Below are 57285 nucleotides of genomic sequence, written 5' to 3'. Positions count from 1 at the left end.
AACACGTACTGGGAGAGCGCCAACAACGCCTTCCCGCAGTGGCTCCAGGTCGACCTGGGCGGCGCCGCCACCGTCAAGCGGATCGTCGTGGACCTGCCGCCGTCCACCGCGTGGGCCACCCGCAGCCAGACCATCGCCGTCCAGGGCAGCACCGACGGCGGCACCTTCAGCACGCTGCTGTCCGCCGCCGCCCACACCTTCGACCCGGCGGCCGGCAACACCTCGACGCTCACCCTGCCGAGTGCGGTGACCACCCGCTACGTCCGGCTGGTGTTCACCGCCAACACCGGGTGGCCCGCGGGGCAGGCGTCCGGGCTGCACGTCTTCAACGCCTGACCCGCGGCCCGGCGGCCTGCCTTCGCGGCATGTCGTGCGGCTCGCCGTGCGGCTTCTCGCCTGGCGGCGGTTCGGCGGGGACGCCATCCCCCGGCCGTACCGCCGCCCCGGGCGGTCTCAGCGCAGGATGCCCGCCTCCCGTGCGGCTTTCAGCCACGACGGGAACTCGGTCAGGATCCGGTCGTACAGCTCGGCGTCCGAGAGCGTGGCGATGTCGTCCACCGCGAAGAAGCCGACGTTGTCCACCCGCCGGCCGCCCATCGTGTCGAAGCGTTCGAGGATGCCGTAGTTGGAGTGGCCAAGGCCCACGAACTGCCAGAAGATCGGCTCCTCCACCGCCGCCCGCAGCTGCTGCTCGATCTCGGCGTTGCGGTGCACACCGCCGTCGGAGAAGAACAGCACGAACGTCGGCTCATGCGACGGCTCAGAGCGGACGAAGTCCCGCACCTGCGCGATGACCTTCTGCTCCTCGTTCTGGATGCCGACCGCCCGCATGTCCACCTGGCCCGGCTGCAGTCCGCGCGGCGCCTTCTTACGGCGCCCGAACAGCACCAGCTCGCCGATCCGCACATGCAGCGCGATCCACTGCGGCAGCTCGCCCAGGGTCAGCGGGGGCAGCCGGGCCGGGTTGCTGGCGAACGTCCAGGCCTGCATCGAGCCGTCGCTGCTCAGCTGGGCCGCGACCGCCGCCATCCGCTCCACCACGCCGGCGACCACACCGCCCGCGTACAGCTTCGCCATCGAGCCGGACGCGTCGAGGACCAGCACGATACGGGCGGTCGCGCCCTCGGCGCCGTGCTTGCGCAGGCTCACCGCGACCTGCTCCTTGCGCAGGGAGAGGCGCTTGCGCATGTCGACGGGCAGGTTCTCCTCGCCCTTGACCATGCGCGGGGCGCCCCCGGGCGCGGGTGCGGGAGCCGGGGGTGGCGGCGGGGGAGCCGGGGTGCCGTACGGGTTGCCGTACGAGGGCGGGGGCGGCAGCGGTGCCGCGGGGCCCGTCGGTGCGGGCGGCGGCGGGGGGTACGCGCCCGGCGCGGGCCGGCCTTGCGCGGGGTAACCGCCCTGCGCCGGGTACGCCGACGGGGGCGGCGGGGCGGCCGGGGGCGCGGGCGGTGCCGCCGGGGGCCGCTGGTAGACGGGCGGCGGGGGCGGGGTCTGGGTCTGGGGTGCCGCGGGGCGCGGTGCCGCCGGGGTGTGCGCGGCGGCCTGGTCCTCGTCCACCGTGATCCCGAAGTCCGTCGCGAGCCCCGCGAGCCCGGCCGCGTACCCCTGCCCGATCGCCCGGAAGCGCCAGCCGCCGTCCCGCCGGTACAGCTCGCCGCCGACCAGGGCCGTCTCGGTCGCCGCCGTGAAGTCGAAGTGCGCCAGCTCCTCGGACGTCGCGACGTCCACCAGCCGCAGCCCCAGCCCGGACAGCGCACCGAAGGTCCCGGTGTCCACCGAGGCGGCCAGCACCACCCGGTCCACCACCGCCTCAAGCCCTGCCAGGTCCACCTCGACGGCGTCCGTCACCGTACCGCCGGCCGCCCCCTGCTTGCCCATGTGCCGCACGGCGCCCGACGCGTGGCGCGGCTGGTTGTAGAAGACGAAGTCGTCGTCGCCGCGCACCTTCCCCTCCCGGGTCAGCAGCAGCGCGGACGCGTCCGGGTCCGTCCTCCCGGGCGGCCCCGCGGCCCAGGTCAGCACCACCCGGACGGCGGCGGCGGTGACCGGCGTGTTGGCACCCTTGCTCAGCGGCTTCGACGTCATGCGGCAAGTCTGCCCCGCCCGGCCCCCGTACGCCGAGGGTTCCGCGGCACCGACCCGCACTCCCCGCGGGCTGCGGGGACCTCACTAGGCTGGGGCCATGCAGTCGTACACCATCGGGCAGGCCGCCCGCCTGCTCGGCGTCAGCCCGGACACCGCCCGCCGCTGGGCCGACGCCGGCCGGGTCGCCACCCACCGCGACGACACCGGCCGCCGGCTGATCTACGGCCGCGACCTGGCCGCCTTCTCCGTCGAGATCGCCCACAACGACGACGCCGAGACCTCCCGCACCTCGGTGCGCAACGCCTTCCCCGGCATCGTGACCGCGGTCAAACTCGGCGACGTCGCCGCGCAGGTCGAGATCCAGGCGGGACCGCACCGGCTGGTCTCGCTGGTCACCCGTGAGGCCGTCGAGGAACTCGGCCTCGAAGTCGGCGCGGAGGCCGTCGCCCGCGTGAAGTCGACCAGCGTGCACATCGACCGTGCCTGACGCCCCCTTCTCCGTCTGACGCCCTCTTCACCCCCCTTCACCCCTCTTCGCCCCTCCTTCACCCTCCTTCACCCTCGGAGTACGCACATGACCACCGTCGCCGTCACCGGTGCGACCGGAAAGACCGGCCGGGTCGTCGTCACCGGCCTGCTGGAGCACGGCATCGACGTCCTGGCCGTCGACGTCGCCGTCAGCGCCGCCGCACGCGCGGAGTTCGACGCCCTCGGCGTCCCGCTGACGCGGGCCGACCTCACCGACTACGGGCAGGCCGTCGACGCGCTCGCCGGCGCCGACTCGGTGATCCACCTGGCCAACATCCCGGCCCCCGGCCTCGCCCCGGCCGCGCACACCCTCACCACCAACACCGCGATGAACGACAACGTCTTCCTCGCCGCCGCCCGGCTCAAGCTCTCCCGGGTCGTGTGGGCCTCCAGCGAGACCACCCTCGGCCTGCCCTTCGACGTACCGCCGCGCTACGCCCCCGTCGACGAGGACCACTACCCGTACCCCACCACCACCTACGCCCTGTCCAAGGTCGCGGGCGAGACCACCGCTGCCCACATCGCCGAGTGGTCCGGCATCCCCTTCGTCGCGCTGCGGCTGTCCAACGTCCACACCCCGGAGGACTACGCCCGGGTCCCCGGCTACTGGGCCGACGCCCGCTCCCGCCGCTGGAACCTGTGGGGCTACGTCGACGCCCGCGACGTCGCCGCCGCCTGCCGCCAGGCACTCACCGCGCCGGTCACCGGCGCGCAGAGCTTCGTCATCGCCGCCGCCGACACGATCATGAACCGCCCCTCGGCGGAACTCCTCGCCGAGGTCTTCCCCGGCGTGCGGCTGACCCGCGAGATCGGCACGTACGAGACGCTGCTGGGCATCGACCGCGCCCGCGAGGTCCTCGGCTACCAGCCGCAGCACTCCTGGCGGGACGCCGTCGACGCCACGTGAGCCGCCGGCGCTACTTGAGCAGCCGGGACATCCGGCGGTCGGCCAGCGGCTTGCCGCCGGTCTGGCAGGTCGGGCAGTACTGCAGGGACGAGTCGCGGTAGGACACCTCCCGGATGGTGTCCCCGCACACCGGGCACGGCTCGCCCTTGCGCCCGTGCACCCGAAGCCCGCTCTTCTTCTCCGCCTTCAGGTCCCGCAGCGGCAGCCCCCGCGACCGCTCGACCGCGTCGGCCAGCGTCGCCCCCGTCACCTCGTACAGCCGCGCCACCTCCTCCGGCGTGAGCGCCGAGGCCAGCTTGAACGGTGACATCTTCGCCGCGTGCAGGATCTCGTCGGAGTACGCGTTGCCGATCCCGGCGATCACGCTCTGGTCCCGCAGCACCCCCTTGATCTGCCGCCGCTCCCCCCGCAGCAGCCCCGCGAACAGCTCCGGCGTGAAGTCCGCCCCCAGCGGGTCGGGCCCGAGCCGCGCGATCCCCGGCACCTCCTGCGGGTCCCGCACGACATAGACCGCCAGGTGCTTCTGCGTCCCGGCCTCCGTGACGTCGAACCCCGCCCCGCCCACCAGCCGCACCCGCAGCGCCAGCGGCCCCTTCCCCGGCCGCGGCGGCACCTCCGGCACCTCCTCCTTCCACCGCACCCACCCGCCCCTGGCCAGATGCATCACCAGCCACACATCCCCACCCCGAAACCCCAGGAACTTCCCGAACCTCCCCACCTCCCCAACAGCCCGCCCCTCCAACACCCCCACGGGCGGCTCATACGTCTTGAGCGCATGCACCCCCACGGCATACACCCGCTCCACCACCCCCCCACCCACCCGCTCCCGCAAAAACCCCACCAACGACTCAACCTCAGGCAATTCCGGCATCCCCCCAGTCTGCCTCTTCCCCCCGCCGACCGGGACCCTGGGACCCTCAGGCCCACACCATTGCCTGCGGCTCCCAGACCAGTCCCCTGGCGGCCCCGGTGAGGAGCGGGTCCGCGAAGCCCGTGACGACCGCCATCACCTCGGTGAACCGTTCGGGGTGCTGGGCGGCTGCGGAGCCCTGGCGGCGCAGCCAGGCGCTGTAGGGAGCCTGGCGACGGGTCGGCAGGTCGGTGATCGCGCTGCTGAGCGGGCGCAGCCGGATGGCGCGATGGTCAGCGGTCGCGGTGAGCGCGTCGCTCAGTTCGTCTCCGTCCAGCCGGTGCCGGGTGACGAGCTGGTAGATGTCCGCGTAGTCCCGGTCCCGGGTGTTGAGATCCCCGAGAGCCACCGCTGTCGACAGCTTCTCCGCGATGACGGTGGCGATCGGGTAGCCGTGAACCGCGAAGGACGACCCGCCCAGCACCTGCGGGTAGTCGATCACCCTCGGCCCGGGGGTCACCGGGTCGCCGAAACTGACGTCGAGCTGGAGCTTGAGCTTCGCCCGGCTGAGGCTTGCCGCCATGGCCAGCCGGAGTCCGTGGTACTCGTCGTCCTGGCGGATGGGCACGGTGGACAGGCTCGCGGGGTCGAACACGACCCCGTCGTCGGCTTCGACGGCGGCGATCGCCGCGATACGGCGGGTGGTCTCGGCTTCGTCGCCCGAGAAGGAGCGGCCGAGGATGTCGATGTCCCGGGTCATGCGCCGGGCGCCGAACTGGGAGAGCAGAAGGCCGCCCTTGAGCACGAAGTGCCGCCCGCCCTCGGGGTGGTTGCTCAGCCGGAACAAGAAGCGTTCCAGGACGTATTCGAGCATGAGCTGGTCGCTCGGCCGTCCGGTGCGGCGGGCGAGGTTGCGCAGGTCGTTGTAGATGCGGCCGGCGGTGGTGTCGCGGCTGGGACCGGGCATCAGGCGAGCACCGCCTCGATGGCCGGACGGATGGCCGACAGTGCGCCCAGTGTCCGGGCGGCGTCCTGGAGGTCGGCGACGCCGCCCTGGCCGTATCGGCGCAGGTAGCGGTTGAGGGCGCCGAGGGCCAGCGGTCGGCCGGCGGTGCCGCCGAGGCGCATGGCGTCGACGACCGAGCGTGCGGGGCTGTAGACGGGGATGTCCTCGCCCGGAGCGGCCTCGAACCGGCTGATCGCGTAACCGAAGGTGTCCGACGCGTACTGCGATGTCCTGGTCGGCGGGTGGGCGATCGCCGGGCGGTGCGTGCCGCGCGGCACCGCGATGTGGACCTCGTGCGGGATGTCGTCGATCAGCTCGTGCAGTGCCAGCGCGGACTCCCCGCACACGACCGCGTGCGGGGCACGGGCGCAGACCGCGAGGAGGTCGATGTGAGCCGTCGGCGCAGCATCGGCCCGACGGTGGACACCGCGGGAGATCTCCTCGATCTCCTCGGCGGAAGCCAGCACCCCCAGGTCCCGCGAGAGCAGCCCGACAGCACGTGCCTGACGCGAGGTGAACGTCGCAGGCAACCTCGCCAGGCGCTGCATGAGGCGGTCAGTGACTTCTGCCATGTATCAAATCCTACCCAGTCAGACCGTAAGTGGGAAGGATTTGATACACCCGCCAGTCGGGAGGACCAAAGCGGAGATGCCGTCGCCCATGGTAGAAGCCATGGCCTGACCTGGCTCATGCGCTGCCACTCCTCGCCAGGAGCCGCCGTCCAGCTCGCCTCAGCCCTCGTCGCGCCGTGCCACTGCTCCGGTCCCCCCGCAGTCATCTGCAGATTCCTCCGGGACCGACCTGTCAGCAGCTGAACGGTCGTGACTGCCGCGGCACAGCTCGTCCTGGACCCTCCGCCACGCACGGATGATCGGTGGCACTTTCGACAGCACCTCGCCAACCTGTGTCAGCACCAAGGTGAGGCTTTATTGCGGCGTCGACGATCGTGGGCCAGCCAGGCATGCCGAAGTGGTCCGTGGCCTTGAAGACGCCAGTGGCCGCCCGATGCAGAAGGGCGACGCGCCAGCCCTGCCGACGCATCAACTCCTGCGTAGTCCAGACGTAGCAGAACAGGCCCGCCTCTGAGAGCACGGCCCGCACGCGAACTCAGACCGCTCGCCGACGAGCGAAGATCCTGTTACGAGCTCTTAGCCTCTTGCTGGTCCGCTGCCCGCGATGCGGTTTCCGGCGTGGGCTCAGAACGGCGGCTCGGTAGACCAGGGAGCTTGCGAAGCGGGGAGTTCGCGCTCCCTCGGGCGGTCCTGAAGCACCTCCACAGCCTGCTCGATCCGGCCGAGGTCGATGAGAAGGCCGGCCAGGGCGAACGCGTTGCTCAGCCGGCCCGGTTGGAGGACGGCGACGGCTTCTTCCAACCGGCCGTCCTCGGCGAGCAGTTCGGCCAGGGCCGACGTGACGTACCAGGCATCGCGCTGCGGGTGTGCGCGGACCAGCTCGATCGCCTCGTCCCGGCGGCCGCACAGGGCCAGCAGAGGAAGCCGCAGTTGGAAGAACTCCCACTCCTCCCTTCCGTCCCACTGCTCCTTGAGCGCGTCGAGGAACGCCAGTCCCTCCGCCGCGCGCCCGTGGTCGGCGTACAGGGTGCAGAGGGTGTGCACGATCCAGTCGTCCGGGTGCTCGTCCGCAAGGGCGCGCATGACCTTGATCGCCTCGTCGCTGCGGCCGTGCCGGACCAAAAGCCGCGCCAGGTCCACAGCTCCGTGGAACCGGCGGGCGGTTGAGCCGTCCGGTTGCCGGCACACAGCGACCGCGGCCTCGATGTCGCCGTGTTCCTCCAGGACCTCCGCAAGCCGCCGGGCAGCCAGGCCATGGCCGTCGACGACCGCGTAGGCCCGCAGTTCCTCCAGCATGTTGTGCGCCGCGAGGAGGTCCGCGAGCTGATCACGGTTGTTGAGTGATGTGGAGGAGCGTGTGTTCAGTAGGAGGATCGCGTCGTCGAGGCGCCCCTGGCTTTCCCGGATCGCGGCGAGGGCGCGAACTGCGCTGTCGCGATCGGTGCTGTGGCGGCACCACGAGTCCTCACACCCATGGTCCTTGGTGAGGAGAGCGGCGAGAAGGTCGGCGGCGTCTTCCTCACGGCCTGCGCTCGTGGCGACTTCGGGCAGGGCCTCGACGAGGAACCAGTCGTCGAGTCCCGTGCTGAGTATCTCGAATGCCTCGTCTGCATGACCGTGGCGGGCGAAGAGGCGTGCGGCGAACTCGAGGGGCAGCCGCCCAGTCCGGGCGTGCGGCCGAACCAGGGTGACGGCTTCCGCCGCCCGACCCCACTGTTCCAGGAGCTTGGCCTTCGCCTGGATGGCGGGCCACCAGCCCGTTGCTGCGTATGGGGCGAGTACTTCCAAGGCCTCCGCCTGCCGCCCCTCGCCGCCGCACTGGCGGGCCCACTCCCGTGCGCAGAACCACTCCCCTTCGTCGGCCAGAGCCCGGACTTCTTCCTCGTGACCGAGCGCCAGAAGGCGGGAGACCGTGGAAGGGGGGATGCATCCAGACAGGGTCCGGGCCTGGCGTTCGAGTTCTGCGGCCTCCATAGACGCGCACCCTAGCCGCCACATCGCCTCTGCCACCCGCCCGCGGGTGCGGCTTCGGCTGCGGCGCCGCGTCTTGCTCTCAACACTCCGCCGTGACCGGTTCTCCTGGGCGGACGGAAGCGGGATCGGGGTCCGGCACTCCTGGGAGTGACGGACCCCGATGGGTTGTCAGCAAAAGGCCCCGGGCAGAGGGGTCGTGGACCCCGGCTTAGATGTCGAAGTACAGCTCGAACTCGTGCGGGTGGGGGCGGAGCTGGATCGGGGCGATTTCGTTCGTGCGCTTGAAGTCGATCCAGGTCTCGATCAGGTCGGCGGTGAAGACGCCGCCGGCCTGGAGGTACTCGTTGTCGTTCTCCAGGGCGGTCAGGACGGCCGGGAGGGAGGTGGGGACCTGGGGGACGCCGGCGTGCTCCTCGGGGGCCAGCTCGTAGAGGTCCTTGTCGATCGGCTCGGCCGGCTCGATCTTGTTCTTGACGCCGTCGAGGCCCGCCAGGAGGAGGGCGGAGAAGGCGAGGTAGGGGTTCGAGGACGGGTCGGGGGCGCGGAACTCGACGCGCTTGGCCTTCGGGTTGGAGCCCGTGATCGGGATGCGCATCGCGGCGGAACGGTTGCGCTGCGAGTAGACCAGGTTGACCGGGGCCTCGAAGCCGGGGACCAGGCGGTGGTAGGAGTTCACCGTCGGGTTGGTGAAGGCCAGCAGGGAGGGGGCGTGCTTGAGGATGCCGCCGATGTAGTAGCGGGCGGTGTCGGACAGGCCCGCGTAGCCCTGCTCGTCGTAGAAGAGCGGGGTGCCGCCCTGCCAGAGCGACTGGTGGACGTGCATGCCGGAGCCGTTGTCACCGAAGATCGGCTTGGGCATGAAGGTCGCGGTCTTGCCGTTGCGCCAGGCGACGTTCTTCACGATGTACTTGAAGAGCATCAGGTCGTCGGCGGCGGCCAGCAGGGTGTTGAACTTGTAGTTGATCTCGGCCTGGCCCGCGGTGCCGACCTCGTGGTGCTGGCGCTCGACCTGGAGGCCGGCCGCTTCGAGTTCGAGGCTGATCTCGGCGCGCAGGTCGGCGAAGTGGTCGACCGGCGGGGCGGGGAAGTAGCCGCCCTTGTAGCGGACCTTGTAGCCGCGGTTGTTCTCCAGGGCGCCGGTGTTCCAGGCGCCGGCCTCGGAGTCGATGTGGTAGAAGGACTCGTTCGAGGAGGTCTGGAAGCGCACGTTGTCGAAGACGTAGAACTCCGCCTCCGGGCCGAAGTACGCGGTGTCCGCGACGCCGGTGGACGCCAGGTAGGCCTCGGCCTTCTTCGCCACGTTCCGCGGGTCGCGGCTGTACTGCTCGCCGGTGATCGGGTCGTGGATGAAGAAGTTGATGTTGAGCGTCTTGTCCTTGCGGAAGGGGTCGACCCGGGCCGTGGACAGGTCGGCGCGCAGCGCCATGTCCGACTCGTGGATGGCCTGGAAGCCGCGGATGGACGAGCCGTCGAAGGCGAGTTCCTCGCTCGGGTCGAACGTCGAGACCGGGACCGTGAAGTGCTGCATCACACCGGGCAGGTCGCAGAACCGGACGTCGACGAACTTGACGCCCTCGTCCGAGATGAACTTGTTGACGTCGTCGGCGTTCTGGAACATCCAACTCCTCCTAGGCCCGGCCCGCGGGTCGGGTTGGCGATCGAGGTGCGGCCAGTGCGGTGGCGCACACTGCCCTGACCTTAGGGATCAGGGGTTTCTCCAGCATGACCCATTTGTTTCGTACACGTTAACCGCGACGCCGCAAGGGTGGTCCCCACCCGCGGGCACTGGGCCGTACGGGGGTTACCGTGGACGGGTGGACAACAGGGAAGTAATCGGATCGTGGCTGTCGGGGCCGCGTGCGGCCGCCGAGAAGATGGGCGCGGACTTCGGGTACCGGGGCGAGCGGCTCGGTCTGCCCAAGGACGGCCCCGGATCCATCGCACCGGTCGGCAGGCGGGTCGCCGCACTGTTCATCGACTGGATTCTGAGCGCGTTGATCGCATACGGCCTGATCGCGCACCGTGACCTTGCACAGGCGAACAACTGGGCGCTGGTCGTGTTCGCGGCGGTGAGCGTGATCGGCCTGGGGCTCGTCGGCAGCACACCGGGCAAGATGATCATGCGGCTGCGGGTCGTCCAGGCGGACGGCAGCCGGCTCAGCCCGCTCGGCGCGGCCCTGCGGACGCTGCTGCTGGTCCTGGTCGTCCCGGCCGTCGTGTTCGACCGCGACACCCGCGGCCTGCACGACAGGGCCGTGAAGGCCGTCCAGGTCCGGATCTGAGCGGATCTGAACGGATCCGACCGGAACTGACCGGATCGGGAAGCGGACCGAGCAGCCGGCCCGAGGAAGGGTGCGCAGACACGAAGAGGGCGCCCCCCCGCAGCGGGGGGGGCGCCCTCTTCACGTACCGACAGGCGTCAGCGGCCCTTCGGCATGCGCATGCCCTTGGGCATCGGACCCTTCGGGATCGGCATGTTCGACATCAGGTCGCCCAGCGCCTTGAGGCGGTCGTTGACCTCGGTGGTCTTGGGGCCGCTCAGGGTGCGGGGGAGCCGCAGCAGGGTGGTGCGCAGCTTCTTCAGCGGCAGCTCGCCCTCCCCGTTGCCGACGATGAAGTCGTGGACCGGCACGTCGTAGACGACCCGGGAGACCTTCTTCTTCTCGTTGGCCAGCAGGCCCTTGACCCGGTTGGGGTTGCCCTCGCCGACCAGCACCACACCCGCCTTGCCGACCGCCCGGTGAACGACGTCCTGGCTCTTGTTCATGCCCACCGCCGGCGTCACCGTCCAGCCGCGGCCGACGTTCTGCAGCACGGCGGCAGCCGCGCCAGGCTTGCCCTCCAGCTGTCCGAAGGCGGCCCGCTCGGCACGGCGGCCGAAGACCACGGCCATCGCGAGCAGCGCCAGCAGGAATCCCAGGATTCCGGCCCAGATGGGATGATCGATCAAGAAGCCGAGGGCGAGGATGACACCGAAGGTGACGATTCCCACAGCCGCAATGACAAGCCCGATCGTGGAGTCGGCCTGCCTGGTCATCTTGTAGGTCTGAGCGATCTGTGCCAGTCGCCCAGGGTTCTCGGATGTTTCCTTCCTCGCCATGTGGCAAAGGATACGTGGCCGCCCGCTCACCCGTCACCGCGCCCGCCCGCAGGCGGCCCGCACGGTGACCCACCGGGGTCAGTCGCGTACGGCGTCCCCGGGCGCTCCGGTCAGCAGGGCCGCCATCTCGTGCTCGGCCTCCCTGCGGTCCTTGGCGCGCTGGCGGTCAGCGACGACCGACGCCCAGGCGTTGCGGCGGGCGGTCTGCTGGCCGCCGCGCAGCAGAAAGGATTCGACGGCGCGCAGCGCCCCGGCGACCGGGGTGTGCGTGGGCAGCTGGAAGTGCGGACGGGCGTGGACCGACTCGGACGGCATGGCGTCCCCCTCAATGGCAACGAGCGCAAAGGCAACGAGACGAACCGGACGTGCTGTGCGGTGAAACCAGGCTCGCCACAATGTGTTACCAGCCGGTGACCACCCGGTCAATCTCACATGAAAGCCTCAGCGGCGCCCGCACCCCGCCCCGCCAGGTCACTCGTCCGGCAGCCGCGTACGGCCGGGTGAGGGGATTCACACCCCACCCGGGGCCGCACCGGGGGCCGCCTGCCACGGACCGCCACGCCACGGCGCGGGGAGCGTTACGCCCGAGCCGCCGCGCCCAGCTCCTGGCGGCGGTCCACCGCCTGCTGGAAGAGCCGGCCGGCCCGGTAGGACGAACGGACCAGCGGCCCGGACATCACGCCCGCGTAGCCGATCTCCTCGGCCTCCTCCTTCAGCTCCACGAACTCGGCCGGCTTCACCCACCGCTCCACCGGGTGGTGCCGCACGGACGGCCGCAGGTACTGGGTGATGGTGATCAGCTCGCAGCCCGCGTCGTGCAGGTCGTGCAGCGCCTGGCTGATCTCCTCGCGCTCCTCGCCCATGCCCAGGATCAGGTTGGACTTGGTGACCAGGCCCGCCTCCCGCGCCCGGGTGATGACCTCCAGGGAGCGCTCGTAGCGGAAGCCGGGGCGGATGCGCTTGAAGATCCGCGGCACCGTCTCGACGTTGTGCGCCAGCACCTCGGGGCGGGCGCCGAAGACCTCGGCGAGCTGCGCGGGCTCGGCGTTGAAGTCGGGGATCAGCAGCTCGACCTTGGTACGCCCGGCGGCCCGGTCCGCGGTCATCGCGTGGATCTGCCGGACGGTCTCGGCGTACAGCCACGCGCCGCCGTCGTCGAGGTCGTCACGGGCGACGCCGGTGATCGTGGCGTAGTTCAGGTCCATCGTGACGACGGACTCGCCGACCCTGCGCGGCTCGTCGCGGTCCAGCGCCTGCGGCTTGCCGGTGTCGATCTGGCAGAAGTCGCAGCGCCGGGTGCACTGGTCGCCGCCGATGAGGAAGGTCGCCTCGCGGTCCTCCCAGCACTCGTAGATGTTGGGACAGCCCGCCTCCTGGCACACCGTGTGCAGGCCCTCGCTTTTGACGAGCTTCTGCATCTGGGTGTACTCGGGACCCATCTTCGCCCGGGTCTTGATCCACTCGGGCTTGCGCTCGATGGGGGTCTGGCTGTTGCGGACCTCCAGGCGCAGCATCTTGCGTCCGTCGGGTGCGACTGCGGACACGACCGGCTCCCTAAAGCTGAGATTGTGCCTACGGCTTAGATTCTTCGGTAAACGCCAGGGTACGCCCCGGAATTCCTAGACGGCGCGCGGAAGCAGGACGGCGGAGCCCAGCACCGCCGCCAGGTGCTTCTCGACCACCGGCAGCGCCTCGGCGACGCCGACGTCCCGGCCCAGCTCCTCCGACAGCGACGTGACGCCCGCGTCCCTGATGCCGCACGGCACGATCCGGTCGAACCAGGTGGTGTCGGGGTTGCAGTTCAGGGCGAAGCCATGCATGGTCACGCCCTTGGCGACGCGGATGCCGATGGCCGCGAGCTTGCGGTCCTCGCGGCGCTGGCCCGCGTTGGAGGGGGCGTACTCCGGGCCGTTCAGCCGCGGGTCGAACTCCTCGTCGGCCAGCCGCGGGTCGAAGTCCAGCGTGAGCCCGCCCGACGCCATGCCTGAGGCCGGCACCGGGTCGCCCAGCACCCACACACCCGAGCGGCCCTCGACCCGGCTGGTCTCCAGGCCGAACTCCGCCGCCGTGCGGATCAGCGCGTCCTCCAGCCGCCGCACATGGGCGACCACGTCGACCGGGCGGGGCAGCTTCATGATCGGGTAGCCCACCAGCTGGCCGGGGCCGTGCCAGGTGATCTTGCCGCCGCGGTCCACGTCCACCACGGGAGTGCCGTCCAGCGGGCGCTCGTTGTCCGCGGTACGCCGGCCCGCCGTGTAGACCGGCGGGTGCTCGAGCAGCAGGCAGGTGTCGGGGACCTCGTCGGCGAAACGGGCCGCGTGCACAGTGCGCTGCCTTTGCCACGCCTCCGTGTACTCCACCGCGTCGGCCCCGAAACCCAGGTGAACGAACTGCAGCTCACTCACGACACGACTCCTCTGCTGTGCGATACGCGCCCCTGCAACTGTACGGCGGCGCGCCGCGGCCACCCCCGGCGGGCGGCGCCGGCCCGCGCCATACCACGGCGGCTTGCGCCGGTGCGGGCCGCTTACCCGGCAATGATGACTGTTGTCGCTCAATCGGACGAATATGCGGCTCTTGCAGTGAGCTGGGCGGCGCTGACCGTTACATTCACGCCGATCTGAAGACCCTGCAGAGGAAGTGGGCCGCACCGCCGATGACGGACCGTGCCACGCAGCGAACCCCGAACGGACCCTCCGCCGGCCCGGCCGACCGGCCACCGCACGACCCGCCCGGCGGCCCCGACGAAGCGGCCGGCGACGCCCCCGACGGTACGCCCGGAGCCCCGGGCACGGCCCCGGTCCCGGGTACGGACAGGGTTTCCGGTGCGGAGGCGGGCGCGGATACGGAAGGCGCGCGGGCCGGCCGGCAGAACCGGCGCAACACCCTGCTCGCCGCCCTCATCGCCGAGGCCGGCTTCTCGCACGCGGGCCTCGCCCGCCGCGTCGACCGGCTCGGCCAGGAACACGGGCTCGACCTGCGCTACGACAAGACGTCCGTGACCCGCTGGCTGCGCGGCCAGCAGCCGCGCGGCACCTCGCCCGCCCTCATCGCCGAGGTCTTCACCCAGCGGCTCGGCCGCCGGCTGTCCGCGCAGGACCTCGGCCTCGACGCGTGCGCACCGGTCTACGCCGGGCTCGAATACGCCGCGTCCGCCGCGGAAGCCGTCGACATCGTCAGCGGGCTGTGGCGCAAGGACACCGGCAACCAGGCCGAGCTGCGCAAGATCGCCTTCAGCCCGGCAGGGCTCGTCGTGCCCAGCAGGGACTGGCTGATCGGCTCCGCCGACGACACGGTCACCCGCAAGGGGCACCTGCGGGTCCCCGCACAGACCCGCGGCACCCCGCGGACCGGGCAGGACTTACGTCCCGCGCCGCCGGTCGCCGCGCCCGGCGGCCGGGTCGGGAGCGGCGACATCGCCGCGCTGCGCGCCGTCGGCGACCTCTTCCGCACCCTCGACCACGCCTACGGAGGCGGGCACGCCCGCCAGGCCCTCGTCCGCTACCTCGAACACGAAGCCGAGCCGATGCTGCGCGGCAGCTACGGGGAGGCCCAGGGCCGCCGGCTCTTCGCCTCCGTCGCCGACCTGACCCGGCTGGCCGGCTGGACCTCCTACGACATCGGCGCGCACGGGCTCGCACAGCGCTACTTCGTCCAGTCGCTGCGGCTCACCCAGGCCGCGGGCGACCGGGTCCACGGGGGGTACGTCCTGGTCACCATGAGCCGCCAGGCGGTCTACCTCGGGCACGGGCGCGAAGCCGTCCAACTGGCCAGGGTCGCCCAGCAGGGCATCGGCACGGGGGCGCCCGCGGCGGTGCAGGCGCTCATGCACGCGGCCGAGGCCCGCGGGCACGGGGTGCTCGGCGAGACCCGGGCGTGCACGGCCGCGCTCGCCCGGGCCGAGCGGGCCTTCTCCGCCGCCCGGCCCGGCGACGAACTCCCCTCCTGGGCGCGCTTCTTCGACGAGGCGCAGCTCGCGGACGAGTTCGCGCACTGCCACCGGGATCTGCAGCAGCACCGGGCGGCCGTTCAGCAGGCTGAACGGTCGCTGCAGTTGCGCGGGGCCGGGTACGCGCGGAGCCGGCTCTTCTGCCGGGCCGTTCTCGCCACGTCCCGGCTTGCCCTCGGGGAGGTCGAGGCGGCCTGTGCGCTTGGGGCGGACGTCGTCCGCCAGGCCGCGGACATGCGGTCTTTCCGTGCCGCGGAATATGCGCGCGATTTCGCGCGCCGGCTCGAGCCGTACCGCGACACGGCTGCCGCCCGGGCCTTCTTCGCCCAGGCTGCAAGCCTGGGCTCCCCCCTCTGACCCCCACCGGGGCAACCCGCCCCCGATCCCCGGGACCTCCCCCCGGTGGCGGGCCGGCCGCGCAGTTCCGCCCCCAGAGCTTCGCCTGGGGGTGCCCCCAGCGCCTCCTGGGTGGTTGCCACGCGCGGTGGCGTTGCTTTCTTTCCGCCCGTTCGGGCGGGACGCGCAGTTCCCCGCGCCCCTGAAAAACGCTCACCCTCCTGCGCAGAGGGCGCCGCCTGAAAGCGCCGCCTCTGCCCGTGAGGGCAACCATCAGGGGCGCGGGGAACGGCGCGCGCAAACACAACGGACCGTCGTGTGGAGACGGCAGCCACCACTGCGGACCGGTGTGTGGAGACGGCGGTCACTACTCCAGGGCGCGCGCCGGAGGCGTTAGGCGGCGGCCCGGTGAGGGGGGGAAGTGGAGCGGGTGAGGTCGGTGAGGATCGTGGTGGTGGCCCGGCGGGCCGAGAAGAGGGCGCCCTGGAGGGTGCTGGTGGTGCGGTGGGAGCCGCAGACGTAGAGGCCCTGGAGGACGCGCACGGGGCGCCGAAGGTCGTGCGGGGCCGGCATGGCGGCGACGGCCTCGGGGTCCGAGTGGATCCCGAGCAGCTCCCACCCGTCCGTACTCACCTCGTACAGCTCCGCGAGATGCGCCCGCACCGACTTGTCGGAGTCGCCGTCGGGGGGCGGCCCCAGCACCACGGAGGTGATGAGGGGGCGCCCGCCGGGCGCGCGGGTGGGGTCGACCGCCGCGGCCGGCAGGGTGTGCGAGACCGGCCCGAGGCGGTCCGCGTCGAGGACCAGGACGGGTTCGCGCAACGGCGCGACCGGCGCCGTGTGGTGGAAGACGGTGACCTGGTGGAAGGCCGGCACCCGCAGCCCTGGCAGCAGGCGGGCGGCGGCCCGCGCACCGGTGGCCACCAGCACGGCCCGGCAGGGCAGTTCGCCGCCGCCCGCGACCCGTACGCTGCGGACGGCGACCCGCACCGCGGGTGTGCCCAGCCGTACGGTGCCCGGCGGCAGGGCCGCCGCGAGGCGTTCCGGCAGGCCGGCCGAGCCGCCTGCCGGCAGGCATGTGCGGCCGCGTGCGAAACCGCGCAGCACCAGGTCGGCGGCCCGGCTGGACGTCTGCAGTTCCGGGTCGCACAGCAGCGCGGCCAGCAGCGGCCGCAGGAAGCCCTCGACGGTGCGCGGTGCGAAGCCGCGCCCGCTGAGCGCCCGCGCGGCGGTGGTCTCGGGGCGGGCGGCCAGCCGCAGGTCGGGTGTGCCGGCGAGCCGGTTGAGCGTGGCGGCGAGCCGTGCCCGGTCCAGTGCGGAGCCGAACGCCGCCCGGGCGCCCCGCTGGTCGCCGACCCGGTAGCCGCGGCCGCCGGCCCGTACGAGTGCGCCGGGTGCCAGCGGGGCGAGCGGCAGGCCGCGCAGGCCCCTGGTGCGGTGCAGTTCGGGGTAGGACGTGTTGAGCAGGTGCGGCCTGCGGTCCAGCCGGAAGCCGGCGACCTCGTCGGTGGCCATCCGGCCGCCGACGCGTTCCGCGGCCTCCAGCACGGTGACCGTCAGGCCCGCGTCGAGCAGGTGGTGCGCGGCGGCGAGCCCGGCCGCCCCGGCTCCGATCACGATGACGTCCACAGGTGCTGGCGTGGTCTTGCGACGTGCTGGCAGAAGCACGATTCCCTCCCCGAGGTCGGGCCTACTCCCCGCTCGTGGTATGGGTCATGCCCCCATCAAAGGCATCTGATGCGGTCGTAACCGGTCCGATCCGGCCTTATCCCGTACGCAATGCAGCCGAGATGGCCTGCTCGATCCGGGGGTACGCGAACGTGAAGCCGGACTCCAGCAGCCGCTTGGGGCGCACCCGCTGACTGCCCAGCACATCCCCGGCGAACTCGCCCAGCGCCGCCCGCAGGACCGGCGCGGGGACGGTGGCGAGCGTCGGCCGGTGCAGGACGCGGCCCATGGCGGCGGTGACCTCACGGTTCGTCAGCGGCTCCGGGGCCGTCAGATTCACCGGGCCGGACAGCGCGGGGGTGTCGAGGATGTGCCGCAGTGCCGCGATCTCGTCCTGCAGCGCGATGAAGCTCCAGAACTGCCGGCCATTGCCGAGCCGGCCGCCCAGGCCCGCCTTGAACAGCGGGAAGAGCCGCCCCCACGCGCCGCCGCCGCGGGCCACGACCAGGCCCGTACGGGCGAAGGCGGTACGGACGCCGGCCGCCGCGGCAGGTTCTGCCGCGGCCTCCCAGTCCCGGACCAGCTCGGCGAGGAAGCCGGTGCCGGCCGGGCTGTCCTCGTCCACCCAGCGGTCGGCGGTGTCGCCGTAGTAGCCGATCGCGGTGCCGCACAGCAGCACGGACGGGGGCGTGTCCATGGCTGCGACCGCCGCGGCGACCGTCGCCGTGCCCAGGACGCGGCTCTCGTACAGCTCCGTCTTCCGCGCGGCGGTCCAGCGGCGGTCGCCGACGCCGGCGCCCGCCAGATGCACGACGGCGCCGCACCCCTTCAGTTTGCCGGGGTCCAGCGCCCTTGCCTTCGGGTCCCACTGCACCTCGTCCGGTGCGGCTGTCTCGCGCCGCACCAGGCGGACGACTTCGTGGCCGTCGCCGGCCAGTGCGGTGGTGAGGGCACCACCGATCAGCCCGGACGCGCCTGTGACGGCAATACGCATGCCACCATCCTGCCCCAAGGGGCACGTTTCCGCGGGCCGCGGTGGCTTGTGCGGTGCCCTTGCGCAGGGCGGCGAGCGTTTTTCAGGGGCGCGGGGAACTGCGCGCCCCGCCCCCACCGGGGCGCGGGTCGTCTCCGTCCGAAGGGGGCTGTTCGGTTCGTGCCGGACCACCGGCCGGTGGGCGGCTGGGCGCGCAGTTCCCCGCGCCCCTGGGGGTGCGGCCCCGCCGAAAGGCGCACCCCCCCGCAGGGGAGCCCACCGCTAGGCCGTGTTTTGGAAGTAGGGCCGTCCGCCCACAGGGCGGGCCCCGCGGCGTCTGGTGCGTGCGATCGCAAGGCGGAGGGTCGTCCTCGTAGTGGGCCTACTCGGACGACTCCGACAACGCAGCGAGCGTGCGTGCCAGGCGTCGCGGGGCAGGCGGGACTTCCAAAACACGGCCTAGGTGAAGCGGGACCAGAGTTGGGGGAAGCGCGCCGCCATGGCGGACTCGTCGTCGAAGTCGAGGGGCTCGCCCTCGGGCCGGTCCTGGACGGGAAGCCCGAGCTCGGGCAGGCGGACACCGGTCAGCTGCTCGTACGCCTCGTCGGCCGCATAGCCGACATCCTCCGCGTCGCCGTCGGTGTCGGCGTCGAAGTCGGTGAGGAGGAAGGCGAGGTCGTCGGGGGAGTGCAGGGCGCCCTCGAAGACGTGCCGGCCCTGGCCGATGAGCCAGCAGCGGAAGTAGTCGAAGGACTCCTCGTCCGCGCCGCCGAGCATGATGTCGGCGGCGCCCCACAGGTCCCAGCGGAAGGCCCGGATGAAGCGGGTCTCGAAGTGCCGGGCGAAGTCGATGACCGCCTCGGGGTCGAGCTGGGCAAGACGCTCGACGAGCAGGTCGGCATGGTCCTCCGGATCGCCGCCCGCGGCCTCGCGCGTACTGTCGACGATCTCCCAGAACTGCGTCTCGTCCATCACCCGTACAGCTTCCCGGTTGCCGGGGGCGGGCGCACGCCCTGTCAGCCGGATGCGTCCGTGTCGTTACGCACTCCGCCCTAGCGGCGCACGCGCAGGCGGAGGCGGAAGCGGACGGTCCGGTGGAGGGGGCGGAAGCCCAGCGCGGTGTTGACCGCGAGCAGGTGGCGGTTGTCGTCGGGGACGCGGGTGTGGATCTCGGCCAGGTCGGGCTGGGCCGCGGGCAGCCTGCGCAGCATCTCGGCCTTCATCCACAGGCCGAGCCCGTTTCCGCGGTGGGCGGGCACGACCGCGGTGTCGTACTGCTGGGCGCGCCTGGTGCCGTCACCGGGGAGCAGGACGGTGGTGTAGCCGGCGATGCCGTCGTCGTCGTGGAGTGCGGCGACGGTCAGCAGCCGGTCGCCGCGGCGGGCGGCCAGCTCGGCGGTCTCGTGGACGGCGGCCGGGTCCCAGCGGGTGTCGGCCGCGTCCGGGCCGGCGGCGGGTGCGGGCAGGGCGCGCAGGGCGTCGAGGAAGCCGTCGGCGAGGGTCTCGGGGGCGGCGCCCTCCCACCCGGTGAGGCGGTAGCCGGGGTGGGGGACGTCGGGGAGTTTGCCGACGGGTGCCGGGATGTCGTCGAGGGGGAGCCGCTGCCAGGTCATGCGGGCGAAGGGCACGAAGTCGCGGGTGGCGAGGAAGCCCTCGCCGGGGGTGCCGGCGACCGCTTCCGCGGTGAGGGTGCCGCAACCGGCGGCGGTGGCGGCCTCGGTGACGGTGGCGAGCAGCCGGGAGCCCGTGCCGAGCCTGCGGTGGGCGGGGTGGACGGTCATCTGGATGTCGGCGTGCCCGCCGGCCGCGGTGGCGCCGTGCAGCCGCAGCAGGGCCGTCGCGACGGGCTCGTCGCCCGAGCCGCGCAGCAGCCACAGGACCAGCCGCCGCCGGCGGGGGCCCGTGGTGGTCAGCCCGGCCCGTACCGCCGCCTGCGAGGGCACCGGCTCACCGGGCCGGTCGTGCGCGAGCGCGGCGGACTGCACTCGGTACCAGGCGCGGATGTCCTCGGCGGTGGGAGCCGTCAGAGGGCTGGGGTTGGCAGGCATCCGGGGGAACTTAACCGGTACTTGTAGGTGCCCGCAATCCCTTTCGCGCCAGTAGGTTTGGCCGACTCCGGGGTTTCACAGGTTTCTTGCGCACTGCTGGGCACCAAAGGCCTCCGCCGCCACGGGAATTGGGGTGAACCCCACCCGTGACGGCGGTGACGTGCCTGCGGCGCACCGCAGTCGGGCCGGCGCCGGGGCGGTCAGAGCCCGTAGCGCTCGGCCGCCTCCTTGACCGTGGCGGTCTCCACCTCGCCGCGGCGGGCGAGGGCGGCGAGCGCCTGGACGGTCAGCGACTGCGGGTCCACCCCGAAGTGGCGGCGGGCGGCGTCGCGGGTGTCCGACAGGCCGAAGCCGTCGGTGCCGACCGACGTCCAGTCCTGCTCGACCCACGGCGCGATCTGGTCGGGCACCGCCCGCATCCAGTCGCTGACGGCGACCACGGGACCCGGTGCGCTCTCCAGCGCGCGGGTCACGTACGGGGTGCGCTCCTCGCCGCGCAGCCGGGCCGCGTCGCACTCCAGCGCGTCGCGGCGCAGCTCGGTCCAGGACGGCGCCGACCACACGTCGGCGGCCACGCCCCAGTCCTCGGCCAGCAGCCGCTGCGCGTCCAGCGCCCAGTGGATCGCGGTGCCGGAGGCCAGCAGCTGCAGCCGCGGGGCGCCGGGCGCCGGGTCCGCGGCGGCCTGGTAGCGGTAGAGGCCCTTGAGGATGCCCTCCTCGACGCCGGCCGGCATCGCGGGCTGCACCTTCGGCTCGTTGTAGACCGTCAGGTAGTAGAAGACGTCCTCGGCCTCGGGGCCGTACATCCGCCGCAGGCCCTCGCGGACGATCACCGCGACCTCGTACGCGAACGCCGGGTCGTAGGAGAGCGCCGCCGGGTTGGTGGAGGCGATCAGGTGCGAGTGGCCGTCGGCGTGCTGCAGGCCCTCGCCGGTCATCGTGGTGCGCCCCGCGGTCGCGCCGATCACGAACCCGCGGCCCAACTGGTCGGCGAGTGCCCAGAACTGGTCGGCGGTGCGCTGGAAGCCGAACATCGAGTAGAAGATGTAGAACGGGATCATCGGCTCGCCGTGGGTGGCGTACGCCGTGGCCGCCGCGGTGAAGTCGGCGAGCGAACCGGCCTCGGTGATCCCCTCGTTGAGGATCTGGCCGTCCTTCGCCTCCTTGTAGTACAGCAGTTGGTCGCGGTCGACCGGATCGTAGGTCTGGCCGCGGGGCGAGTACAGGCCCGCGGACGGGAAGAGCGACTCCATGCCGAAGGTGCGGGCCTCGTCGGGGACGATCGGCACCCAGCGGCGGCCGGTCTCCTTCTCCCGCATCAGGTCCTTGACCAGCCGCACGAAGGCCATCGTGGTGGCGATCTCCTGCGTGCCCGAGCCCTTCTCCAGGCTCGCGTAGGCCTTGTCGGGCGGCAGCGGCAGCGGTTTGGCGACCACCTTGCGGGCCGGGGCGGGGCCGCCGAGGGCCGCGCGCCGCTCGCGCAGGTAGCGCATCTCGGGCGAGTCCTCGCCGGGGTGCCAGTACGGGACGGTGTCCCCGGCGAGCGCGCTGTCGGGGATCGGCAGCTCCAGCAGGTCGCGCATCACGCGGAACTGCTCGTTGGTGAGCTTCTTCATCTGGTGGTTGGCGTTGCGCGACTCGAAGCCGGCGCCCAGGGTGTAGCCCTTGACCGTCTGGGCGAGCACCACGGTCGGTGCGCCCTTGTGGTCCAGGGCGGCGCGGTAGGCCGCGTACACCTTGCGCGGCTCGTGCCCGGCGCGCGAGGTCTGGAACAGCTCCAGCAGCCTGGCGTCGGAGAGCCGGCCGCCGATGGTGCGCAGCGCGGGGTCCGCGCCGAAGAAGTGCTCGCGGATGTAGGCCGCGTCGCGGGTGGCGTACGTCTGGAACTGCGCGTCGGGCACCTCGCGCAGCCGCCGCAGCAGCGCGCCGTCCACGTCCTGCGCGAGCACCTCGTCCCAGGCCGCGCCCCACAGCGCCTTGACCACGTTCCAGCCGGCCGCGCGGAACTGCGACTCCAGCTCCTGCACGATCTTGAAGTTGGGGCGGACCGGGCCGTCGAGCCGCTGCAGGTTGCAGTTGATCACGAAGGTCAGGTTGTCCAGGCCCTCGCGGCCGGCCAGCGCCAGGGCGGCCGTCGACTCGGGCTCGTCCATCTCGCCGTCGCCGAGGAAGGCCCACACGTGCGAGTCGGAGGTGTCCTTGATGCCGCGGTGCTCCAGGTAGCGGTTGAAGCGCGCCTGGTAGATCGCCGACAGCGGGCCGAGGCCCATCGAGACGGTGGGGAACTCCCACAGCCAGGGCAGCCGGCGCGGGTGCGGGTACGAGGGCAGGCCGTCGCCGCCGGCCTCCTGCCGGAAGCGGTCGAGCTGCTCCTGCGAGAGCCGGCCGTCCAGGAAGGCGCGGGCGTAGACACCGGGGGAGGCGTGGCCCTGGATGTAGAGCTGGTCGCCGGAGCCCGTGCCCTCCTTGCCGCGGAAGAAGTGCTGGAAGCCGGTCTCGTACAGCCAGGCCGCCGACGCGAAGGTCGCGATGTGGCCGCCGAGGCCGAGCTTGCTGCCGCGGGTCACCATGGCGGCGGCGTTCCACCGGTTCCATGCGGTGATCCGGGCCTCGATCGCCTCGTCGCCCGGGTAGGCGGGCTCGGCGGAGGTCGGGATGGTGTTGATGTACTCCGTCTCCAGGAGCGAGGGCAGCGCTATGCCGTCGGCGCTCGCGCCTTCCAGCGTTCTGCGCATCAGATACGCGGCCCTGTGCGGTCCGGCGGCCTTGGTGACGGCGTCGAGCGACGCGAGCCACTCGGTGGTCTCTTCCGGGTCGCGGTCCGGGATCTGATCGAGCTGACTCGGCCGGGTACGGCCAACGGCGTCAGGCATGGGGTGCCGCCTTCCGAACGGAGGGGGGGTGGTGAGTGCGAGTGATGAGTCGGCAGACAGGGCTCGCCCTCCGCGACCCACGATACGTCCGCGATCGATGATCGATCAATCGTTGCGGACGCCCAATTCCAAGTCGGCACGGCGTGCCAGCCTCGGCGGCACCCCGTGCCAGACCTCAGGTGCCTTCGATTCCCAGGGTGTGGCTCAGACCTGCGGGGCGCAGCTGAGGACGTGCGACTTGATCAGCGCGCAGATCCGGGGGTCGCGCCGGGTGAAGGCGTCCACGATGTCCTGGTGCTCGGCGGCGTACGCGCGCGGCGCCGGGCTGAGCCAGCGGATGGACAGCGTCGTCCACACCTCGATGCCCAGCGACTCCCACGCGTGCAGCAGCACCGCGTTGTCCGCCGCGCGGACCAGCTCGTGGTGGAAGGCCACGGTGTGCCGCACCTGCGCCTCGCCGTCCAGGCCCGCGTCCGCCACCCGCAGCGCCGCCACCTCGCGCTCCAGCGCCGAGGGGTCGGCTGCCAGCCGCTCCGCCGCCAGCTCGGCCGCGACCTGTTCGAGCCCGGCCCGCACCGGATAGCTCTCCTTGAGGTCCGCCGCGGTCAGCCCGCGCACCCGCACACCCTTGTTCGGCGCGGACTCGATCAGCCGCAGCGTCTCCAGCTCCCGCAGCGCCTCCCGTACCGGCGTCTGGCTGACCTGCAGCTCCACCGCGATCCGCCGCTCCACGATCCGCTCGCCCGGCTTCCAGCGCCCGCTGACGATCCCCTCGAGGATGTGCTCGCGGATCTGCTCGCGGAGGCTGTGCACGACCAGGTGGGGGACGGCGGCAGGGGCCATGGGGCGCGCTCCTTCACGTGTTGCGTGCCTTAGACGATACGACGCGGAAGCAACCGTGCCTCCCCGCCGTCCGCGCAGGCACGCAGCGGCGCCCCCGCCCCGGAGTACCGGGGCGGGGGCGCCGAGTGCCGTACGGCGGTCCTGCGGGGCCGTTACAAACCCAGCTCGACCTCGAACTCGCCGGCTTCGAGGATCTCCTTGACCGCCGTCAGGTAGCGGGCCGCGTCGGCACCGTCCACCAGCCGGTGGTCGTAGGACAGCGACAGGAACGTCATGTCGCGCACCCCGATGACCGTGCCCTCAGGGGTCTCCACGACCACCGGGCGCTTGACGGTCGCGCCGATACCCAGGATGGCGGCCTGGTTCGGCGGCACGATGACGGTGTCGAACAGCGCGCCGCGCGACCCGGTGTTGCTGATGGTGAAGGTCGCACCGGCCAGGTCGTCGGGGGTGATCCTGCTGGCCCGGACGTTGGCCGCCAGCTCCGCGGTCTTCTTGGCGATACCGGCGATGTTCAGGTCGCCCGCACCCTTGATGACCGGGGTCATCAGACCCTTCTCGGAGTCCACCGCGATCCCGATGTTCTCGGAGTCGAAGTAGGTGATCGTGCCCTCGTCCTCGTTGATCCTGGCGTTGATCACCGGGTGCGCCTTGAGGGCCTGGGCCGCGGCCTTGACGTAGAACGGCATCGGCGACAGCTTGACGCCCTCGCGGGCGGCGAACGCCTCCTTGGCCTGGGCGCGCAGCCGCATGACGCGGGTGACGTCCACCTCGACGACGCTGGTGAGCTGCGCCTGCGAGTGCAGGGCCTTCATCATGTTCTCGCCGATGACCTTGCGCATCCGGGTCATCTTGACCGTCTGGCCGCGCAGCGGGGACACCGCGGGCGCGGGCTTCGGGGCGGCCGCGGCAGCCGGGGCCGCCTTGGACGCGGCGGCGGCAGCGGCCTTCGCGGCCTCGGCGGCGGCGAGGACGTCCTGCTTGCGGATCCGCCCGCCGACGCCCGTGCCCTGCACGGAGCCGAGGTTCACGCCGTTCTCCGCGGCGAGCTTGCGGACCAGCGGGGTCACGTACGCGCCCTCGTCGCCGGCTGCGGCGGCCGGAGCGGGAGCCGCGGGGGTGACCGGGGCCGGGGCGGCCGGGGCAGGTGCCGGGGCCGCAGGAGCGGGCGCGGCGGCGGCCGGCGCGGGGGCCGGGGGCGCCACCGGCGCGGGTGCGGGGGCAGCCGGAGCGGCGGCCGGGGCAGGGGCGGGCGCGGCAGGAGCGGGCGCCGCGGCCGGGGCGGCACCGGCCGCACCGATCACCGCGAGCCGGGCGCCGACCTCGGCCGTACCGTCCTCCTCGACCAGGATCTCCAGCAGCGTGCCCGCCACCGGCGAGGGGATCTCGGTGTCGACCTTGTCGGTCGAGACCTCCAGCAGCGGCTCGTCGGCCTCGACGCTCTCGCCGACCGCCTTCAGCCAGCGCGTCACCGTGCCCTCGGTGACGGACTCGCCGAGCGCGGGCAGCACCACGTCGGTGCCTGCGGCGCCGGACGCGCCCGCAGCCGCCTGCGCGGTCGGGGCGGGAGCCGGGGCCGCGGCCTCGGTGGACGGCGCGACCTGAGCCGGGGCGGGCTCGGCGGCAGGCGCCGGGGCAGGGGCCGGCTCGGCAGCCGGTGCGGGGGCCGCGGCCGGTGCACCGGTGCCGTCGTCGATGACGGCAAGCTCGGCGCCGACCTCGACCGTCTCGTCCTCGGCGACCTTGATGGACGCGAGCACGCCCGACGCGGGCGAGGGGATCTCGGTGTCGACCTTGTCGGTCGAGACCTCGAGCAGCGGCTCGTCGGCCTCGACGCGCTCACCCTCGGCCTTGAGCCAGCGGGTGACGGTGCCCTCGGTCACGCTCTCGCCGAGCGCCGGCAGGGTTACGGAAACCGCCATGGTTGCGGTTACTCCTCACGATCTGTGCGAATGGGTGGCGTGAATGAGGGTCAGTCGTGCGAGTGCAGCGGCTTGCCCGCGAGGGCCAGATGGGCCTCGCCCATGGCCTCGTTCTGCGTCGGGTGCGCGTGGATGAGCTGCGCGACCTCGGCGGGCAGCGCCTCCCAGTTGTAGATCAGCTGCGCTTCGCCGACCTGCTCGCCCATCCGGTCGCCGACCATGTGGACGCCCACGACCGCACCGTCGCGGACCTGGACGAGCTTGATCTCGCCCGCGGTCTTGAGGATCTTGCTCTTGCCGTTGCCCGCCAGGTTGTACTTGAGCGTCACGACCTTGTCTGCCCCGTACACCTCCTTGGCCTTCGCCTCGGTGATGCCCACGGACGCGACCTCGGGGTGGCAGTACGTCACCCGCGGCACACCGTCGTAGTCGACCGGCACGGCCTTCAGGCCCGCCAGCCGCTCCGCCACCAGGATGCCCTCGGCGAAGCCGACGTGCGCCAGCTGCAGGGTCGGGACCAGGTCGCCGACGGCCGAGATGGTCGGCACGTTCGTCCGCATGTACTCGTCGACCAGGACGTAGCCGCGGTCCATCGCGACGCCCTGCTCCTCGTAGCCCAGGTTCTGCGAGACCGGGCCGCGGCCGATCGCGACCAGCAGCACCTCCGCCTCGAAGGTCTTGCCGTCGGCCAGCGTCACCTTCACACCGTCCGCGGTGTACTCGGCGCTCTGGAAGAAGGTGCCCAGGTTGAACTTGATGCCGCGCTTGCGGAAGGCCCGCTCCAGCAGCTTCGAGCTGTTCTCGTCCTCGACCGGCACCAGGTGCGGCAGGCCCTCGACGATCGTCACGTCGGTCCCGAAGGACTTCCACGCCGAGGCGAACTCGACGCCGATGACACCGCCGCCGAGCACGATCGCGGTCTTCGGGACCCGGTCCAGCGTCAGAGCGTGGTCCGAGGAGATGATCCGGTTGCCGTCGATGGTCAGCCCCGGCAGCGAGCGCGGTACGGAACCGGTCGCCAGCACCACGTGCCGGCCCTCGATCCGCTGGCCGTTCACATCGACCGAGGTCGGCGACGACAGCCGCCCCTCACCCTCGATGTACGTCACCTTGCGTGACGCCACCAGGCCCTGCAGGCCCTTGTAGAGGCCCGAGATCACGTCGTCCTTGTACTTGTGGACGGCCGCGATGTCGATGCCCTCGAAGGTGGCCTTCACACCGAACTGCTCGCTCTCGCGAGCCTGGTCCGCGATCTCACCGGCGTGCAGCAGCGCCTTGGTGGGAATGCAGCCGTTGTGCAGACAGGTGCCCCCGAGCTTGTTCTTCTCGATCAGGGCGACGTCCAGTCCCAGCTGCGCGGCACGCAGCGCCGCTGCGTAGCCGCCACTGCCGCCGCCGAGGATCACTAGGTCGAAAACAGTGCTGGCGTCGTTCGCCACGTCACGTCCTCCATGCATGGGTTCGCCGGAGCCGGTCCACCATGACCGGGCGGCGGCTTTGGTTCGGCCGCTTTGTCTCAAAGGGGGCCCTGTCGTGCCGAGACAACATCTTCGCACTTCTCGGGGGCTCGCGGGCCACCGGCCCTGCCGGTCACAACACGGCGAGCGGCCCCCGGCATGTCGCCGGGGGCCGCACGTGACACATCTCACCCGGACTGCACCAGGTCGTCCCGGCCTGCGCCGGGACGTCCCGGATCAGAGCAGGTCGCCCTCCGCGGTCAGCCGGGCCAGCGCCACCAGGGTGCGCACCGCCGAGCCCGTACCGCCCTTCGGGGTGTAACCCGACGGTCCGCCCTCGTTGAACGCAGGACCTGCGATGTCCAGGTGCGCCCACGTGATGCCCTCGCCCACGAACTCCCGCAGGAAAAGTCCCGCGACCAGGCCGCCACCAGGGCGTACGCCCATGTTCGCGATGTCCGCGGTCGGGGAGTCGAAGGTCTTGCGCAGCTGCTGAGGCAGCGGCATCGGCCACGAGTCCTCGCCCTCCGCGAGCGCCGCGGTGTGCACCGCGGTACGGAAGTCGTCGTCGTTCGCCATGATCCCGAACCGGCCGTCACCCAGCGCCAGCACCATCGCGCCCGTCAGCGTCGCCACGTCCACGATCGCGTCCGGTGCCTCCTCCGACGCCCTGGCCAGGGCGTCGGCCAGCACCAGCCGGCCCTCCGCGTCGGTGTTCAGCACCTCGACGGTCTTGCCGCTGTACATCTTCAGCACGTCGCCGGGGCGGGTCGCGCCGCCGCCCGGCATGTTCTCGGCCAGCGCCAGCCAGCCGGTCACGTTGACCTCAAGGCCCAGCTTCGCGGCGGCCACGACCGAGGCGAACACCGCGGCGGCGCCGCTCATGTCGCACTTCATCGTCTCGTTGTGCCCCGGCGGCTTCAGCGAGATGCCGCCCGAGTCGTACGTGATGCCCTTGCCGACGAAGGCCAGCGAGCGCGTCGCCTTCGCGTGCGAGTACGCCACCCGCACCAGGCGCGGGGGCGTCGCCGAACCCTGGCCCACGCCCATGATGCCGCCGTAGCCGCCCTTGAGCAGCGCCTTCTCGTCCAGCACCTCGACCTTCAGGCCGAACTCCTTGCCCGCGGCCTGCACCGCGGCGGCGAACGCCTTCGGGGTCAGGTCGTTCGGCGGGGTGTTCACCAGGTCACGCGCCCGGTTCACCTCCGCGGCCACCGCGGTCGCCCGCTCCACCGCCGCCTTGTGCGCCTTGTCCCGCGGCTTCGCGCCGACGATCGCCGCCTCGGCGAGCGGGCACTTGCCGGAGTCGGCCTGGTAGGCGGTGAAGGCGTACGCGCCGAGCAGGGCTCCGATCGCGACGGCCTCCACCTCCTCGGGTGCCGCGGCAGGCAGCGCGAACGCCGCCTTCCTGGCTCCCGCCAGCGCCCTGGCCGCGGTGCCCGCAGCCTTGCGCAGCGCCTCGGGGTCGAACCCCGCGCCCTCCTCGGGGGCGTCCCCGAGACCCACCGCCACCACGACCGCGGCCTTCACGCCGTCCGGGGCGGGGAGCTTGGTCAGCTCACCCTCCGCGCCGGCCGCGCCGAGCGTCTCCAGCGTCGAGGCGAGCTTCCCGCCGAAGGCGGCGTCCACCGCTTCCGCCCCCGGGGCGAGGCGGGGGCCGCCCTTGGCGGCCTTGCTCACCCCCACGACGACGGCGTCCGCGCGCAGCGCTGCGGCGGCGGAGGTACTGAGTGTCAGAGCTGTCACGGTGGCTCAGGTCCTATTCGGTCGAGGTCCTTGTCAAAGGCCGGTGGATGGCCCGGCCGGGCCGGTCCCCGCATCGTATTCCGCCACATCATCGGGGCGCCCCGCGGTCGGCCCAGCCGAGCCTACGCGCTGCGCGATTCCCTCGGGGGTGCGCGTGCCCGGGGTGCGGTGGGTCGGTGCCGCTTCGGGGGTATCTCCTCGGCCTGCGCGCCTTGGCTCTTCCCGAACGAGGCGGCGGGAGTCTCGCGCATGCCTGCGGGGACACCCCCGAACCGTCCCCTCGGCCCGGCTGGCGGCTTGCGGTTGTCGTGTGCGGGGTGGGCTTTGGTACGTCTCGGCCGCGTCGGCTGCTGGCGGTTCGCTGGTGTGCACGAGCATGCAGTCGCCGATGGCGGGGTGCGGCCACGAGGAGGCCCGCACTCGACATCTCACCTGCACGGGTCTGGGGGCACCCCCACGCGGAGCTGTGGGGGAGGGTGGGAAACGGACCCGCGCCGGTAGGCGCGGGGGGCTAGGCCGTGTTTTGGAAGTAGGGCCGTCCGCCCACAGGGCGGGCCCCGCGGCGTCCGGTGCGTGCGATCGCAAGGCGGAGGGTCGTCCTCGTAGTGGGCCTGCTCGGACGACTCCGACAACGCAGCGAGCGTGCGTGCCAGGCGTCGCGGGGCAGGCGGGACTTCCAAAACACGGCCTAGCGCAGGGCTAGGGCCAGGAAGGCCACCGTGGCCGCGGCCTCCGTGGCGGCGCCGAAGACGTCGCCGGTGACGCCGCCGAAGCGGCGCGTGCAGCGCCGCACGAGGAGCTCGCCGGCCGCGGTGCCGCAGAGGACGGCGGCGGCGAACCGGAGGGGGGTGAGCCCGCCGAAGGGCGTGGCCGCGGCCGCGGCGACGGCGGCACACAGCGCGGTGGGGCCGAGCGCGGCCCAGGGCGGTACGGACCCGGCGACGGCGGCGCCGAGACCGCCCGGCCTGGCGGCCGGGATCCCGCGGCGGCACGCGGCGAGGAGTGCGGTGCGCCCGGCGACGGCGGAGACGAGCGCGGCGCCGCCGCCGTACACCCACCCGTGCCCGTAGCACGCGGCAGCGGAGGCGACCTGCGCGAGCAGGACGAGGACGAGGGTGAGGACCCCGAACGGCCCGATGTCGGACTGCTTCATGATCCGCAGCGCCTCTTCCGCCTCCTTGCCGGAGCCGAGCGCGTCCGCGGTGTCGGCGAGCCCGTCGAGGTGCAGCCCGCGGGTGAGGACCGCGGGCACCGCGACGGTGCCGACCGCGGCGAGCAGCGGTGTGGCACCGAGGGCGACGAGGACACCGCCCGCGGCCGCGGCGGCCAGGCCGACGACGGCGCCGACGAGGGGCGCGGCGAGCATGCCGCCGCGGGCAGCGGCGCGGTCCCAGCGGGTGAGCCGGGCGGGCAGCACGGTGAGCGTGCCGAAGGCGAACCGCAGGGCGTCAGCGAGGGTGGCGGGCGGCGGGGTGGTCACCGCGCGAGGCTACCTGCCGGGTGAAGAGGGCGAGGACGAGGGCGACGCCTGCGAGGTGTTCGTAGCCGGCGAGGTTGGGGAGGGAGACGACCTCGACCACCATGGCCAGCACGATCGTGCCGACCGTCCACCACGCCCGGTAGCGCAGGGCGACGTGGACGCCGAGGGCGACGACGGCCGCGGACGGCCCGGTGTCGCGTACCAGGAGGTCGTGCGCGGGCAGGCCGGGCGGCCAGTGCGGTCCTGCCCACAGGGAGTAGCGGGCGAAGCCGGTCCCGGCGAGGGTCGCCAGCAGGGCCACGGCGAGGGTGCGGCGCGGCCCCACCGTGGTCTCGGCGATGCCGAAGACGACGAGGACCTGCAGGAGCAGGCCCCATACGGGCAGCGAGGGGTCGGGCAGGAAGACCGAGACGGGGGTGCGCAGCAGCGCCTGCCACCAGGGGAGGCCGGCGTAGACGCCGCCGAGGCGTTCGACCCAGGTGTGCGTGCCGTGGAGGTGCTGGAGGAGCTGCAGCAGGAGGATGCCGGCGCAGGCGCCGAGGGTGACGGGGACCGCCCGCGGTCCGCGGCTGCGGATCCGGGTGGCGACGTCAGTGAGGACGGTCCGCCACTCGGCGGCCAGGGGCCACCGGCTCCACCGGGCGGCCGGGGGCGGCGGGGCGGCGGCGGAGGGGGGAGGGGAGGCGGGGGACGCCGAGGAAGCCCTCGGCACGGGCGCCCGCGAGACCGATCCTGGGGAGTTCGCTCGACTTGCCGAAGAGGACATACCGCGGCTCCCAGATCGGCCGGAATTTGGCGTTGGCGCGGTAGAGGGACTCGATCTGCCACCACCGCGAGAAGAAGGTCAGCAGCGAGTGCCACAGCCGCAGCACCGGTCCGGCGCCGAGGCGCGAGCCGCGTTCGAAGACGGACCTGAACATCGCGAAGTTCAGCGAGACCTGCTCGACCCCCACTTCCTCGGCCTGCCGGATCAGCTCGATGACCATGAACTCGATGAGGCCGTTGTCGGAGCCGCGGTCGCGCCGCATCAGGTCCAGGGACAGGCCGTGCGGCCCCCAGGGCACGAAGCTCAGCAGCGCCCGCGGCCTGCCGTCGCCGTCGGCGCACTCGACCATCACGCACTGCCCGTCGGCGGGGTCGCCGAGCCGGCCGAGTGCCATGGAGAAGCCGCGTTCCGTCTGCCCGTCACGCCAGGCGTCGGCGTGCTCCAGCAGGACGGCGAGTTCGCCCGGCGGGATGTCGGCGTGCCGTCGGACGCGGACGGTGCAGCCGGAGCGCCGTACCCGGTTGTGGGCCTGCCGGACGGTGCGCATCGCGCGGCCTTCGAGGGTGAAGTCGGCGGTCTCCACGATCGCCTCGTCGCCGAGTTCGAGGGCGTCCAGGCCATGCCGGGCGTAGACCGTGCCGGCCTCCTCGCTCGCGCCCATCACGGCCGGCACCCAGGCGTGCTCCCTGGCCTCGGCCAGCCACGCGTCGATGGCGCCGGGCCAGGCCTCGGGGTCGCCGATGGGGTCGCCCGAGGCGAGCGAGACCCCGCCCAGCACGCGGTAGGCGATCGCGGACTTGCCGCTCGGCGACCAGATGACGCTCTTGTCGCGGCGCAGCGCGAAGTAGCCGAGCGAGTCGCGCTCGCCGTACTTGTCGAGCAGGGCGCGCAGCCGCTGTTCGTCGTCGGCGCCGAGGAGTTCCCTGCCGCGGGGGGAGCGGAAGGCGACGAAGAGGACCAGGACGAAGAGCAGGGTGCTCATGACGTTGATCACCACGTCCACCCAGCCGGGGGTGGAGATGGTCAGGAAGGCGCTGTCGCCGGGGACCAGGGAGACCAGCCGGAGCAATGCGTAGCCGAAGCTGTCGCCGAAGGTGCCGCGGTGCTGGGAGTTGGTCGCCGCGACCAGGCCGGTGCCGACCAGTGCGGCCAGGACCAGGCCCGCGGCGGCGACCACCGCGGCCTGCCAGGGGTTGGCGGGGTCGCCCTTGGCACGGAATTCCCGCCGGCCGGCGAGCAGCGCGGCCAGGAAGGCGGTGGTCAGGGCGAGCGAGACCCAGTTCTGGGCGTGCCGGTGGATGTCGGGCCACACCATGCTCAGGGCGAGCGCGGCGAAGAACAGCCCGCACAGCACGAGGTTGAGGATCCAGGCGGCGCGTTTGCGGCGGCGCATGGTGACGGCGAGGAAGAGGGCGATGGCGCCCGAGGTGAAGCCGGCCGTCAGCAGGTACGGGGTGAAGTAGTCCTGCGCATTGTGCCGGCGGATGTCGGCGCCGAAGGAGACCCAGACGGCGCCGAGGAAGTTCAGCGCGGCCACCGCACGCAGGTACCAGACCGTGAAGACCGCGCTGCGCGCTGCCAGGCGGCGTGGTGGCCGCGGACTTCCCATGGGTGGGAAGCATAGAGCGTAATGTCTGATTTACAGCATTACGTTCCCGGCGCGTCGGGAGGGCGCGGCGGCTACGCCTCCGGCTCCTGCACGGACTCCGCGTGGTCGGCCGGCTTCTCCTCGGGCAGTTCCGCCGACAGGGCCGCGGCCGACTGGACCAGCGGCAGCGCGAGCAGGGCGCCGACACCGCCGCCCACCGTGATGCCGTGGTCGAACAGCGGGTCGAGCGAGACCCGGTCCAGCGCCTTGGCCTGGCCCGGCTCACCCGTCGCATGCCCCGCCAGCCACCAGTCCGGCGCGCGGAAGGCGATCCGCTGCCCCACCAGCGCGCAGGCCGCGCTCACCACACCGTCCAGCACCACGGGCAGTTTGCGCACCGCGGCCTGCAGCAGGAAGCCCGTCATCGCCGCGAAGTCGGCGCCGCCCACGGCACCCAGCAGCGCCAGCTGGTCGCCCAGCACCGGGCGGGCGCGGCGCAGCGCGTCCCTGATCGCCGCGCACTTGCGCATCCAGGCCAGGTCGTCGATACCCGAGCCGCGGCCGGTCACCACGGACGCGTCCGTGCCGCACAGCGCCGCGATCAGCACCGCCGCCGGGGTCGTGCCGCCGACGCTCAGGTCGCCCAGCACCACGATGTCCGTGCCCGAGTCCGCGTGCCGGTCGGCGAGTTCCATGCCCGTACGGAAGGCCTGCTCGGCCTCCTCCCGGGTCAGTGCGTCCTCGACGTCGATACGGCCCGAGCCGCGGCGCACCCGGTACGCCGTCACCTCGTCAGGCAGCTCCGCCGGGTCGCAGTCCAGGGCCATGTCGACGACGTCGACCGGTACGCCCAGGCGGCGGGCGATCACGTTCACCGGGGCGGTGCCGTCGACCGCCGCCTTCGCCAGGACACCGGCCGTGCCCGCCTTGCGGGCCGACACGTCCAGCTGCGCGACGCCGTGGTCGGCGGCGAACAGGATGACGCGGGGGGAGGTGAGGGGGCGCAGTGGGACCGCGCCCTGCACGGCCGCCAGCCAGTCGGCCAACTCCGCGGCCTTGCCGAGTCCGTTCGCCGGGCGCACCAGGGCCGGCCAGCGCTCTGCCGAGTCCCGGCGCAGGCGTGCGTCGGGGCGCTCCACCAGGGAGCCGAAGTCATCCAACTCAATCCCACTCACCCGCCGAACAGTACCGCCCCGGGCAGGACGCAGTCCTGCCCGGGAGGTCGCCCCCGCCCTACCCGCCCCTTGCGCCGGTCGGCCACCCTTCCCTGGCCGGGGGCACGCAGGTGGGTGCCCCTTGCTGCGGCGTCGCGTTCCCCCCCTCCGCCCGGGCCGGCCGCGCAGCCCCCCGCGCCCCTTCAGTCCCTGCCCCTTGCGGTGGGCGGTCGCCTTTCCCTCGGCGGGGGGCGCAGGTGATTGCCACTTGCTGTGGGCTCGCGCCTTTCTGTGGGTGGGTGATGGGGCGCGCAGTTCCCCGCGCCCCTGATGGTTGCCCTCTGCCCGCAGAGCTGGCGCTTCCAGGCGGCGCCCTCTGCGCAGGAGGGTGAGCGTTTTTCTGAGGGCGCCGTCTGCCGGCGAGGGTGAGCGTTTTTCAGGGGCGCGGGGAACTGCGCGCCCCGTCCGGGCGGGCGGAAAGAAGGCAACGCCACCGCACGTGGCAATCACCTGTGCACCCCCCGCCGGGGGAAAGCGAATCGCCCACCGCACGTGGCAATCGCCCAGGGGCGCGGGGAACTGCGCGCGGAATCCGTCACCGGGGGAAAGACGCATTGCCACCGCACGTGGCAATCACCTGCGCACCGCCCGCCGGGGTAAGGGGGCGTTACCGGAGGCGGAGGGGGAGGCCGGACACCAGGAGGAGGACGTGGTCGGACTCGGAGGAGATGCCGGCGTTGAGCCGGCCCAGCTCGTCGCGGAAGCGCCGCCCCGCGGCAGTGGCGGGCACAACGCCGGAACCGACCTCGTTGGAGACCGCCACGGCGGTGCGACGAGTCGCACGCCATGCCGCGACGAGCTCGTCGGCGCGTGCCCGCACGCGCCGCGCGGCCCCGTTGTGCCAGGCCTCGTCGTCCCACGCGCCCTCCGTGTCGAGGACGTCGGTGAGCCACAGGCCGAGGCAGTCGACCAGGAGCGGCGGGCCGGTGGCGTCGGCGAGGAGCGGGACGAGGTCGCAGGTCTCCAGGGTGCGCCAGCCGGCGGGGCGGCGTTCGCGGTGCCGGGCGACGCGGTCGGCCCAGTCGGCGTCGCCTTCCCGGGTGCCGCCGGTGGCGACGTAGACGACCTCGGGGAAGGCGGCGAGGCGCCGTTCTGCCTCCGCGGACTTGCCCGAGCGGGCGCCGCCGAGTACGAGGGTGCGGCGCGGCACGTCGGGTACGGCGTGGTAGTCGCCGGCGACCAGCGTCGTACCGTCGGGCACGGCCCTGGCGCCGTACGCCGCGAGCCGCCGGCTCAGTTCGGGTTCGGGCGGGGCGTCGTGGCCGAGGTGGACGGCGACCACGTCGGTCGTGCCGGTCACCGCGCCGGCCGCCCGCAGCCGGGCGAGCGCGTCGGGCCGGCCGACGGCGTCGAGCAGTACCAGGTCGTACGGCGGCTCGTCGGTGCCGTTGACGCCGGCCGGTGCGCAGCCGGGCGGCAGGTACAGCAGGCGCAGGCCGTCGGGGGACTCGACGGCGTAGCCCGTGCCGGGCGCGTCCATGGCCATGGCCCGCACCTTGTGGCCGGTGATCAGGGTGAGCCGCTGCCCGTCGGGCACCCGGGCGGGTGCGGGCAGCCCGGGCGGGATCTCCACGGCCGGGCCGTCGTGCGGGTGCGAGAGCAGGACCAGGCGCAGACCGGCGAGGCTGTGCCCGGCGCGGGCCGCGGCCAGGGCGACGCCCGGGGTCAGGTCGAGCAGCACCGCGCCGTCGACCAGGACGGAGCCGGGCGCGCGGGCGCCGTCGCCCACGGCGAGGGCGCAGGCCGCGCACGGGCAGTCCGGTACGGGCAGGCCTTCGGGTCCCGCGGTGCCGAGCAGAGTCGCTTCCACGGCACGATCGTCTCGCGTCGCGCCGCGCGGGGCGCGCGGGGTCCGCCATGTGGCGACGACCCCCGCAGGCGCCGACCCTGCGGTTACGCTGCGAGGGCAGGCCCCGCAGCACCCCGGACCCTGGACGCATCGAGGAGACACACATGGCGTGGACGTGGCGGTTCGAGAAGGCCGACGGCACCGAGGTGGAGCCCGCGGTGCAGCCCGAGGAGTTCACCACGCAGGGCGATGCCGAGTCCTGGCTCGGCGAGTCCTGGAAGGACCTGCTCGAAGGCGGCGCCGACCAGGTGGTCCTCTTCGACGGCGACGCGAAGATCTACGGCCCGATGAACCTGCACGCCGACGCGTGACGACGCGGTGCCCCCCGGCGGGGGGCACCGGTCTTTCTCAGCCCAGCGACGCCAGCGTGACCTGCGTGGTCTTCGTCGCGCCGCCCCGCTCGTAGGTCACCGGCACCTTCGTGCCCGGGGTGAGCGCGGCCAGCGCGGTCGTGAGGCTCTGCACGGTGGTGATCGGCGTACCGCCGAGCTTGGTGATCACGTCACCCGACTGCAGCCCGGCCTTGGCGGCGGCGCCGCCCTTGGTCACGGACACGATCGCCACCCCCGCCGGCTGCTGGTCCTGGTCGACCACACCCCGCACCGTCACGTCGAGCGCGGCCCGGCCGGAGTCGGTGACCTTGCCGTTCTTGATGATCTGGTCGGCGATCCGCTTCACCGTCGAGGACGGGATCGCGAAGCCGATGCCGGGCGCCGCCCCGCTGCCGAACTGCGGGTCAGTGGCGGCCAGCGTGGGGATGCCGATCACCTGGTTGTCGAGGTTGACCAGGGCGCCGCCGCTGTTGCCGGGGTTGATCGCGGCGGACGTCTGCACCATGTCCGGGATCGTGGCTCCCGTGCCGCCGCCGGACGAGCCCTCGCTGACCGTACGGTCGGTCGCCGAGACGATGCCCTGCGTGACGCTGCTGGACAGGCCCAGCGGGTTGCCCATCGCCAGCACGATCTGGCCCACCGCGACCTTCTGCGAGTCCGCGAAGTCGGCGGGCTTGAGGTCCTTGGGCGGGGACGTCAGCCGGATGACCGCCAGGTCGTTGGCGGGGAAGGAGGAGACCAGCTTCGCGCCGAGCGGGCTGCCGCCGGTGGCCAGCGAGACCTGGAAGCTCGTGGAGTCGCCGATCACGTGAGCGTTCGTGACGATGTCGCCCTTGTCGTCGTAGACGACGCCGGAGCCCAGCTCCTGCTGGGTCGTGATCTGCACGACGGAAGGCAGGACGGCCTTCACGGTGTTCTGGTACGCGGTCTGCAGGTCGTCGCCGCCGGACGCGGCGACCTGGGCGTTCGCCTCGGGCGACGACGAGTTTCCGGCTGCGCCGGTGGTGCAGGCCGTTGCGGCCAGCAGGGCCGCGCCTGGCAGAAGGACGGTGAGCGATCGCCTCATGCCCCGATCCTCCCCCCGCCTCCGCGCCCCCACCTGCGCCCCGCACCCATCCGAGTGCCTCGGGCTTTGGGGCTACGCCTACGAGGCTGCGCCTTGCGGTGGGCGTGCGTCTTCCCCCGGCGCTGGGTTCCGCGCGCCCCTGGGTGATTGCCACTTGCTGTGGCGTTGCTTGCTTTCCGCCCGTTCGGGCTGGGCGCGCAGTTCCCGCGCCCTGGTGGGTGCCCCCTTCCCGCAGGGCGGGCATTCCCTGGCCTGCGAGGGCGAGCGTTTTTAAGGGGCGCGGGGAACTGCGCGACAAGCCCCCACCGCACCGCAAGGTGCGAGCCCACCGCAAGGGGCAGTCACCTGCGCACCCCCCCCGCCGGGGGAAAGGTGAGCGCCCAGCGCAAGAGGCACCCTCGACGGAAAACCGCCCCGCAGGGGCTAGGCCGTGTTTTGGAAGTCCCGCCTGCCCCGCGGCGTCTGGCACGCACGCTCGCTGCGTTGTCGGAGTCGTCCGGGTAGGCCCACTACGAGGACGACCCTCCGCCTTGCGATCGCACGCACCGGACGCCGCGGGGCCCGCCCTGTGGGCGGACGGCGCTACTTCCAAAACACGGCCTAGGTGCGGAGGCCGCAGACGTGGAGGAGCGCGGCCACGCCGCGATAAGGATCGGTGCGGCCGGCCGCTTCCTCGGCGTCGAGGAGCGCGGCCAGAGTGGCAGGGTCCCCGGGGGCGACCGCGTGGTCGGGTGCGGCGTCGGTGAAGACGCGCACGCCGTACCAGGCGTGCAGCGGCGCGCAGATCCCGGTGAGCGTCTGGGTCAGCGGCGCGAGCCGGTCCGCCCGGGTGGCGAGCCCGAGGCGGTTCACGTACCCGGCGGAGCCGAAGGCCTGGAGCGCGCCGCCCCAGTCCCCCAGCAGCCCTGGCCGCATGGCCAGGGCGTCGCCGTTGCGGACGACGAGCGAGAGCAGGCCCCCGGGCGCGAGCACCCGGGAGAGCGCCGCGAGCATCGGTTCGGGGTCGGGCACGTACATGAGCACCCCGTGGCAGAGGACCACGTCGAAGCAGGCGGGCCCGAAGTGCCTGCCGGTCTCGCGGCCGTCACCTTGGAGGGCGACGAAGCGGGCGCGGACGTCCGCGGGCTCGGCGGCGACGGCGGAGCGCAGTGCGGCGAGCATGGCGGGGTCGGCTTCGAGGCCGGTGACGAGGTGCCCGGCGCGGGCCAGCCGCAGCGCCTGCGTGCCCTGGCCCGGGCCGATGTCGAGCACGCGGAGCCGCCGTACGGCGTGGGCGCCGCCGGCGGGCGGGAAGTGCTCGGCGAGCTGCTCGTCCAGCTGCCGGGCGACCAGCTCCTGCCTGACGGTGTTCCGCAGTCCGCCCAGGCCCGCGAGCCAGCTGTCGGCGCCGCCGTGGAATCCGCCCGCGCCGGGGGCGGCCGGCTGCCCGCCGGGGACGATGCCGTTCAGAGTTTGGCGCCGCGCTGGACCTGCGGCTTGGGGAGCCGCATCCGGCGCATCTGGAGCGTACGCATCAGGCCGTAGGTGACGGCGCGCTTCGTGTTCTGGTCGGGGAAGCGCTTGGCGAGCTGCCTGCGCAGGGCGAAACCGGTGATGACCGAGTCGATGAGGATCAGCACGATGACCAGCACCCACAGGAACAGCGACAGCGTCTGCACGGCCGGCATGAGGCTGCCGATGAGGATCAGCACGGCCATCGGCAGGAAGAACTCGGCGACCCGGTAGCGGGAGTCGACGTAGTCGCGGGTGAATTTGCGCACCGGTCCCTGGTGGGCGGCGGGCAGGTGCCGCTCGTCGCCGTTGGCCAGCGCTTCGCGGCGCTTGGCCAGGTCGACGCGGCGGGCCTCGCGGGCCTGCTTGGCGGCGGCCTTGCGGTCGGTCGGTGTGTTGGCCGCCTTGCGGCGCTGCTGCTGGGCCTCGCTGCGCTTGGGCGTGGGGCGACCCTTGGGAGCCTGCGGGTCGCGGGTCTGGTCCTCTAGTACCGCGGCTACGGCGAGGGCCTGCTCATCTTCGGAACGACGTCGGAACACATGTCCAAGGTTACGTGGTCCCGCCGCCCGACCCCAGCCCCCTGGGCTGTCGTATCGATCTCCCTACTCCCTGGGCAGGGGGTGGGCGGCCCGTGATCGTCCTTGCGGATGAGCGCATCCGCGTCCGAACAGTGCGGTAATGGAACCAAGGCCCGTAGGCTGGGGTCTGTAGAGGTGCTGGAGCAGTTGCCGGAGAAGGGGGCGCGCGAGGCCCATGAGCGGTGTCATGAAGCGGATGGGACTGATCTTCCGCGCGAAGGCCAACAAGGCCCTGGACAGGGCCGAGGACCCGCGCGAGACGCTTGACTACTCGTACCAGAAGCAGCTGGAGCTGCTGCAGAAGGTGCGGCGGGGTGTGGCGGACGTCGCCACCTCGCGCAAGCGGCTGGAGCTGCAGCTGACCGAGCTGCAGAAGAAGTCGGCGACATACGAGGACCAGGGCCGCAAGGCGCTGGCCCTGGGGCGCGAGGACCTGGCGCGCGAGGCGCTGTCCCGGCGGGCGGCGCTGCAGCAGCAGGTCACCGACCTGGAGACGCAGCACACCACGCTGCAGGGGGAGGAGGAGAAGCTCACGCTGGCCTCCCAGCGCCTGCAGGCCAAGGTGGACGCCTTCCGTACGAAGAAGGAGACCATCAAGGCCACCTACACCGCCGCCCAGGCGCAGACCCAGATCGGCGAGGCCTTCTCGGGTATCTCCGAGGAGATGGGCGACGTCGGCATGGCGATCCAGCGTGCCGAGGACAAGACCGAGCAGCTGCGGGCGCGCGCGGGTGCGCTGGACGAGCTGATCGCGTCCGGTGCCCTGGACGACCCGACCGGCATGGCCAAGGACGACCTGCAGGCCGAGCTGGACCGGATCTCCGGCGGCAGCGACGTGGAGCTGGAGCTGCAGCGGATGAAGGCGGAGCTGGCGGGCGGCAGCGCCCCGCAGGCGATCGAGGGCGGCCAGGGCAACCGGGACGCCCAGGGCCGGCCGCAGGACACCCCGAAGTTCGACAAGCAGTGAGGCGCCGCGGCCGGCGGCAGCGCCGGCCGGTTCACCGGCAGGCTCCACCGGCACGCAGATCCACCCGGCACGTCGCCACGCACACACCGGCAGTGATGCCCGGCAGCAACTGAGCCGCACAGGAGGAGGCCGTCATGATCGCGCGGATCATGGGGGAGGGCCAGGTGAGGTTGGCGGACGCCGACCTCACCCGGCTCAACGAGCTGGACAACGAGCTGCTCGCCGCAGTCGAGAGCGGCGACGAGGAGGCCTTCCGGCGCACGCTGGGCGCCCTGCTCGACACGGTCCGCAGCCTCGGCGAGCCGCTGCCCGACGACGCACTGGAGCCGTCGGAGCTGATCCTCCCCACGGCGGACGCCACGCTCGACGAAGTCAAGGCGATGCTCAAGGACGACGGCCTGATCCCGGGCTGACCCGCGGGCGCGGACCAGGGACCGGCCGCCGGCGACGGCCGGGACAGGGACGGCCGCACCGGCGGCCCGTCCGGGGCGATCGGCGGGGGCGCAGCCCCGGAATACAGTGGCTACCGTGCAGTATCCCAGGAGAGCTTCGGGCCGCCCCGCGCGGTGGCGGCAGGTGCCGCGCCGCCGGGTGCTGTGGGCCGTGCTGCTGCTCGGCTGCGCTCTGTCGGCACTTCTCGTCGTACGCCACTGGGTCGACGGCTGGGTCGTCGCCGTCCTGGCCTGGGCCGGTACCGCGGTGGCCGCGGCGGACGCGGTACGCAGCCGGCGCGCGTATGCGGCCGCGATAGCCGAGCGTGCGCAGCGGGCCGAGGAGACCCGGGAGGAAGAGGCCAAGCGGCGGGTCGCGGAGGAGCGGCTGCGGATCGCCCGCGAGCTGCACGACGTCGTCGCCCACCAGATCGCACTGGCCAACGTGCAGGCGGGTGTTGCCGCCCACGTACTGGACCGCCGCCCGGACCAGGCCCGGCAGGCGCTGGCGCACGCACGCGAGGCGAGCCGGTCCGCACTGGACGAACTGCGGGCCACCGTAGGGCTGTTGCGGCTGCGCGGGGAGCCCGCGGCGCCGATGGAGCCGGCCCCCGGGCTCGGGCTGCTCGACCAACTCCTCGACAGCTTCCGGCGGGACGGTCTCGAGGTCACCGTCGAGTGCCGGGGCGGCGGCGAGGCGGCGCCCGCGCCGAAGGGTCCGCTGCCGGCCAGCGTCGACCTGACCGCCTACCGGGTGATCCAGGAGTCGCTGACCAACGTCCAGAAGCACGCGGGCCCCGGCGCCGGTGCGGTGGTACGGATCAGGCGCGACCCGGGGGCACTTGAGGTCGTGGTGGACGACGACGGCGCACCCGGCACCGCCGAGTCGCTGCTGCCCGTGCAGAGCGGTCCGCGGCCGGACGCGGCGGGCGACGGCAGTTCGCAGGTGCCGCCGGGCATCCCCTGCCCCGGGCGGCCCACCGAGCGCGGCACCGGCGGCCACGGGCTGCTGGGCATGTACGAGCGGGCCAGCGCGCTCGGCGGGGTCTGCCGGGCCGGCGCCCGGCCCGGCGGCGGCTTCCGGGTGTGGGTCCGCCTCCCGCTGTCCGCCCCGCCGCGCGGCCAGCGCCACCAGGCCGCCCCGGCGCCCGCCCCCGCCGACGGCACCTGCGGGGCCTGCGGCTGACCACCGGTAAAGGCGCAGTTTCCGGCGCCGGCAGGCTCAGAGGAAGAGCCGCGAGGGGATGTACGGGTTGGGCGGGCGCATCCCGCGCAGGCACACATAGCCCGCGTTGGAGATCTCCAGGCCCGCCGCGATGCCCACGTCGACGGCCCACTCCTGCTCGGCCGTCAGCCCCGGCACCTGGACCTGGCGGCCCTGCGGCATGCTCACCAGGGCCGCGGTCAGCAGCCGGGTGGCCAGCCGCCGCGAGGTCGCGGCCAGCAGCTCCACACCGGTGTCGTCGGCGTAGCAGTAGCCGCTGCCCGCGAGGTCGTCCACGACGAACAGCCGGAAGTGCCGCGGCAATTCCTCGTGGTCGGAGCCGTGGGCACCGCCGCGGGTGCGCCGGTCGACGGAGTCCATCAGGTCGCGGTGCCGTGCGGTGCCCTCGTGCACGGCACCGTCCAGCGGCGGCAGCCCCGCCGGGTCGACCACGCCGGTCAGCCGCATCGCCGGGTGCAGCGTGAAGCCGGCCCTGCGGTACGTCCGCGGCGCCGCCGGATGCTGGGTGCTGCAGATGATGCCGCGCAGGCAGGCCCTGCCGTGCACCAGGGCGCGGGCCATCAGGGCCTTGCCGACTCCTTTGCGCTGGGCGCCGGGCGCCACCGCGAGCAGCGACAGGCCCCAGGTGCCCTCGCGCCGCGAGGACAGCACCGCGCCCACCGGGCCGGCCGCCTCGTCCTGGGCGATCCAGCAGCCGCCGGGGTCGGTCCTGGCCAGGTGGCGGGTGCGGCCGCGCTCCCGGGCGGCGGTGTCGGGCCTGGCGCCGTCCTGCGGCGCCCCGGCCGCCGGGTCGCCGCCGATCTGGCGCGAGGCGCCGAAGGCGGCGGCGGTGATCTCCCGCACGACCTCGGCGTCCTCCTCGTCGTCACGAACCGGTCGAAGGATCACCGGTCCATCATCGCGCCGGGCCGCCCGCGGCGGCAGGGCATTTGAGCGGCGCCCTACGGCAGGGCGAGCATCTGCTCCAGGGCGAGCTTGGCGAAGTGCTCGGTCTCCGCGTCGACTTCGATGCGGTTGACCGGCTTGCCGTCGGCCAGCGACTCCAGCGCCCACACCAGGTGGGGGAGGTCGATGCGGTTCATGGTCGAGCAGAAGCAGACGGTCTTGTCGAGGAAGACGATCTGCTTGTCGGGGTGCGCCTTGGCCAGCCGGCGCACCAGGTTCAGCTCGGTGCCGATGGCCCACGAGGAGCCGGCAGGGGCCGCGTCGAGCATCTTGATGATGTACTCGGTCGAGCCGACGTGGTCCGCCGCGGTGACGACCTCGTGCTTGCACTCGGGGTGCACCAGCACGTTGACCCCGGGGATGCGGGCGCGGACGTCCTCGACCGACTCCAGCGAGAAGCGGCCGTGCACCGAGCAGTGCCCGCGCCACAGGATCATCTTGGCGTCCTGCAGCTGCTCGGGGGTCAGCCCGCCGCCCGGCTTGTGCGGGTTGTAGACGACGCAGTCCTCCAGGGCGATGCCCATGTCGCGTACCGCGGTGTTGCGCCCCAGGTGCTGGTCGGGCACGAAGAGCACCTTCTCGCCCTGCGAGAACGCCCACTCCAGCGCGCGCTGCGCGTTGGAGGAGGTGCAGATCGTGCCGCCGTGCCGGCCGGTGAAGGCCTTGATGTCGGCCGAGGAGTTCATGTACGACACCGGGACGGTGACGTCGGCGACGCCCGCGTCGGCCAGTACGTCCCAGCACTCGGCGACCTGCTCGGCGCTGGCCATGTCGGCCATGGAGCAGCCGGCCGCCAGGTCGGGCAGGATCACCTGCTGCCGCTCCGAGGTGAGGATGTCGGCGGACTCCGCCATGAAGTGCACACCGCAGAAGACGATGTACTCCGCCTCCGGCCTGGCCGCCGCGTCCCTGGCCAGCTTGAACGAGTCGCCGGTCACGTCGGCGAACTCGATCACCTCGTCGCGCTGGTAGTGGTGGCCGAGGATGAAGACCTTCTCGCCGAGCCGCGCCTTGGCCGCCCTGGCGCGCTCCACCAGGTTCGGGTCCGACGGTGCGGGAAGGTCGCCGGGGCAGTCCACGCCCCGCTCGCTGCGCGGGTCGGACTCGCGGCCGAGCAGCAGCAGTGCCAGCGGGGTGGGCTGTACGTCCAGGGTTTCTGTGGTGGTCACGGGCGGGACGCCCTTTCTTGACAGCGCAGACCTTTTCGTCTACTTGACGCTATCAATCATAGCCCGTTCGCGTCAGATTGACGATGCCGGGTAGCGTCGATGTGACGCATTCGTCCTCACTGCCGTGCGGGGGCCGCCGTGTGCGAGCATGGTGGGTGACGAAGACGCCGCGGACTCGCTCGCCCCGGCCGGAATGAATCCGGAAGGGCGCCGGTTAGCAGACGGTAAGCCAGTAGTCCGTACAACCCGGGAGTGAAGCAGATGACGGTTCAGGACGAGACCACCACGACGGACGGCATCCTCCTGTCCGACGCCGCCGCCGGCAAGGTGAAGAGCCTGTTGGAGCAGGAGGGCCGCGAAGACCTCGCGCTGCGGGTCGCCGTCCAGCCCGGCGGCTGCTCGGGCCTGCGCTACCAGCTCTTCTTCGACGAGCGCTCGCTCGACGGAGACGTGGTCAAGGACTTCGGCGGCGTCAAGGTCGTGACCGACCGCATGAGCGCGCCGTACCTCGGCGGTGCGTCCATCGACTTCGTGGACACCATCGAGAAGCAGGGCTTCACGATCGACAACCCGAACGCCACGGGTTCCTGCGCCTGCGGCGACTCTTTCCACTGAGCTTCTGCCAGGGCTCTGCCCTGCCGGACACGTGATAAGGGGCGCGGGGAACTGCGCGCGCAACCCACCACCGGCCGGTGGTCCGGCACGTACCGATCTGCCCCTTTGGGGCGGTGACGACGTGCACCACGGTGGTGGACTGGGCGCGCAGTTCCCCGCGCCCCTTTGGCATGCCCTGCAGGGCGTGTGCGGCCCTAGGAAGCCTTGACCGGGGAATTGGTCGAGGCATCGACGACCGTGCGGGTCCCCAGGGGGGCGCTGAGGGCGACCGAGGCGGCCTGGGACTTGGCCAGGTCGGGGCAGGGCGCCCCGGGATGCATCGGGGTGGCGGTCACGGTGACCCGCACCTGCGTGGGGGTCTCGACGGCCGACGCCGAGTACGTGTCGCAGATCCCGCCCCAGAAGGTGAGCGTCAGGGAGCTGCCGTGCGGCTGGTAGGCGGCCACCGCCACCCGGGGCGTACCCGGGGAGCCGGTGCCGGGGGCCGAGCCGCCGCCCTGGGAGGGGGGCTGCTCCACGGCCGGCTGGGCGATGACCGAGCCGGCCGCCGCCCCCTCGGGCTTCGCGTCGAAGAGCCACGCAGGCAGCAGTGCCTGTCCGCCGCCTGACACGAACTGCGTGGCCAGGCCGAACCGGGCGCCGGTGATGTCGATCGGCGCCATGTGCGGCGCCACGCACGGCAGGCTGGTCGGGAGCGTCCTGTCCTGGCCCGGCAGGGTGGGCGAGACGGCAGGCCCTGCCGCGTTCCCCTTGTCCGGCATCGGCACCTGGCAGGACATCCGGTGGTCCGGGTGCATGATCCGCTGCGACGACAGGTTCCGGTACGCCTGCTGGGCGCTGATCACCTGCTGGCTCTCGCCCTTGACCAGCGCCGACAGGCGGCCGTGTCCGCCGGTGACCCGGCCGTTCGGGTCGATGTCGAGGGAGGTGTCCCAGCCGTGCGTGGGCAGGCCGCCCACCACCGGGTCGGCGGTCACCGTCCTGGTCGCGGCCGCGGTCCGGCTCGCGTCGACCTGTGCGCCGGACAGGCCGAGGCCGTCGAGGACCGGCGCCGCCGCCGCTCGCGCCCGCTGCTCGGGGACGGGCGGGGTGCTCTCGGCCCGGTGCGAGGTGGACGCGCCGGAGTCCGCGGGCGCGTCGGCCGCCGGGGGCGGGACCTGGGGGAGCGCGGGCGGCACCACGCGCCGGGCACCCGGGGTGACCTGGCTGTTGGCGGCGTACGACCACGTGCCGGGCGCGTCCTTGCCGACCAGCAGCGCCGCGCCCGTACCGTCGGCGGAGCCGACCCGCCAGGAGCCGTGGTCGTCGACCACGGCGCCGGTGACGCCCAGCAGGGCCGCGAGCCGCGCGACCGCGGCACGGTCGGGGCCGCCGTCGGGGCGGTAGAGGGGGGCCGAGGACGGGCCGTCGGCGGGCAGCGTACCCGTCAGCCGGTAGTCGCCGCCCGTGCCGGCCACCGTGCCGGGACCCGCAGCCACCCCGCCAGGGGCCGTGGCCGTGGCCGCGACCGACCCGGGACGGGCGCTCGGCGACGTCCCGCCGCCCGCGGCCACCGCCCAGTACGCCCCGCCGCCCGCTGCCGCCAGCACCGCGGCGGCCACCAGGGCGACCGTCAGCCGCCTGCGCTGCGGGATGTCGTGCGGGTGCTCCGCGGCGTCCCCGCCGACCAGGATGTCGTCGTCCGCACCGCCGGCGTGCCCGTGGGCCGCCTCATGATCGTCGTGCTCGCTGCTCACCGCGCACACTCCTCGGCTCCGTCAACCGTCAGGTGCCGATGGGACGCGGCCGGCCGCCGACCGGTTCCGCGGGAGGGTCAGTCGCCGAACTCCACCATGCCGGCCACCACATGGGCCGACGCCGGGGGCACGGTGATGCCGTGCAGGCCCGCCGGGGCGGCGGAGGTGCGCTCGCCGGACGGCATGTGCCAGTGCGCGGCCATCTGCCGGCAGTCGCCGATCAGCTGCTCCATCGAGTCCGGCTCCGCGAGCGGAGCGGGGGCGAGCGGGGACGTGACACCAGTGGCACGCGGGGTAGACCTCATACCACCGACACTAGGCACGGGCGGTCCGGGGAGAAAGCCCTACTATCGGGTAGTTTCGCCGCGTCCCGTGGCGGCACAGGCCGGGCAGCAGCGGGCAATCCGCGGATGTCCCGGCCCCGCCGCAGTTTGCCGGTAGCGTGGACGACTGCTCAGTCAGACGCAACCCCCCGCGTACGATTCCCCCGTCCTCAGGAGCCTGCCGCCGTGCGTATCGCCGTCACCGGATCCATCGCCACCGACCACCTGATGACCTTCCCCGGCCGATTCTCCGACCAACTGGTCGCCGACCAGCTGCACACGGTTTCGCTGTCCTTCCTCGTCGACGCGCTCGACGTGCGACGCGGCGGGGTCGGCGCCAACATCTGCTTCGGCATGGGCCTGCTCGGCACCAAGCCGGTCCTGGTCGGAGCCGCGGGCAACGACTTCGGCGAATACCGCGCCTGGCTGGAGCGGCACGGTGTGGACACCGCCTCGGTGCGCATCTCCGAGGTGCTGCACACCGCCCGCTTCATCTGCACCACCGACGCCGACCACAACCAGATCGGCTCCTTCTACACCGGTGCCATGAGCGAGGCGCGGCTGATCGAGCTGCAGCACGTCGCCGACCGGGTCGGCGGCCTCGACCTGGTCTCGATCGGCGCGGACGACCCCGAGGCGATGATCCGCCACACCGAGGAGTGCAGGACCCGCGGCATCCCCTTCGCCGCGGACTTCTCGCAGCAGATCGCGCGCATGGACGGCGACGACATCCGGGTCCTGGTCGACGGGGCCGCGTACCTGTTCAACAACGAGTACGAGAAGGGTCTGATCGAGAGCAAGACCGGGTGGGACAGCGACGAGATCCTCGACCGGGTCGGCACGAGGATCACCACGCTGGGCGCCCACGGTGTGCGGATCGACCGCAAGGACGAGGAGCCGATCGTCGTCGGCTGCGCCGAGGAGCAGGCCAAGGTCGACCCGACCGGCGTCGGCGACGGATTCCGCGCCGGCTTCCTGTCCGGCCTGGCCTGGGGCGTCGGCCTCGAACGCGCCGCACAGGTCGGCTGCATGGTCGCCACCCTCGTGATCGAGACCCTGGGCACCCAGGAGTACGAGCTGCGGCGCACGCACTTCATGGAGCGCTTCACCAAGGCGTACGGCGAAGACGCCGCCACCGAGGTGCGCCAGCACCTTGGCGCCTGACGGCGCCTGATGGTGGGGTGGGCCTGCACTCTGCGGCCCACGCCCGCCATTCCCCTGCCGGGTGCCTCTTCGGCGGGGCCGAGCCTTCCGCCGGCCGCGCTGGCTCGCGCGGTGCCCCTGTCTCGGGCGGTGCGCTTCCGCCGGCCGCGGCGGCTTGGGGGGTGCCTCTTCCGCAGGGGGTGCCCCCCAGGGGCGCGGGGAACTGCGCGCTCAGCCCCCACCGGGGCGCGGATCGTCACCGGCCCGAGGGGGCTGTTCGGTCCGTGCCGGACCACCGGCCGCGAGTGAAGCGAGATGGGGGCACCCCCAGGCAGAGCCCTGGGGGAGGGCTGGTCGCGCCGTTCCCCGCGCCCCTGGGGCGGTGGCGGTCCGTCGTCGCACGACGGCGCGTCTGGGCTGGTCGCGCAGTTCCCCGCGCCCCTGAGGGCTCGGTCCCGCCGCACAGGTGCGCGCCCGCGCGGCGTCAGCTGCAGATCAGACGCAGTCCCGCGTCCCTGGGGGCTCGGCCCCGCCGCACAGGTGCGCGCCCGCGCGGCGTCAGCCGCAGATCAGACGCAGTCCCGCGCCCCTGGGGGCTCGGCCCCGCCGCACAGGTGCGCGCCCGCGCGGCGTCAGCCGCAGATCAGACGCAGTCCCGCGCCCCTGGGGGCGCCGCCCGATGCGGAGGCGGGGTCAGGGGGTGCGGCGGATGTGGTAGGCGGTGCCCTGGGGGGCCCGGGCGGAGCCCAGGTAGGTGTGGCCGCGCATGGAGCACCAGGCCGGGATGTCCAACCCGGCCGCCTCGTCATCGGAGAGCACCGTCACCACCCCGCCGACCGGCACCTGGTCGATGACCTTCGCCAGCTCGATCACCGGGATCGGGCACAGCTTGCCGAGCGAGTCGACGACCAGGTCCGCGTCGAGGGCGGGCGCGGGGGTCGCGCCGAGGTGTGAGCGGACGTCGGAGACCAGCCCGGGGAGGACGTCGAGGAAGCGGTCGACGTCCTCCCCGGACGTCCCCGGGGGGAGGGACACCCGGACGTTGCCCTCGGACAGCACGCCCATCGCCTTGAGCACATGGCTCGGCGTGAGGGTGCTTGAGGTGCAGGAGGAGCCGGAGGACACGGAGAAGCCGGCCCGGTCGAACGCGGTCAGCAGCGCCTCGCCGTCGACGTAGAGGCAGGAGAAGGTCACCAGGTGCGGCAGCCGCAGGGTGCCGTGGCCGACCACCTCGACGTCGGGCACCAGCTCGGGCACCCGCACCCTGATCCGGTCGACCAGGGCGGACAGCCGGGCCGCCTCGGCCGCGGCCTCGCTGCGGACGGCACGCAGGGACGCTGCGGCGGCCACGATCGCGGGCAGGTTCTCGAAGCCGGGGGAGCGGCCCGACTCCCGCTCGTCCGCGGGGTGCTGGGGCGCGAACCTGGTGCCCTTGCGTACCGCGAGCAGCCCCACCCCGGGCGGGCCGCCCCACTTGTGCGCGCTGCCGGCCAGCAGCGACCAGCCGCCCTCGACGGGTCCCCAGGCCAGCGACTGGGCCGCGTCGACCAGCAGCGGTACGCCCGCGGTGCGGCACAGCTCGGCGACCTCGGCGACCGGCTGGACCGTACCGACCTCGTGGTTCGCGGACTGCAGGCACACCAGTGCGGTGTCGGGGCGCAGGGCCGCCGCCACGTCGGCGGGGGCGACCCGCCCGGCTCGGTCCACGCCGACGGACGCGGCCTCGTAGGCCCCGGCCGCGTGCAGCACGGCGGAGTGCTCGACCGCGGAGACGACCACATGGCGGCCGGTCCTGCGCCGCCCGGCCATCGCCCCGGTCAGCCCGTCATGCAGCGCGCGTGTCCCCGATGGAGTGAAAACGAGTTCGTCGGGCCGGCAGCCGACGGCCTCCGCGGCGGTCTGCCGGGCCGCGTCCAGCAGCAGTCTGGCCCGCCGCCCCTCGCGGTACAGGCGGGACGGATCCGCCCACCCCTCGTCGAGTGCGGCCAGCAGCGCCTCGCGGGCCACCGGGTGCAGCGGGGCGGCGGACGCCATGTCGAAGTAGGGCACCTCAGCACGCTACCCCCCCGTCCCCGGGGAACCCCCGGGGCAGCCCCGGGCGCTGTGTCAGAACACGTCGCGGGGACGGGATTCCATCCCTTCGGGGAGAGCCCCGGAGTGTTGGACCCCCTCCCCGCGCGACCCCAAATAGCGTCCAGTAGGGTTTGGTCCGCATAAACATCCACACCTCTATGCCTGCAGCTCGGGCCGACCGACCAGCACACGGCCGGAACACCCGGACGCGCGGGCGAGACTCTCGGGAAGGCGCTACGTGAGTCCCAACGGCTCCGACCTCCCCCACCGCCCCAAGGGCGTGGGCGGCATCCCCACGTCGCGGCGCGGGTTGCGGCGGAGGCTCCCGCAGGCGCTGGCTGCGGGCCTGGTCCTGGCGATGGCCACCGGCTGCTCGTACAAGGACTATCCCCGTCTCGGCATGCCCAGTCCTGCCACCGAACAGGCACCTCGCATCCTCGCCCTGTGGCAGGGCTCCTGGGCCGCGGCGCTGGCGACCGGTGCGCTTGTCTGGGGCCTGATCCTGTGGAGCGTGATCTTCCACCGCCGCAGCAGGACCAAGGTCGAGGTCCCTGCGCAGACCCGCTACAACCTGCCCATCGAGGCGCTGTACACGATCGTCCCGATCGTGGTCATCGCGGTGCTCTTCTACTTCACCGCGCGCGACGAGAACAAGCTCCTCGAGACCTCCGCGAAGCCGCAGCACGTCATCAACGTGGTGGGCTTCCAGTGGAGCTGGGGCTTCAACTACGTCGAGAACGTGGACGGAAACCCCGCGACGCCGACGCTGCCGCAGGGCAAGCTGCCGGCCGAACTGGCGAACATCCCGGCGAACAAGCTGCTGTACCCGGCAGGAGCCGAAGGCGTCTACGACGTCGGCACCCCCTCCAGCAAGAACCCGGAGACCGGCAACCCCGGCCCCACGCTGTGGCTGCCGAAGGGCGAGACGGTCCGGTTCGTGCTCACCTCGCGTGATGTCATCCACTCGTTCTGGATCGTGCCGTTCCTGATGAAGCAGGACGTCATCCCGGGCCACACCAACGTCTTCGAGGTGACTCCCAACAAGGAGGGCATCTTCATGGGCAAGTGCGCCGAGCTCTGCGGTGTCGACCACTCCCGGATGCTGTTCAACGTGAAGGTCGTATCGCCCGAGGCATACCAGCAGCACCTCAAGGACCTCGCCAAGGCGGGGCAGACGGGGTACATCCCGTCGGGTATCGCCACCACGGGCAACGCGAAGAACTCGGAGCCCAAGACCACATGAGCATTCTCAACGAACCGCAGGGCGCCGCGACGGCCGACGACTCCTACGCGGACGAGATCCCGGCCCGCCGCAAGAAGCCCGGCTCTGTCGTGGTCACGTGGCTGACCACGACCGACCACAAGACCATCGGCACCCTGTACCTGGTCACGTCGTTCGCGTTCTTCCTGATCGGCGGTGTGCTGGCACTGCTGATGCGCGCCGAGCTGGCACGGCCCGGCAACCAGTTCCTGTCGAACGAGCAGTTCAACCAGGCCTTCACGATGCACGGCACCGTGATGCTGCTGATGTTCGCGACACCGCTGTTCGCGGGCTTCACCAACTGGATCATGCCGCTGCAGATCGGTGCGCCCGACGTCGCCTTCCCGCGGCTGAACATGTTCGCCTACTGGCTCTACCTGTTCGGCTCGCTGATCGCGGTCGGCGGCTTCGTCACCCCGCAGGGTGCGGCCGACTTCGGCTGGTTCGCGTACTCGCCGCTGTCCAGCGCGGTCAACTCGCCCGGTGTCGGCGCCGACATGTGGATCATGGGTCTGGCGCTGTCCGGCTTCGGCACCATCCTCGGCGCGGTCAACTTCATCACCACGATCATCTGCATGCGCGCACCCGGCATGACGATGTTCCGCATGCCGATCTTCGTGTGGAACGTGCTGCTGACCGCGGTCCTGGTGCTGCTGGCCTTCCCGGTGCTCGCCGCCGCGCTCCTGGCACTGGAGGCCGACCGGAAGTTCGGCGCGCACATCTTCGACTCCGCAAACGGCGGCGCACTTCTGTGGCAGCACCTCTTCTGGTTCTTCGGCCACCCAGAGGTGTACATCATCGCGCTGCCGTTCTTCGGCATCATCTCCGAGGTCATTCCGGTGTTCAGCCGGAAGCCGATGTTCGGCTACATCGGCCTGGTCGCGGCGACCATCTCCATCGCGGGCCTGTCCGTGACGGTGTGGGCGCACCACATGTACGTGACCGGCGGTGTGCTGCTGCCGTTCTTCTCGTTCATGACGTTCCTGATCGCGGTGCCGACCGGTGTGAAGTTCTTCAACTGGATCGGCACCATGTGGAAGGGGTCACTGAGTTTCGAGACCCCGATGCTGTGGTCGATCGGCTTCCTGATCACCTTCGCCTTCGGCGGTCTGACCGGTGTGATCCTGGCGGCGCCGCCGCTGGACTTCCACGTGTCCGACTCGTACTTCGTCGTCGCGCACTTCCACTACGTGGTCTTCGGCACCGTCGTCTTCGCGATGTTCGCCGGCTTCCACTTCTGGTGGCCGAAGATGACCGGCAAGATGCTCGACGAGCGGCTCGGGAAGATCACCTTCTGGACGCTGTTCTTCGGCTTCCACGGCACCTTCCTCGTCCAGCACTGGCTGGGCGCCGAGGGCATGCCGCGCCGGTACGCCGACTACCTGGCCGCCGACGGCTTCACGACGCTGAACACGGTCTCCACGATCAGCTCGTTCCTGCTGGGCCTGTCGATCCTTCCGTTCCTCTACAACGTGTGGAAGACCGCGAAGTACGGCAAGAAGGTCGAGGTCGACGACCCGTGGGGCTACGGCCGCTCCCTGGAGTGGGCGACCTCCTGCCCGCCGCCGCGGCACAACTTCACCTCGCTGCCGCGCATCCGTTCCGAATCCCCGGCGTTCGACCTGCACCACCCGGAGATCTCGGCGATCGACGCCCTCGCGGGCCACGGTGCGGGCACGGCCATTTCCGGTGCTGACAACAAGGGAGCGGGCCAGTGAAGGTCCAGGGTTGGATGTTCGGCGGCTTCGCCGCTTTCATCCTCGCCACCGCCATCGTGTACGGCTGGTGGTCCAAGGAGCCGACCGGTACGACCGCGCTTTTCCTGGCGTTCGCACTGTGCACCATGATCGCCTTCTACCTCGGCTTCACCGCCAACCGGGCGGACACCGGGGCGATGGACAACGAGGACGCGGACATCGCGGACGACGCGGGCGAGCTGGGCTTCTTCAGCCCGCACAGCTGGCAGCCGCTGATGCTGGGCGCCGGCGGCGCGCTGGCCTTCATGGGCGTCATCTTCGGCTGGTGGCTGCTCTTCTTCTCGCTGCCGGTGATCCTGCTCGGGATCTTCGGCTGGGTGTTCGAGTACTACCGCGGTGAGAACCGCACCCAGTGACCACCCGCTGAAGCAGCACAGCAGCCCGGGGCGGGCCGCGGCACCTCACCAGGTGCCGCGGCCCGCCCCTTTTGCACCCCTCTGCCGTGCGGAACCGGCCACCGGTTCTTAGCGTGAGGCCATGAGCCACATTCCTCGACGCCGGATAGCGTTGCGCTGCGCCCTCCTCGTGGCGCCCCTCGCGGTGGGGCTCACCGCCTGCGGCGGAGACGGCAACCCGCTCGCCGCCCCGCCCTACGAATCAGCGGCCAAGGTCGCCTACTCGGTCGCCGACGGCGGCAAGGCCGACCCGGGCAAGCCGCTCAAGGTCACCGTCAAGGACGACGGCAGCCGGATCACCGATGTCACCGCGACCGACGGCGCAGGGCGCTACGTACGCGGCAAGCTCAGCGAGGACGGCCTCAGCTGGCAGTCCACGACCGCGCTGGCCGCAGGCGCCCACTACACGGTCCGGGTGAGCACCGAGGACTCCGACGGCCACCCCGGCCGCAAGGTGCTGACCTTCGACACCACCCCGGCCGACGCCGGGCTGCACGTCACCTTCGGCCCCGACGCCGGCACCTACGGGGTCGGCCAGCCGATCACCGCCGCCCTGAGCGTCCCGGTGAAGTCGCCCGCGGCCCGCGCGGCGGTCGAGGCGAACCTGCTGGTCAGCAGCGTCCCGCAGGCCGCACACGGCTCCTGGTACTGGGTCGACGACCGCACCCTGCACTACCGCCCGGGCGAGTACTGGCCCGCGCACGCGCAGATCGACGTGCGCAGCACCCTCAGCGGCGTCAAGGTGCAGGACAAGCTCTTCGGCGGCGTCGACAAGCCGCTGACCCTGCACACCGGGGACCGCATCGAAGCGATCACCGACGCGGCCACCGACCAGATGACCTTCAAGGACGACGGCAAGGTCGTGAAGACCATGCCGGTCACCACCGGCAAGCCGGGCTTCGACACCCGCAACGGCATCAAGGTCGTGCTGGCCAAGGAGAGCTTCGTCCAGATGAAGAGCTCCACCGTCGGAATAGCCGCCGGCAGCTCCGACTCGTACGACCTGCCGGTCTACTGGGCCACCCGGGTGACATGGAGCGGTGAATACGTGCACGCCGCGCCCTGGTCCGAGGGCTCGCAGGGCTACGCCAACGTCAGCCACGGCTGCACGGGAATGAGCACGGACAACGCGCACTGGTTCTTCGACCACGTGCGCCAGGGCGACATCGTCCAGGTCGTGAACAGCCACGGCCCCACGATGACGCCGTTCGACAACGGCTTCGGCGACTGGAACCTCGACGCGGCCAAATGGCAGCAGGGCAGCGCACTGGGCGCCAAGGCCGCGGGCCTGGCCGAGCAGGGCTCGGCGGCCGTCGCGAAGAACCCGCTGTCCAACCCGGCGCGGCTCCGCCCGGAGACCGCCTGAGCCGCGGCTAGCGGGCCGCGACCGCCTTCGAGGCCGGTTCGACGCGGCGCCGCAGCAGGATCGCCAGGGTGTCGCTGAGCGCCACCGGGTCCACCGGGTGGGCCACGGCCGCGTCGGCGCGGCTCCAGGTGGCCAGCCAGGCGTCCTGCGGGCGGCCGATCAGCACCAGCACCGGCGGGCAGCGGAAGATCTCGTCCTTGATCTGCCGGCACACGCCCATACCGCCCGCCGGGGCCGACTCGCCGTCCAAGACGCAGGCGTCGATGCCGCCGTTCTCCAGTTCGGTCAGGACGGCGGGCAGCGTCGCGCACTCCACGAACTCCACCGGCGGCAGGTCGGCGGCGGGCCTGCGGCCGACGGCCAGCCGGACCTGCTCCCGGGTGTTCGCGTCGTCGCTGTAGACCAGCACCGTGGCGGTCGCCTGCATCGTGGGCTCCTCGTGAACGGTTTCTCAAGTGCTTCGGATGCTACTCCCGCGGGCGCCGTCCGTGCAGGGTCCGTAGCCCCCCAAGATCCCGCGGACGGATCGTCATCCCTCGTTCGAGGGACGTCACGGGCCTGCGACACGGTCCTCCGCGGGACCTTGACACACCGAAGGGGACCCCCGGAGTGAGCGCCGGATAAGCGACCGACATAATGTCGGACGTGGCGACAGCAACAGCAGTAGAAACCGGGCACGCGCACCCGTCGGTCAACCGGCCGAACCTCACCAGCGTCGGAACCATCATCTGGCTGAGTTCCGAGCTGATGTTCTTCGCGGCCCTCTTCGCGATGTACTTCACCCTTCGGTCGGTCACGGGTGCCGATTTCTGGAAGGAACACGCCGATGCGCTGAACGTGCCGTTCTCCGCGACGAACACCACGATCCTGGTGCTCTCCTCCTTCACCTGCCAGATGGGCGTCTTCGCCGCCGAGCGCGGCGACGTGAAGAAGCTGCGCTCGTGGTTCATCGTGACGTTCGTGATGGGCGCGGTCTTCATCGGCGGGCAGATCTTCGAGTACACGAACCTGGTCAAGAAGGACGGGATCTCGCTGAGCTCCGACCCGTACGGTTCGGTGTTCTACCTGACCACCGGCTTCCACGGACTGCATGTGACGGGTGGTCTGATCGCGTTCCTGCTGGTGCTCGGCCGTACGTACGCGGCCAAGCGCTTCACCCACCAGCAGGCCACCGCAGCCATCGTCGTGTCCTACTACTGGCACTTCGTCGATGTCGTCTGGATCGGCCTCTTCGCCACGATCTACCTGATCAAGTAGTCGGTCGCGTACCGCAGCACGGTGCCGGACAGGCACAACCCGAAGCATCGACACAAGAGATCCTGACACCGGGGTAATCCGTGAAAAAGCTCTCCGCACGACGACGCCACCCGCTGGCGGCGCTTGTCGTCCTACTCTTCGCGCTGGCGGCCACCGGGGGGCTGTACGCCGCACTCGCGCCGGCGCCCAAGGCGCAGGCCGACGACTCGTCCCAGTCCATCCAGATCACCGAGGGCAAGAAGCTGTTCTCGGTCGGCTGTGCCAGCTGCCACGGCGCGCACGGCCAGGGGAGCTCGGACGGCCCCAGCCTCGTGGGCGTCGGGTCCGCGGCGGTGGACTTCCAGGTCGGCACCGGCCGGATGCCCGCGCAGCAGCCCGGCCCGCAGATCCAGAAGAAGCCCGGGCAGTACACCCAGGCGGAAATCGACCAGCTGGCGGCGTTCATCGCCTCGCTCGGCCCCGGCCCCGTGACCCCCAACGCCGACCAGTACGACCCGGCGGGCGGCGACTCGGCCAAGGGCGGCGAGCTGTTCCGCACCAACTGCTCGCAGTGCCACAACTTCGTCGGCAAGGGCGGCGCCCTCACCGACGGGAAGTACGCGCCGACGCTCAAGGGCGTCGACCCCAAGCACATCTACGAGGCCATGCAGACCGGCCCGCAGAACATGCCGTCCTTCCCCGACACCACGATGCCGTCGCAGGCCAAGGCCGACATCATCGCGTACCTGCAGGCCGTCGACACCGCTGACAGCAAGAACCCGGGCGGCTTCACGCTCGGCAGCCTCGGCCCGGTGCCCGAGGGGCTGTTCGCCTACATCTTCGGCATCGGTGCGCTGATCGCCGTCGCCACCTGGGTCGCTGCCCGTACGACCAAGGCCAAGAAGTCATGAGCGAAACCGGATCCCACAACGACATGGCAGAGCCAGAGGAACACCTCCCGGCCACCCACGGTGCCCACGGCACCGAAGCGGCGGTCCCCGGCGACCCGTTCGCCAACCCCGGCCACCCGGAGCACGAATTCCGCCGCCAGGACATCGACGAGAAGGCGGCCAAGCACTCCGAGCGGGTCGTCGCAGGGCTGTTCACCCTGTCGATGCTGGGCACTCTCGCCTTCATCACCAGCTTTGTGATCTTCCCGGTTGACAAGTACATCTACGTCTTCCCGCTCGGCCACGTCAGCGCGCTGAACTTCTCGCTCGGCCTGTCTCTGGCCGTCGCACTGATCGGTATCGGTGCCGGCGCCGTGCACTGGGCGCGCACGCTGATGTCGGACGAGGAGATGCCGGACGACCGGCACCGGGCGGACGCCGACGACGAACTGCGCGCCAACATCGAGGCGCAGTGGGTACAGGGAGCCAAGGAGAGCGCGTTCGGGCGGCGCAAGCTGATCCGTACCACGATGCTCGGCGCGCTCACCCTGG

At 72.3% G+C, this 57285-nt stretch carries 50 protein-coding genes and 1 pseudogene (2 of these 51 running past the window's edge); 18 read left to right on the top strand and 33 right to left on the bottom strand.

The window, feature by feature from the left end:
• The coding region annotated (locus JT723_RS10990; protein WP_205044335.1) for a discoidin domain-containing protein crosses the window boundary (this coding region is incomplete at its 5' end): on the top strand, positions 1 to 336 show 336 of its 863 nt. 527 nt of the annotated region lie to the left of the window's left edge.
• 117 nt (positions 337 to 453) lie between these two features.
• Here the strand turns inward: JT723_RS10990 and JT723_RS10985 are convergent.
• The gene (locus tag JT723_RS10985; protein ID WP_205044334.1) at positions 454 to 2085 is read right to left on the bottom strand and encodes a VWA domain-containing protein; all 1632 of its coding nucleotides are present in this window, start codon (positions 2083 to 2085) and stop codon (positions 454 to 456) included.
• Between the two features lie 97 nt (positions 2086 to 2182).
• On the opposite strand from JT723_RS10985, the gene JT723_RS10980 reads away from it, so the two are divergent.
• Both JT723_RS10980 and JT723_RS10975 read left to right on the top strand, forming a co-directional pair.
• Positions 2183 to 2572 carry a TOBE domain-containing protein gene (locus JT723_RS10980; RefSeq protein WP_205044333.1) on the top strand — a complete coding sequence of 130 codons (390 nt, stop codon included), beginning with the start codon at positions 2183 to 2185 and terminating at the stop codon, positions 2570 to 2572.
• An 87-nt stretch (positions 2573 to 2659) separates the two neighbouring features.
• The gene (locus tag JT723_RS10975) at positions 2660 to 3520 is read left to right on the top strand and encodes an NAD-dependent epimerase/dehydratase family protein (protein ID WP_205044332.1); all 861 of its coding nucleotides are present in this window, start codon (positions 2660 to 2662) and stop codon (positions 3518 to 3520) included.
• A 10-nt stretch (positions 3521 to 3530) separates the two neighbouring features.
• Here JT723_RS10975 and JT723_RS10970 read toward each other — a convergent pair whose 3' ends face one another.
• From JT723_RS10970 to glnA, 5 genes are all read right to left on the bottom strand, one after another.
• Positions 3531 to 4391 (bottom strand): Fpg/Nei family DNA glycosylase, encoded by an 861-nt coding sequence (locus tag JT723_RS10970; RefSeq protein WP_205044331.1) that lies wholly within the window; start codon positions 4389 to 4391, stop codon positions 3531 to 3533.
• A gap of 46 nt (positions 4392 to 4437) precedes the next feature.
• Positions 4438 to 5337, bottom strand: a complete 900-nt coding sequence (locus JT723_RS10965) for a nucleotidyl transferase AbiEii/AbiGii toxin family protein (RefSeq protein WP_205044330.1) — start codon at positions 5335 to 5337, stop codon at positions 4438 to 4440.
• Entirely contained in the window at positions 5337 to 5948 is a 612-nt protein-coding gene (locus JT723_RS10960; RefSeq protein WP_205044329.1) for a type IV toxin-antitoxin system AbiEi family antitoxin domain-containing protein, read from the bottom strand. The genes JT723_RS10965 and JT723_RS10960 overlap by 1 nt, the downstream gene beginning before the upstream one ends.
• A gap of 624 nt (positions 5949 to 6572) precedes the next feature.
• Entirely contained in the window at positions 6573 to 7922 is a 1350-nt protein-coding gene (locus tag JT723_RS10955; RefSeq protein ID WP_205044328.1) for a tetratricopeptide repeat protein, read from the bottom strand.
• A gap of 208 nt (positions 7923 to 8130) precedes the next feature.
• Positions 8131 to 9540, bottom strand: coding sequence for a type I glutamate--ammonia ligase (gene glnA, locus JT723_RS10950; protein ID WP_205044327.1), 1410 nt, complete (start codon positions 9538 to 9540; stop codon positions 8131 to 8133).
• A gap of 196 nt (positions 9541 to 9736) precedes the next feature.
• Here glnA and JT723_RS10945 point away from each other — a divergent pair, with 196 nt between their 5' ends.
• Positions 9737 to 10204, top strand: coding sequence for an RDD family protein (locus tag JT723_RS10945; protein WP_205044326.1), 468 nt, complete (start codon positions 9737 to 9739; stop codon positions 10202 to 10204).
• A 137-nt stretch (positions 10205 to 10341) separates the two neighbouring features.
• Here JT723_RS10945 and JT723_RS10940 read toward each other — a convergent pair whose 3' ends face one another.
• The 4 genes from JT723_RS10940 to lipB form a co-directional block, all read right to left on the bottom strand.
• Complete coding sequence (locus JT723_RS10940) at positions 10342 to 11022, bottom strand: DUF4191 domain-containing protein (RefSeq protein ID WP_205044325.1); 681 nt, start codon at positions 11020 to 11022, stop codon at positions 10342 to 10344.
• 78 nt (positions 11023 to 11100) lie between these two features.
• Positions 11101 to 11337, bottom strand: a complete 237-nt coding sequence (locus JT723_RS10935) for an SCO2195 family GlnR-regulated protein (RefSeq protein WP_205044324.1) — start codon at positions 11335 to 11337, stop codon at positions 11101 to 11103.
• Between the two features lie 263 nt (positions 11338 to 11600).
• Complete coding sequence (gene lipA / locus JT723_RS10930) at positions 11601 to 12566, bottom strand: lipoyl synthase (protein ID WP_205044323.1); 966 nt, start codon at positions 12564 to 12566, stop codon at positions 11601 to 11603.
• Positions 12567 to 12641: 75 nt separating this feature from the next.
• Positions 12642 to 13427, bottom strand: a complete 786-nt coding sequence (gene lipB, locus JT723_RS10925) for a lipoyl(octanoyl) transferase LipB (RefSeq protein WP_205044322.1) — start codon at positions 13425 to 13427, stop codon at positions 12642 to 12644.
• Positions 13428 to 13678: 251 nt separating this feature from the next.
• Between lipB and JT723_RS10920 the strand changes: the two genes are divergently transcribed.
• On the top strand, positions 13679 to 15328 hold the full coding sequence (locus JT723_RS10920) for an NsdA family TPR-like regulatory protein (RefSeq protein ID WP_240165371.1): 1650 nt from the start codon (positions 13679 to 13681) through the stop codon (positions 15326 to 15328).
• A gap of 372 nt (positions 15329 to 15700) precedes the next feature.
• Here the strand turns inward: JT723_RS10920 and JT723_RS10915 are convergent, their stop codons facing one another.
• From JT723_RS10915 to JT723_RS10855, 14 genes are all read right to left on the bottom strand, one after another.
• Positions 15701 to 16975, bottom strand: a complete 1275-nt coding sequence (locus JT723_RS10915) for an NAD(P)/FAD-dependent oxidoreductase (protein ID WP_265934425.1) — start codon at positions 16973 to 16975, stop codon at positions 15701 to 15703.
• Positions 16976 to 17072: 97 nt separating this feature from the next.
• Positions 17073 to 17969 carry a TIGR01777 family oxidoreductase gene (locus JT723_RS10910; RefSeq protein WP_205044321.1) on the bottom strand — a complete coding sequence of 299 codons (897 nt, stop codon included), beginning with the start codon at positions 17967 to 17969 and terminating at the stop codon, positions 17073 to 17075.
• 438 nt (positions 17970 to 18407) lie between these two features.
• Positions 18408 to 18920: a DUF4240 domain-containing protein gene (locus JT723_RS10905; RefSeq protein ID WP_205044320.1), complete on the bottom strand. Its 513-nt coding sequence runs from the start codon at positions 18918 to 18920 to the stop codon at positions 18408 to 18410.
• Between the two features lie 80 nt (positions 18921 to 19000).
• Positions 19001 to 19996 (bottom strand): GNAT family N-acetyltransferase, encoded by a 996-nt coding sequence (locus JT723_RS35750; RefSeq protein ID WP_205044319.1) that lies wholly within the window; start codon positions 19994 to 19996, stop codon positions 19001 to 19003.
• A gap of 200 nt (positions 19997 to 20196) precedes the next feature.
• On the bottom strand, positions 20197 to 22869 hold the full coding sequence (gene aceE, locus JT723_RS10895) for a pyruvate dehydrogenase (acetyl-transferring), homodimeric type (RefSeq protein WP_205044318.1): 2673 nt from the start codon (positions 22867 to 22869) through the stop codon (positions 20197 to 20199).
• Positions 22870 to 23073: 204 nt separating this feature from the next.
• Positions 23074 to 23712, bottom strand: coding sequence for a GntR family transcriptional regulator (locus tag JT723_RS10890; protein WP_205044317.1), 639 nt, complete (start codon positions 23710 to 23712; stop codon positions 23074 to 23076).
• 152 nt (positions 23713 to 23864) lie between these two features.
• Positions 23865 to 25634, bottom strand: a complete 1770-nt coding sequence (sucB, locus tag JT723_RS10885; protein WP_205044316.1) for a 2-oxoglutarate dehydrogenase, E2 component, dihydrolipoamide succinyltransferase — start codon at positions 25632 to 25634, stop codon at positions 23865 to 23867.
• Between the two features lie 50 nt (positions 25635 to 25684).
• Positions 25685 to 27073, bottom strand: a complete 1389-nt coding sequence (gene lpdA, locus JT723_RS10880; RefSeq protein WP_205044315.1) for a dihydrolipoyl dehydrogenase — start codon at positions 27071 to 27073, stop codon at positions 25685 to 25687.
• Between the two features lie 255 nt (positions 27074 to 27328).
• Positions 27329 to 28837 carry a leucyl aminopeptidase gene (locus JT723_RS10875; RefSeq protein ID WP_205044314.1) on the bottom strand — a complete coding sequence of 503 codons (1509 nt, stop codon included), beginning with the start codon at positions 28835 to 28837 and terminating at the stop codon, positions 27329 to 27331.
• Between the two features lie 688 nt (positions 28838 to 29525).
• The gene (locus JT723_RS10870) at positions 29526 to 30317 is read right to left on the bottom strand and encodes an adenosylcobinamide-GDP ribazoletransferase (protein ID WP_205044313.1); all 792 of its coding nucleotides are present in this window, start codon (positions 30315 to 30317) and stop codon (positions 29526 to 29528) included.
• Complete coding sequence (locus JT723_RS36405; RefSeq protein ID WP_372441270.1) at positions 30286 to 30939, bottom strand: hypothetical protein; 654 nt, start codon at positions 30937 to 30939, stop codon at positions 30286 to 30288. Before JT723_RS36405 ends, JT723_RS10870 begins: the two co-directional genes overlap by 32 nt.
• Positions 30908 to 32692 carry a phosphatidylglycerol lysyltransferase domain-containing protein gene (locus JT723_RS10865; RefSeq protein WP_205044312.1) on the bottom strand — a complete coding sequence of 595 codons (1785 nt, stop codon included), beginning with the start codon at positions 32690 to 32692 and terminating at the stop codon, positions 30908 to 30910. The genes JT723_RS36405 and JT723_RS10865 overlap by 32 nt, the downstream gene beginning before the upstream one ends.
• Positions 32693 to 32763: 71 nt before the next feature.
• Positions 32764 to 33846: a nicotinate-nucleotide--dimethylbenzimidazole phosphoribosyltransferase gene (locus JT723_RS10860; protein ID WP_251512832.1), complete on the bottom strand. Its 1083-nt coding sequence runs from the start codon at positions 33844 to 33846 to the stop codon at positions 32764 to 32766.
• A 646-nt stretch (positions 33847 to 34492) separates the two neighbouring features.
• Positions 34493 to 35695 (bottom strand): bifunctional adenosylcobinamide kinase/adenosylcobinamide-phosphate guanylyltransferase, encoded by a 1203-nt coding sequence (locus JT723_RS10855; RefSeq protein ID WP_205044311.1) that lies wholly within the window; start codon positions 35693 to 35695, stop codon positions 34493 to 34495.
• A gap of 143 nt (positions 35696 to 35838) precedes the next feature.
• On the opposite strand from JT723_RS10855, the gene JT723_RS10850 reads away from it, so the two are divergent.
• Complete coding sequence (locus JT723_RS10850) at positions 35839 to 36045, top strand: hypothetical protein (RefSeq protein WP_205044310.1); 207 nt, start codon at positions 35839 to 35841, stop codon at positions 36043 to 36045.
• Positions 36046 to 36082: 37 nt separating this feature from the next.
• On the opposite strand, the gene JT723_RS10845 is transcribed toward JT723_RS10850, so the two are convergent.
• The 3 genes from JT723_RS10845 to JT723_RS10835 form a co-directional block, all read right to left on the bottom strand.
• Positions 36083 to 37132 (bottom strand): S1C family serine protease, encoded by a 1050-nt coding sequence (locus tag JT723_RS10845; protein ID WP_205044309.1) that lies wholly within the window; start codon positions 37130 to 37132, stop codon positions 36083 to 36085.
• A gap of 600 nt (positions 37133 to 37732) precedes the next feature.
• Positions 37733 to 38497, bottom strand: coding sequence for a class I SAM-dependent methyltransferase (locus JT723_RS10840; RefSeq protein ID WP_205044364.1), 765 nt, complete (start codon positions 38495 to 38497; stop codon positions 37733 to 37735).
• An 80-nt stretch (positions 38498 to 38577) separates the two neighbouring features.
• Positions 38578 to 39162, bottom strand: coding sequence for a DUF3043 domain-containing protein (locus JT723_RS10835; protein WP_205044308.1), 585 nt, complete (start codon positions 39160 to 39162; stop codon positions 38578 to 38580).
• Positions 39163 to 39376: 214 nt separating this feature from the next.
• On the opposite strand from JT723_RS10835, the gene JT723_RS10830 reads away from it, so the two are divergent.
• The 3 genes and pseudogenes from JT723_RS10830 to JT723_RS10820 form a co-directional block, all read left to right on the top strand.
• Entirely contained in the window at positions 39377 to 40168 is a 792-nt protein-coding gene (locus tag JT723_RS10830) for a PspA/IM30 family protein (protein WP_205044307.1), read from the top strand.
• A gap of 134 nt (positions 40169 to 40302) precedes the next feature.
• Positions 40303 to 40581 (top strand): PspA-associated protein PspAA, encoded by a 279-nt coding sequence (gene pspAA / locus JT723_RS10825; protein ID WP_205044306.1) that lies wholly within the window; start codon positions 40303 to 40305, stop codon positions 40579 to 40581.
• A gap of 142 nt (positions 40582 to 40723) precedes the next feature.
• Positions 40724 to 41785, top strand: a pseudogene (locus JT723_RS10820) (sensor histidine kinase); the annotation flags it as partial.
• A 36-nt stretch (positions 41786 to 41821) separates the two neighbouring features.
• Here JT723_RS10820 and JT723_RS10815 read toward each other — a convergent pair.
• Positions 41822 to 42712, bottom strand: a complete 891-nt coding sequence (locus JT723_RS10815; protein ID WP_205044304.1) for a GNAT family N-acetyltransferase — start codon at positions 42710 to 42712, stop codon at positions 41822 to 41824.
• 53 nt (positions 42713 to 42765) lie between these two features.
• Positions 42766 to 43938: a quinolinate synthase NadA gene (nadA, locus tag JT723_RS10810; RefSeq protein ID WP_251512836.1), complete on the bottom strand. Its 1173-nt coding sequence runs from the start codon at positions 43936 to 43938 to the stop codon at positions 42766 to 42768.
• Between the two features lie 261 nt (positions 43939 to 44199).
• Here nadA and JT723_RS10805 point away from each other — a divergent pair, with 261 nt between their 5' ends.
• Positions 44200 to 44553 (top strand): HesB/IscA family protein, encoded by a 354-nt coding sequence (locus JT723_RS10805; RefSeq protein ID WP_033176230.1) that lies wholly within the window; start codon positions 44200 to 44202, stop codon positions 44551 to 44553.
• 194 nt (positions 44554 to 44747) lie between these two features.
• Here the strand turns inward: JT723_RS10805 and JT723_RS10800 are convergent, their stop codons facing one another.
• Both JT723_RS10800 and JT723_RS10795 read right to left on the bottom strand, forming a co-directional pair.
• Positions 44748 to 46289 (bottom strand): hypothetical protein, encoded by a 1542-nt coding sequence (locus JT723_RS10800; RefSeq protein WP_205044303.1) that lies wholly within the window; start codon positions 46287 to 46289, stop codon positions 44748 to 44750.
• 77 nt (positions 46290 to 46366) lie between these two features.
• The gene (locus JT723_RS10795) at positions 46367 to 46594 is read right to left on the bottom strand and encodes a hypothetical protein (protein ID WP_205044368.1); all 228 of its coding nucleotides are present in this window, start codon (positions 46592 to 46594) and stop codon (positions 46367 to 46369) included.
• Between the two features lie 204 nt (positions 46595 to 46798).
• On the opposite strand from JT723_RS10795, the gene JT723_RS10790 reads away from it, so the two are divergent.
• The gene (locus tag JT723_RS10790) at positions 46799 to 47776 is read left to right on the top strand and encodes a carbohydrate kinase family protein (protein WP_205044302.1); all 978 of its coding nucleotides are present in this window, start codon (positions 46799 to 46801) and stop codon (positions 47774 to 47776) included.
• A 672-nt stretch (positions 47777 to 48448) separates the two neighbouring features.
• Here JT723_RS10790 and JT723_RS10785 read toward each other — a convergent pair.
• Positions 48449 to 49804 carry a cysteine desulfurase/sulfurtransferase TusA family protein gene (locus JT723_RS10785; RefSeq protein WP_205044301.1) on the bottom strand — a complete coding sequence of 452 codons (1356 nt, stop codon included), beginning with the start codon at positions 49802 to 49804 and terminating at the stop codon, positions 48449 to 48451.
• Between the two features lie 262 nt (positions 49805 to 50066).
• Between JT723_RS10785 and ctaC the strand changes: the two genes are divergently transcribed.
• The 4 genes from ctaC to JT723_RS10765 all read left to right on the top strand — a co-directional run bounded on the left by ctaC (position 50067) and on the right by JT723_RS10765 (position 54607).
• Positions 50067 to 51071: an aa3-type cytochrome oxidase subunit II gene (gene ctaC, locus JT723_RS10780; RefSeq protein ID WP_205044300.1), complete on the top strand. Its 1005-nt coding sequence runs from the start codon at positions 50067 to 50069 to the stop codon at positions 51069 to 51071.
• The gene (gene ctaD / locus JT723_RS10775) at positions 51068 to 52807 is read left to right on the top strand and encodes an aa3-type cytochrome oxidase subunit I (protein WP_205044299.1); all 1740 of its coding nucleotides are present in this window, start codon (positions 51068 to 51070) and stop codon (positions 52805 to 52807) included. The genes ctaC and ctaD overlap by 4 nt, the downstream gene beginning before the upstream one ends.
• Positions 52804 to 53202 (top strand): cytochrome c oxidase subunit 4, encoded by a 399-nt coding sequence (locus JT723_RS10770; protein WP_205044298.1) that lies wholly within the window; start codon positions 52804 to 52806, stop codon positions 53200 to 53202. Before ctaD ends, JT723_RS10770 begins: the two co-directional genes overlap by 4 nt.
• 121 nt (positions 53203 to 53323) lie before the next feature.
• Positions 53324 to 54607 carry a L,D-transpeptidase gene (locus tag JT723_RS10765; RefSeq protein WP_205044297.1) on the top strand — a complete coding sequence of 428 codons (1284 nt, stop codon included), beginning with the start codon at positions 53324 to 53326 and terminating at the stop codon, positions 54605 to 54607.
• Between the two features lie 7 nt (positions 54608 to 54614).
• Here JT723_RS10765 and JT723_RS10760 read toward each other — a convergent pair whose 3' ends face one another.
• Positions 54615 to 55034: a hypothetical protein gene (locus JT723_RS10760; RefSeq protein ID WP_205044296.1), complete on the bottom strand. Its 420-nt coding sequence runs from the start codon at positions 55032 to 55034 to the stop codon at positions 54615 to 54617.
• A 209-nt stretch (positions 55035 to 55243) separates the two neighbouring features.
• Here JT723_RS10760 and ctaE point away from each other — a divergent pair, with 209 nt between their 5' ends.
• The 3 genes from ctaE to qcrA form a co-directional block, all read left to right on the top strand.
• Positions 55244 to 55864: an aa3-type cytochrome oxidase subunit III gene (ctaE, locus tag JT723_RS10755; protein ID WP_033172455.1), complete on the top strand. Its 621-nt coding sequence runs from the start codon at positions 55244 to 55246 to the stop codon at positions 55862 to 55864.
• Positions 55865 to 55944: 80 nt separating this feature from the next.
• The gene (gene qcrC, locus JT723_RS10750; RefSeq protein WP_205044295.1) at positions 55945 to 56754 is read left to right on the top strand and encodes a cytochrome bc1 complex diheme cytochrome c subunit; all 810 of its coding nucleotides are present in this window, start codon (positions 55945 to 55947) and stop codon (positions 56752 to 56754) included.
• Positions 56751 to 57285: the beginning of a cytochrome bc1 complex Rieske iron-sulfur subunit gene (gene qcrA / locus JT723_RS10745; RefSeq protein WP_205044294.1), read on the top strand. 536 nt of this gene lie beyond the right edge of the window; only the first 535 of its 1071 coding nucleotides appear in the window; its start codon is at positions 56751 to 56753; the stop codon falls past the right edge of the window. The genes qcrC and qcrA overlap by 4 nt, the downstream gene beginning before the upstream one ends.

It is taken from the genome of Actinacidiphila bryophytorum (genome assembly GCF_016916835.1).
Lineage (GTDB): Bacteria > Actinomycetota > Actinomycetes > Streptomycetales > Streptomycetaceae > Actinacidiphila > Actinacidiphila bryophytorum.
The sequence above is the reverse complement of the archived record's forward strand: the minus strand, read 5'-3'. Positions and strand labels throughout refer to the sequence as shown.

Bases quoted from the DNA above. Each gene is read 5' to 3' on its own strand.
- JT723_RS10985 (WP_205044334.1), bottom strand. From the start codon at position 2,085: ATGACGTCGAAGCCGCTGAGCAAGGGTGCCAACACGCCGGTCACCGCC.
- JT723_RS10980 (WP_205044333.1), top strand. From the start codon at position 2,183: ATGCAGTCGTACACCATCGGGCAGGCCGCCCGCCTGCTCGGCGTCAGC.
- JT723_RS10975 (WP_205044332.1), top strand. From the start codon at position 2,660: ATGACCACCGTCGCCGTCACCGGTGCGACCGGAAAGACCGGCCGGGTC.
- JT723_RS10970 (WP_205044331.1), bottom strand. From the start codon at position 4,391: ATGCCGGAATTGCCTGAGGTTGAGTCGTTGGTGGGGTTTTTGCGGGAG.
- JT723_RS10965 (WP_205044330.1), bottom strand. From the start codon at position 5,337: ATGCCCGGTCCCAGCCGCGACACCACCGCCGGCCGCATCTACAACGAC.
- JT723_RS10960 (WP_205044329.1), bottom strand. From the start codon at position 5,948: ATGGCAGAAGTCACTGACCGCCTCATGCAGCGCCTGGCGAGGTTGCCT.
- JT723_RS10955 (WP_205044328.1), bottom strand. From the start codon at position 7,922: ATGGAGGCCGCAGAACTCGAACGCCAGGCCCGGACCCTGTCTGGATGC.
- glnA (WP_205044327.1), bottom strand. From the start codon at position 9,540: ATGTTCCAGAACGCCGACGACGTCAACAAGTTCATCTCGGACGAGGGC.
- JT723_RS10940 (WP_205044325.1), bottom strand. From the start codon at position 11,022: ATGGCGAGGAAGGAAACATCCGAGAACCCTGGGCGACTGGCACAGATC.
- JT723_RS10935 (WP_205044324.1), bottom strand. From the start codon at position 11,337: ATGCCGTCCGAGTCGGTCCACGCCCGTCCGCACTTCCAGCTGCCCACG.
- JT723_RS10920 (WP_240165371.1), top strand. From the start codon at position 13,679: ATGACGGACCGTGCCACGCAGCGAACCCCGAACGGACCCTCCGCCGGC.
- JT723_RS10910 (WP_205044321.1), bottom strand. From the start codon at position 17,969: ATGCGTATTGCCGTCACAGGCGCGTCCGGGCTGATCGGTGGTGCCCTC.
- JT723_RS10905 (WP_205044320.1), bottom strand. From the start codon at position 18,920: ATGGACGAGACGCAGTTCTGGGAGATCGTCGACAGTACGCGCGAGGCC.
- JT723_RS35750 (WP_205044319.1), bottom strand. From the start codon at position 19,996: ATGCCTGCCAACCCCAGCCCTCTGACGGCTCCCACCGCCGAGGACATC.
- aceE (WP_205044318.1), bottom strand. From the start codon at position 22,869: ATGCCTGACGCCGTTGGCCGTACCCGGCCGAGTCAGCTCGATCAGATC.
- JT723_RS10890 (WP_205044317.1), bottom strand. From the start codon at position 23,712: ATGGCCCCTGCCGCCGTCCCCCACCTGGTCGTGCACAGCCTCCGCGAG.
- sucB (WP_205044316.1), bottom strand. From the start codon at position 25,634: ATGGCGGTTTCCGTAACCCTGCCGGCGCTCGGCGAGAGCGTGACCGAG.
- JT723_RS10865 (WP_205044312.1), bottom strand. From the start codon at position 32,692: ATGGGAAGTCCGCGGCCACCACGCCGCCTGGCAGCGCGCAGCGCGGTC.
- JT723_RS10850 (WP_205044310.1), top strand. From the start codon at position 35,839: ATGGCGTGGACGTGGCGGTTCGAGAAGGCCGACGGCACCGAGGTGGAG.
- JT723_RS10845 (WP_205044309.1), bottom strand. From the start codon at position 37,132: ATGAGGCGATCGCTCACCGTCCTTCTGCCAGGCGCGGCCCTGCTGGCC.
- JT723_RS10830 (WP_205044307.1), top strand. From the start codon at position 39,377: ATGAGCGGTGTCATGAAGCGGATGGGACTGATCTTCCGCGCGAAGGCC.
- pspAA (WP_205044306.1), top strand. From the start codon at position 40,303: ATGATCGCGCGGATCATGGGGGAGGGCCAGGTGAGGTTGGCGGACGCC.
- JT723_RS10805 (WP_033176230.1), top strand. From the start codon at position 44,200: ATGACGGTTCAGGACGAGACCACCACGACGGACGGCATCCTCCTGTCC.
- JT723_RS10795 (WP_205044368.1), bottom strand. From the start codon at position 46,594: ATGAGGTCTACCCCGCGTGCCACTGGTGTCACGTCCCCGCTCGCCCCC.
- ctaD (WP_205044299.1), top strand. From the start codon at position 51,068: ATGAGCATTCTCAACGAACCGCAGGGCGCCGCGACGGCCGACGACTCC.
- JT723_RS10765 (WP_205044297.1), top strand. From the start codon at position 53,324: ATGAGCCACATTCCTCGACGCCGGATAGCGTTGCGCTGCGCCCTCCTC.
- JT723_RS10760 (WP_205044296.1), bottom strand. From the start codon at position 55,034: ATGCAGGCGACCGCCACGGTGCTGGTCTACAGCGACGACGCGAACACC.
- ctaE (WP_033172455.1), top strand. From the start codon at position 55,244: ATGTCGGACGTGGCGACAGCAACAGCAGTAGAAACCGGGCACGCGCAC.